The following is a 57,671-nucleotide window of genomic DNA, read 5'->3' on the forward strand; positions in this document are numbered from 1 at the left end:
GCCTGTGATTGTCGCAACCCAGATGCTGGAAAGCATGATCGAAAGCCCAATGCCCACACGGGCCGAGGTTTCGGACGTGGCCACCGCGATCTACGAGGGTACCGATGCAATCATGCTGAGTGCTGAATCGGCTGCTGGTTCTTATCCCATCGAGGCGGTTCAGACGATGAACAAGGTTGCCATCGAAGTTGAAGCTGACCCAACCTACACTCAGATTATTGCCGCGTCGCGTACCGCCAAGGGTACGACCATCGCTGATGGTATCGTGGCTGCGGCACGCGAGATTGCCGAAAAGACTGACATCAAAGCCATCTGCTGCTTCACTCAAAGCGGGACCACCGCCTTGCTCACCGCCCGTGAGCGTCCCGGTGTGCCTATCATCGCAATGACCCCCGCCACTGGCACCGCCCGCAGGCTTTGCCTGAGCTGGGGTTGTCATTGCGTCTTAACCCCTGAACAAGAGCGGTTCAAAGGTGCGGTCGTCAGCGCCGCTCGCGCCGCCCGTTCGGGTGGTTTCGCCGCTGAGACTGATCAGATTGTGGTCACCGCCGGCGTCCCTTTCAATGTTCCTGGCACCACCAACATCTTACGTATCGCCCCTTGTGATGAACGGCTGATCTACAACACTGATCCGGGCTAAGCCCGGATCACCACTACTAATTTCAGTTTGATACCAAGCGTATGCCTAATATTTGGGCATATAATAATATTTATTTACAGTGCCTTAGAAGTTTGAGGGTTGTATCCAGCAATAATCTCTCTGTTTTTGCGTGTTTTTTCGGGATACTTGCCCTTAGGGCGGTCTACTCAAGCAAGTTCCAGGTTCCGGCTGCCCTGCCGGGGGCGAGGGCCCCGGCCAAAGCAACAATAACGGAGGAACGGCATGACAACGAAAATTGTCATAGGACTGGACGGGACAGAAACCGGAGAACGCGCGATCGCCTTTGCCAAAGACTTGGCCGGGCGTATCGGTTCATGCGAGCTTCTGGCGGTTTATGTCATCGAATGGTCTCCTTTCACATTCCAGACACCAGAAGAGAACGCCCTGCGCCACAAACGGCGCGAAGAAGAGGTTGCGTTAGCCACGTCACGGATCATCGAGCCAGCGGTCGAAGCGTTGAAGGCTGCAGGATTCGAGGCGCGCGGCATCGTCCGTCACGGAGATGTGGCGGAAACGCTGAATGCAATCACGGTTGAAAACGGTGGCTCCCAGATCGTTGTGGGACGGGCCTCGGCAGATGGGTTCAAAAAACGCCTGTTTGGCAGTTCGACCCAGAACCTTGTCATGCACGCCGATGTTCCGGTTACGGTCGTGAACTGAGGGGAGAGATTATGATGAATATTCAGAACAAACTGAGTCTGGCAGCACTTGCCGCTCTGGTTGCGAGCCCCGCTGCCGCACAGGAGGCGGTCGGGTTGGACGATAAAATTAACCAGGCCTTCGCTGATTTCACAGGTCCTTTCGTCAGCTTTATCTTTGCTCCGTTTCCAGGCACCGGCTTCCCATGGATCGTGGGTTGGTTGGTGGTCGCGGCGACCGTCTTCACGCTTTACTTTGCCTTCGTGCAACTGCGTTTCTTCAGCCACGCGATCAGCCTTGTGAAAGGTGACTATTCTGACCCCAATGATGCGGGTGAGGTCAGCCACTTTCAGGCGCTGGCCACAGCTCTGTCTGGCACGGTCGGCCTCGGTAATATCGCCGGTGTGGCGGTGGCCGTCGGTATCGGTGGACCCGGTGCAACTTTCTGGATGATTGTCGCGGGCCTTCTGGGTATGGCGTCGAAATTCACCGAATGTACGCTGGGCGTGAAATACCGCAACGAATATGACGACGGGACCGTTTCGGGTGGTCCGATGTATTACATGTCCAAAGGGTTCAACGAATTGGGCCTGCCGGGCGGTAAAATCCTGGCCGTTCTGTTCTCGATCTTCTGTATACTTGGTGCGCTGGGTGGGGGCAATATGTTCCAGGCCAATCAGGCACACCAGCAAATCGCAGGCATCGTCGGAGATTACCCGGGCTGGATCACTGGCCTGGTCTTTGCAGGCATCGTCTTTGCAGTGATCGTGGGCGGCCTGAAATCCATCGCGCGCGTGACTGAGAAAGTCGTTCCTTTCATGGGCGTGATGTATGTGGCCGCGGCGCTGGTGATCATCCTGATGAACGCGGATCAGATCGGTTGGGCCTTTGGCCAGATCTTCGCAGGAGCCTTCACCGGTCTTGGTGTTGCTGGCGGTATGGTCGGCGCATTGATCCAGGGCTTCCGGCGTGCGGCGTTCTCGAACGAAGCGGGCGTTGGTTCTGCGGCGATTGCCCACTCGGCGGTTCGCACCAAAGAACCGATCACCGAGGGCTTTGTGTCTCTGCTGGAGCCGTTCATTGATACGGTTGTGATCTGTACCATGACCGCGTTGGTGATCATCATCACGCAGCAGCTGATCGTCGATCCGGAGACCGGAAACTATATGCTGAACGAAGCCGGTAATGCCATCGCAACGGTTGACGGAAACTCGGGCGTCAGCCTGACTTCAGCCGCCTTTGGCAGCGCGTTCAGTTGGTTCCCTTACGTTTTGGCAATCGCGGTAGTTCTGTTCGCCTTCTCGACCATGATCAGCTGGTCCTACTACGGCCTCAAGGCCTGGACCTACCTGTTTGGTGAGGGTCACACCAAGGAACTGGTGTTCAAGGTCATCTTCTGCATCTTCGTAGTCATCGGTGCAGCGGCTAACCTTGGCCCCGTTATCGACTTCTCGGATGCGGCGATCTTTGCCATGGCGGTTGTGAACGTCTTCGCGCTCTACTTCCTGATGAAAGTGGTACGTCAGGAACTGGCATCTTATGCAGAGCGTTTGAAGAGTGGTGAAATCCGCAAATTCGAACATTAATCCAAACCACCGGGGCGGCGCGTGTCGCCCCGGTGCGTAGCCAGCCTGCAAAAAGCGCAGATTCTGGCCCAAACCCCCTTGCCAGTATGATCGAACTTGCGTAAACGGCGCTTCTGATCGCGTGACCGGCCGAGATGGCATGCCGAGTCGCGTCTGAAACCGAACCCCGAAAGGAGACGGAAATGCCTAAGATGAAGACAAAGTCGAGCGCCAAAAAGCGCTTTAAGGTGACTGCGACCGGTAAGGTCCTTGCTGGCCAGGCCGGCAAACGGCACGGCATGATCAAGCGGACCAAGAAATTCATCCGCGACGCCCGTGGCAACACCACCCTGTCCGCCCCCGACGCCAAGATCGTCAAGGGCTACATGCCCTACGACCGCTAAGAGGAGATTAAGAGATGTCCCGCGTTAAAGGTGGAACCGTAACTCACGCCCGTCACAAGAAGGTCATCAAGGCTGCCAAAGGTTACTATGGCCGCCGCAAGAGCACCTTCAAGGTTGCCCGTCAGGCCGTAGACAAGGCCAACCAGTACGCAACCCGCGATCGCAAGAACCGCAAGCGCAACTTCCGCGCACTGTGGATCCAGCGTATCAACGCCGCTGTCCGTTCGCATGACGAGGCACTGACATATTCCCGCTTCATTAACGGCCTGAACTTGGCCGGTATCGAAGTGGACCGCAAAGTTCTGGCCGACTTGGCAGTGCACGAACCGGAAGCGTTCGGCGCGATCGTCGCCAAAGCACAGGCCGCGCTGGCTGCCTGAACCTCTTTCGAGAGACAGTGAATGAAAGGCCGTCCCAGTTGGGACGGCCTTTTTTTGAATCCGTAACGGGTGTCGATTGCGCCAGGTTGCCAAATTGAGCTCTCTAGGGCGATGAAGATAAATATCTCACCGCCTCCAACATCCTGGGCTGAATTGTACTGCAGACAACGCAACAAGCTCCTGCATCAGGGTGCAATGGTTGATGCGACCGATCCAATCCGCCTTGAGAAATGGTAGTGTGCAACGCCCGTGAAATGTCGTGAATTCAGTGGGATGATTTTATGAGATCGTTCAGACCATGGCGGGCATCGCAGGTGATTCCCGGTATGGGTGGCGGAGACGAAGGGAGTCTATAGAAATCAGCTTGTAGCCAAAAAAGATTTGAAAACAGCTACATGCAAATGATTCTACTTTTTTCGAATGTGAACAAATGCGGGATTTTATGCGGGATCTAAAAGTTATGTTCCTCTTTGAGCTGGTTTCCAGATTTCTCAAACAACTAAGAGACGAAAGCGTTTTATTTCGGCGCAACGACGACAACCAGATCTTTACCAGTTTTGAACTTATTTGGCCAAGGACGGGAGCTGCATAGTCGTTGTAGTCCAGAAATCGAATTGTAGACGGCTGGTCGGCGGCTTGGTTAAAACTTTCAGGCTGCCCATCGGAAGTATCAGAAACGACATTTCCCAATTTTGGGAAACAGTTTATCGATGGCTACAACAATAGCACGGCTGAGGTTTCAAAAAGTGGGTAACAGTAAACAACCCGTAACGACATTGAGGTCTACGAGCGGCGCAGGATTCGATTTTGAGGACCAAATAAGCGCTTGGCTTCAAGTGAAAATGCTCTCTGGAGAAGCTGCTCCGGCCATCAATGGTCAAATTACCCAGATACAAGCACAAGTTTCAGCGATTGGCTGGCAGATCGATGATTTGCTTGTGACTGCAGCAGACGATTCCGGTACAGTCTCTAGACTAGCCATATCGGCTAAGGGCAACCAGCAAGTAACCCAAAGTGGGCTACCTACCGACTTCGTTGAGCTTGTCTGGAATCAGTGGCGAAATCCTGCAACTCCAATGCAGCGGAACAAGGACGCCCTTGCCCTAGTAAAGCGGGGTGCTCATCCAGTTTTCGATTCTAACTGGCAAGAAGTAAAGAACGCCTGCTCGGGCAGCGATGCCACGTTGGCTCTAGAACGAATGAAAAGCGCACCCAGACAATCTAAAATATTCAACAGTCTACGCAAATCGACCGCAACGCCCGCTGATGCAACAGATCGGGAAACGGTTGAGCTTATTCGTCATCTTCACGTAATCAGCGCTGATTTTCAGCTTGATCATTCAGATCTAAAAAATGGCGCAGTCAGTCAGTGTCGACGTTTGCTTACCAACCCAGATCCAATCGACGCTGAAAACCTTTGGAATGAGCTTGTCCGTGTCGGCAGTAAGATCAGAATACAGACAGGGAGTATTACACTCGACGAGCTGTGGACGGAGCTTCGAAAGCAGTTTCGGTTTCAAGACCATCCGAACTTTGCGCAGGATTGGCGGACGCTCACCGATCTGACCCTTGACCACAAATCACGAATCCAAACTGCGTTCTCGTCAGGCTATAGCGTAAAACGGTCGGAAGCTCAAAATCAGCTCGAATCGGCGATTAGAGCGAACCTAATTACTGTGGTGGTTGGTGACTCCGGAGCAGGCAAGTCTGCCATCATCAAATCTACCCTAGACAACAATTTCCAGGATTGGACACAAGTGTGGTTGGGACCTGAACAACTACAGGTGGCATTAAGCGCCGCGAAACGCAAATCCCTGCCGCTACATCACGAACTAGAACGCGTGCTCAACGCCAGTAACAACGCCCAGAATTTGCTCGTCCTCGATTCTGCAGAACGTATTGACCCGATAGAATATAGTGTTACGCGCAAGCTGCTGGAAGAGATATTACCCGACTCCGCTGACAATACCAACGCGGTGTGGCGTGTGGTTGTCGCCACACAGCATCAACGCTGGTCTAACGTTAGCGAAACCGTGCCCGTCGCGCGTGCGCCCGATGTATTCATCTTCGAGGTCGGACCTCTAACCGAATCGTCGGTTAAGGCCGCTCTCTTGGCAACATCCACACTAAGTTGGATAGCTGCGCACGATGAGATAATCAAAGCATTAACCAATCTCCGCGTTTTTGCCTGGGTGGCCAAAGCAGGCACCGCGATAGGATCGAAAATAAGCGGTTTGGATTCACATGGCGCCATTGCTGATATTCTATGGGACTACTGGACTGAAAATGCGGCCGACGTGCAGGCAATGATGATGCGTCTTGCTGAACGCGAGGCGCAATTCGAACGCAGTTTCGCGATCACAGAACTTAGCCCCGCAGAGATGGCCTCATTCCAAAACCGGCCTGAAACTCTCCCGATCTGCATAAACGAGCGGACAAATCGAATAGAGTTCGAGCACGATCTGGCAGCTGACTGGTCGCGTTTTCAGTATCTCAAGCAATTCGCCACTGACACTCAAAGATGGGCAGCTTTGGCGGTCAACCCACTTTGGACAAGTGCTTTGCGGATGCTTGCTCAGTCTCTTCTCAGGCAAGCTTCAGGAACCTCGACGGCATGGGATCAGGCCCTTAACGAAGCAGAAGGTGCCGGAAATACATTGGCGTGTGATGTACTACTAGATTCACTTTGCTTGGACCCAGACGCCGAGCGATTCCTTACCGAAAGAGCCGATTTATTGTTCTCTGAAAATGCCAGAAGGTTAAACCGGCTCATGTTGCGCTTCCGGCATATGGGAACCATCCCAACAGGGGCGTTTGCCGACGCGGACGCCTCGCTAGAACTCTATGTAGAGACCCAGTTTAGGACCGTAATTTTTGGCCTTTGGCCCCCTGTTCTGCGTTTTATGATAGCGCATCGAGAAAGGCTAGCTGGCTTAATTTCCGCGCCCGTCGCACAACTCCTTGAGACTTGGCTAAATGGTACGCCACGCAAGTTGTCCAATGGAGCAACAGTTTCCTTTAGAAAAGAAGCTGCGGAAATTGCTCTGGCAATGGCTCGATCTGTTCAAGTCGAAAAAGGCCGCGGAGTCATTTATCTCATGGATGAAATGAGCCTTTACACAGCGCCATTATCAGGCGCTGGCGATTTAACTGATCGAGTGGCCGCCTGGGCGCTTGAAGTTTCCGGTCGCCATGATGTGGACGCGGAAGTGACTAAACGAATTTCAGACGAAATCTCAGCCCAGGCCAAGCGCCAAGAAGATCTCAAAAAGAGTGGGGAAGGAACCGAAAAGAGAAAAGGGAGGCGTAAAAGCCCGGCCGTTCCATCACTGATTGGTGCGAGCCGTCGGCGACTACCTCCGTGGCCACTCGGTGGAAAACGACCTATAGATAGTGACTTCCGCAAGGCGGCATTCAGCGGCAATACTCTGATGCCGCTGATGCGGGCCGATCCCTCCGTTGCTGCGGAGGTGCTTCTCGCACTAATTGTCGAGGACGAGCCAGCGTTCGACCAGAGCGGAAGTCGATACGAAATTGATTTGGGACTTAAGTTCGCCAGAGATGGCTACCCTACCATTTACTGGAAAAGCCCTTTTTTCCAATTCTTCCAGGCGTCAGAACAAAAGGCGGTGTCTGCACTGATCGCATTAGTAGAGTTTTGTACGCAACGTTGGGTTGCAGAACTAGGTGATAATAAGAATGGTCCACCACCTGGCGTAACGCTGCGAATGAACGATGGTTCAGAAAAGAGGTTCACGGGCTCTTCAACAGTATTCAATTGGGTTCAAGGCAATTCGATGCGCAATGGGAACCTGTTCTGTGCTCTAGACGCTCTCGAACGTTGGTTGATCCTACAGCTTAAGGCAGGAAAGGACATTTCTCGAATCATCGAACGGTTGTTGACCGATAGTACATCGTCAGCGTTCATTGGGCTGCTAACAAATGTCGCCAAATTCCGTCCGGAGCTACTAGAAGATATCCTTGCGCCGATTTTGACTGACCCACTTGTATTCTACTGGGATTCCGCACATGCCTCAGCTTCGAAAAGCAAATTTGATACGCTTGCGTGGGCTCGTTCTGGGGACTTCGCACTCGAGATGGCGAAGAGTTGGGGGTTAGCACCGCACCGCACGTCGCATCTGCTTTCTCATGTGGTCGAACAAATTAACTCGAATTCCAAAATAGCCACGACGTTAAAGGAGCAGATCCCAACTTGGCGTCTACCAGACGACCCAAAACTTGCCCTAGAACTAAAGATAATAATAGCGCAACTCGACTGCTCGAATTACAGGTCACTGGTTGACGACGAAACAAAGCAAGAGTCGTTTGTTTTTGACACGCCCGAGGAACTCGATAGCGAGTTGAAGAACTGGAACGAGCAAAACCAAAAACCACTGGTGTTTCTGCAGGTCCCCTTGATTTGCGACCGTTTGTTACAAAGCCAAGTTACTCTTCCGCAGCCTGAAGCAACTAAGATTTTCGACCAACTCAAAGACGTTGATAACTCGGAAGAAATTGAAGTTGAACAGCGGTCGACCTGTCGCGTGGCACTTTCGGCAGCACTGCTTGTAAACGGTGAAGCATTGATCGCCGTCAACGACGACGCACGCAAGAAAGCCGAGGCAGTTGTCAAAGATGTAATCAGTGCGGTAGGTGATACTCCAGCAAGCGTCCGCGAGGCGAGAGTCCGATACAGCGATGAAAAGTTAAAATACGCGGCATATGCTGCGATGCACCGTTGGGTAAAAAATGACGCTGATAGCGAACATTGGGAGCGGCAGATTCTCAAGCTGCTAACAAGTGGCGATACCCAAGTGATCGGTACAATCACCGCAATCGCTCATTCTTATAGAGAGAGAATATCGGATGCTTGGTGGCGTCTGTTGTTTGCTGGTCTTCTTTGGTCTGGGCTCATCCTGTTAAAACCTCAATTTGACGAAGAAAACAACGGAGCACTATGGGCAGCTTGGCTTGAACGCCTACGTCGCTTTAAGCTCCGCGGAGCGGAAGCTAATGCCGAAGATCTTGATGTGCTGCGCATAACAAATGGCTACCAACGACTGGATTTCGCTAGGCAGGTGCGTCTCTATGAGGCAGGCGAAAGACTCTGGCTTGGCGTGCCAGAGCGAAGTCGTTGTACTGGCCTAGCTCCAGATGTACTTGGTCAACTCTTTGCTTGGCTTTTGAATGGTGACGGGACGGGTGATCGGACCAAGGACAAACTGCTTATCATGCAACTCTGGGAGCAAGAAGTGCTGCAGCAGAGGGCGTGCGGGAAAGACGACAAAGGCGGACAATACGGCCTCCCAAGCCAAACTCTCGGTTACGATCTATTGTCCAAGATGGCGGAGTTGTCTGTCATTGTGCAAGACGGCTCTGCACAATCGTTTTGGATGCCAGTGCTATCTCATGGGCCAGCTGCCCACTATTCGCTACGTCATTTCATCCAAAGCCTGTTTCAACAAATTCGAAATGGGTGCGATGTTGACACTTTTGAGCGAACCTGGCGGGAGATGGTCGAGTACGCGCTCGATGCTGATTGGTATCAGCGCGATTGGATTTGGTATCACGGAGAAGAGCTTTTGTGCGACCTCATAGGTTTCGGCCATGAAAGCGCCCTGATCATGCTACCAGCAGGTGTTCAAGCGCGGATGCGAGAAATTTACGAGCGATGGGCAAGCGCTCATCTTGACCATGAAGAAAATTGTTTGGCTCGATTTTGCGAATTCCTAGTTACACCGTTTGGTGAACCTCTTCGGCTCGTCGGGCTAACTTGGATAGCAACTGCTCTCAAAGAAGGTGCGCCAATCAAGGAGTGGTATCGCGACAGAACTGGAGACGCATTGAGTGAACTTGTGAATACTTCTATCAACCAAAACTACCGCGAATTGGCTACAGACGCTTTGGCACGTGGTGCTCTGCTCGAAACTGCGGCACACCTTTCTAAGCGTGGTGTACCGGCGGCGATGGCCCTCCAGGAGCGTATCAAATTGTTACGCTAGTTTTGATAAAACTTGCCTCCAGTTTTTTTATGACCTTCATCGCGACATCATTGTTATTGGTTTCGTCGTTAGCAGTTTGGATAGCTGAGGCCGCCAGCCAATGATATTGCTCGGTCAGTTGAGTAAATTTGGAAGCAAGTTGAAACGCTCCACCATTTTAGAATTTGGGCAGGTCGCAGCAGGCCAGCGCTGAGGTTATTACTAAAGAGCGAATTTTGCAGATCCGGCCGCTTCGGAAATTCGAGCCAATAAGACTCTAGTCAAAAAGCCAAATTTGTTGGGCTTCACTATGTTACGACTAGCAATCTCGAAGAAGCTACTCCCCAAATCTGGGACACCGTACTCGTATATTCGTTCGATTGTATTTGTCTGGCACTTTTTTGAGACTCTGCAGTCCGGTGAATCGGTGGCGAAATCATTTAGTGTCACCAAACGATAAATGGTCTGAGTGAGAGCAACGTGTTTTTTACACCAGGCCCCACTAGGCAGCATAGACTATGCCATTTGCCTTGCCATGGTTGTCCATCAAGAGTTTGTTTTGACTGGCTTGACGAGAACATGAAATAAAATTAGTGTATTGAAGGCCTTATCGCAGGCCGGTGTGCCCGCCACGCGAAGCTATGCAGCGTCCAAATATAGCAAACGGACTACTCGCAATAGGCGAAGTTCGATTAGCAGCGGGCACCTAGTCGGATCCAATTTGGACACGGATCATGAAAAATACCCATGAAATTTTGAAGCTCAAGAGCCTCGCGAAACGTTACGCTCGAGCAACTAGAATAGAACAGTATAAGGCTCTCGACTTTGTATCTGTTGAGTTTGGTTTTAAGCACTGGAATGCCTTGATTGCTGAAACCAAGAAAGGTTGGAAGCCAAGCTCCGAAGGCCTATCGGCTGTAGAGGCCCTCGTAAATCAGACAACTGCAAGTTCTAAAGCGAACAATGATTGTCTCGGTGCTTTGGCTTCGTACGAGAAACTCTTGCATGGCAAGGTTGAAGGGCATGCCTACGAGATAACGGCATCTCTCGGCGATGTTCATATGTCGGGAGAAGGTTGGCACATATGCATCCCTGAAGCCCCAAATATAGCTCCTTACGTCGAAATAGACGAACGGACTATTGCTTCAAACCCAATGACTGTTCCCAGAGTATTGGAAGAAGCGCTTCAGATCGCTCGGAAGCAATCAGCAAGAATTCACGCCAAGCTTGCGACAGATTGGTCTCGACGGTCGACCAAACCAGATGCAAATGGCAACGTCCGGCATCCTTTTTTCCGAGACGAGAATGGAGCAAGTATCGAAGCAAATACTTGGTTTTGTTTGCACTGCAACGGTAAGATCACAGGGCCACAAATTGCCCAGAACCTTTGGCATTGCCCGGCATGTGGAGCCCCCCCAATAGACATCTATGAAATCCCATTCTGGCTTGATGCAAAGGATGAGCAACCCAAGCCCATTAAGCTTGACGCTTGCAATCCATCCGAAATACCAACTGTAAAGATTGTTCCTATGCGCCCAAAACTCGACCTTAACAGTCATAAGATCTCGCTTCTAATCCGAAGCGCATTGCTTGATGATGCGACTAATGCTGGTGAACGACTGGGCGCCCTGCTGGCAGACATCAGCGTCGATGAAGAAAACGACGTTTGGATTTCGTTTGAAACTGACTATTGGCCAGAGGGGAAGGAACCGATCCAAGCACTTTCAGTGGCAAAGTTGTTAGGTGTTCAAGTTTTTCAAGACGTAGAACTCACTTCTCCGCCGTTCGCTTGGGCTGGGATAGGCGAGGTAACTAGTAGCACGCTCGAATACACTGAACGAATGCTGGAAGCATATGAGACCTATTCATCGAATGACAAAGTGGTCGATTAGTAATGCTGCATAAGCTTGAAGAGTCAAACTTAGCAGCTTTGACTCTTCGGCCTTCAATCGCCGCTGTCTTCTTTGAAGAATGCTTGTAGCCATATAGCCATGATTAGAATGCGAAAGGAATAAAACAGATTCTTCGACTACTCAGAACAGCTTAGTGATCTCTTGAATTCTGCACTTACTCTAAATCGATAACCGTTAGATTGAATCGATTCAGAGTATTTCTCTTCCCGAGAAATTTGCTAAAAAACTTCAGTGTAGACAAACAACTAGGCGTTCCATTTATGAACTTAGAGCCACTCAAGCTTGCTTTAGAGAATCTGAAACCGACAGGAAAAGACGGTTTTGAAGGGCTCTTGGCTTTGGCGCTGGCCCGGATTTCTGGGAGCCCGATGCGGCTCGCAGCAAGTGGATTTCAGTTTGGTGTTGACGGTCAAGGGGAAGACCGACTCAATCCTGTTTGCTTCGAGGCTAAACGGTATTCCTCCAACATCCCACGGGAGATGGTTCTCTCCAAGATTTCCGATCTTGCCCGTAGAAAAAATGAAGCAGAAATCCTTTGGGTACTAGGCGCCACGACAGGAGTCCAAAACCAGCTCGTTCAAGACTTGCTAAGTGCAGGCGAGGAACATGGTATTTCTACACTAGTGCTCGATTGGAATGAGATTTCACTTCCAACATTGGCTGTTACACTTGCGAATGCGGGGAAAGACATTGCGGGCTGGATCGCCAAACGAACGTCAGCGACTTCAACAGAGAAGCAAATCGAAGGGGTGCTAGAGCAACTAAGAGTAAATGCGGAAGCGCAAGCACGATGGAAAAAGCTTATTGCTGAGTTTTCGGCCTCGGAAATTTCCCGCAAACAGGCCATCGCTGCCAACAAATCCTGGTTTAAAGCAACGCTCTCGTCTCAGAATAAAGCTCGTTCTCGTTTAGGGCAGCCCACCGCGCCCCTCCAAGCCGAAACTCCGGTGCTAACTCGAAAGACAACACAGTACAAAATTGAAACGGCAATTTCAAATTCGACAACTTGCGTTGTGCTAGGTACTGAAGGTGTCGGAAAAAGCTGGATTGCTGCAAAAGTCGCTTATGAGTTTGGTGGGCTTGCACTCCTTATCAGCGCAGAGAAGTTCGAAGAATTCGACACAACAAAAATTGAGGACTTTGTCACGCACGAGTTCGCTACACAAACCGAAAATGCTCATGCGAACCTCGTGCGTTGGAAGCGTAGGTTAGCAGCCTGGGAGGGCAATTCGCCTTCCGAGAGTTTCTTGCTCGTAGTGGACGGGATAAACCAAAGGCCAGCTCTACCTTGGGATCGTATTCTCAAAACCCTAGAAGGCTATGTTGAAGATCTGGGTGGCAAACTTCTTGTTACTTCGAGGCCCAAGTTTTTTCAACGCCACGTTCAACGCGGCTTCGATAGCTCTCAAAGAATAACTGTCGGAAATTGGAGTGCCGACGAACGCAATCAAATACTGAGAGCGGCCGAAATAGATCCGTCGACCCTCGATAAAACTACCCTAAACAGCCTTCTCAACCCAAGACTGCTTGGTATAGCGGTCTCCACTTTACCGCGTGATAATCCGGCGGCTTGGACGGGTCTTACAGTTGAAGGGCTACTTTTCGAACACATCAGGAGAACACAGGTCGACGGTTTTGAGGCCCAGTCCCCTGACGATCTTTGCTATATGCTAAGTCAGGCTGCTGGGCGGCTTCTGGAAACAATGTCGGATGAGGCAAACAAACAGCCTAGACAGGATATAGTTTTTGAGGACAGTTTAAGAGCGGTAAAGGAAACTCGATTTTTTCATTCTGTTAAGGGCCCGAGTGGTGGTTATATACTGAACGAAGAAGGACTATCGCTCGCTCTCGGCTTTGCGCTCCTCGATAAGGTATTGCTGTCAACATCGAACTCTGAAGAGCTTGCTTCACGCGTCGCTTCGTTAATCGAGCCTATTGGAGCACTTGATCAAACAAGCCGCATCGTCTTAGCAGCATTGCATGTTTGTGCGCTCGATCCTGAGAGAAACGACCCAATTGTTTTCGCTTCTCTGGTGAATGCGTTTTGCGAATTGCAAAACCTTGATGAAGACGCGTACCCGCAGTTTTACAATGTAATTCAAAGACAACCCGAAGCGTCACTTGCTGCAGCCAAGTACAAACTTCTGGAATGGCGTCACCCGATAAACGAACGGTGGCTTGTGGAAGCAATAAGGCAGATGCTTAAATCTGCAGCCACAAAACCCCTAGTCGAAAAAGCAATCTTTGAATGGCTGCGTCATATCAACATAGATGCTCAAGATCAGCAGACCAAGTATGGGCAAAGCAACAAAAAAGACGAAGAACGTGCAAGAGCGCGACAGGAACAGATTGATGCCGCGATAGTTTCTTTCTCGGACCATGAGCGTGAAATTTTTGAGACTTGTTTTAAAGTTAAGGGCGATACTGACAGCCTTCTCACTCAATCTCTGGAGCTCCTGGCGGGCGAGAAGCTCGCCCCTTGGGCTGAAAGTTTTGCTACTCTTAGTTTTGGGCTTCACCTCGACCATAGTGTTCATCGAGCCGCGAAATCCCTCGACCAACTTACTCTTTTTAATCGTATAGATCCGGTTGATGCAGGAGAGGCGTTCATATTGGCTGTGAAACCCTTTAGGGCCGATGAGACTTCACGTGCCGGGAAATGGTCACTCGTTCGCATGTTGTATGCCACAGGAAAGGAGGAACACTCAAAAGAAGCACATACAATCGCCAAAGCGCTCAGAAAGGAACTAAATGTTCCTAGCTATTCTTTCTCCCGCCGCAAACAAATATGTGAATGCGACCCTTGCGATCCGAATTCCCAAAAACCTGATAATGTAAACACTACGATTCAGAGTTTTTCAGAGATCGAGACAGACAAGCTCTTAAATGGCATGGGGCGTGCAATAGAAGACATGAACTTCCAAGATTCTTTGTGCGCGGTAAGCCGTTTTGGACCGGAAGTAGCTGTAGCAAAGAGCAGAGAGTTTTGCAGCTCCATCACAACACGGGCCGGTTTACCACTACGCCAAATAGCCCTGTGCGCATCCTACCTCTCCCCGCTCTTAGACCGAGATAGTGCACTCGAACTCTCCAAACGGCTTCAAGAAGAACGTGAACTCGACTCCTTGCAAGACGCCGAGCTAAAAACTGTCAAATGTTACATGACAGTGTTTGCACTGCACCAGCTCACAGGCGAAGAGCAGCTCAAACTCTTGACGGCCGAAAGCTTGGCAGGACACTATTCGCTGGATTGCATTCCTAGCTTCAAAAAACCGCCAGCGCAGGCTGTTCTTGAGGCGCTAGCCGCTGCGCGAAAGTGCGGCGACGTGAATGCCGCATTCAGCGTATTATCGCTTGTCGCGCATACCTACGAAAGTTTGAGCCCTGAGCTGGAAAGAGCAATTGCAGGATTTGCAAATAGTGAAAATCAACTTGTTCGGGCAGTGGTTTTTGAAATCGCGCTTGTTACCGACAACAAGAGCTTGCGAAAGAAGCATCTAGCTAGCTCATGGACTTCTCCTGAAGGCAAAACATCAAAAAGTTATGAAAGCTCGTACGGTTCTGCTCTCTTAGTCGATGCTGTGGTACAAGGTGATACGAATTTCGACGAGATCATCACGCGCATCGCGCCTGAGTCCTTTTACCTGGCAGAACGTAGAATCGGTAAACACATAACCGATGCAATCCTAAAGCTGCTTGATAAGCGACTTAGAAAGGCAGTCGAAGCATCGGAGGAGCTTTACTCAGCGCCAGTTGAAGTAACAATTGAACCCAACGATCACGTTGTTCATAGTTTCCGTTCAATTGAAGAACGTTTGGCTGCCGATACCGAAGAAAACAAATTGTGGAACTTGTCCAATCCTGAAACCGATGAAGATTTTCAGAAACGTCAAAAGCGTAATCATAAGCTCTTTGATGAAATGGAAAGCATGCTTGCAGACAAAGACATCTTGTTGTTGGCTGAGCAAGTTGATTTTGACAGCTTTTGTGGGTTGTTGGTCGACCAGGACGACATCAGCATACAATGGGCGAAACTTCTAGAACAGCTTACAGATCAACAATTTCCTTGGTTCAAAGACTTCGCGTTCTTGGTTGCTGTTACAATCATATCGCGTGACGAAGACAGAGCAATTCGACTACTTGATAAAGCGGCTGCTTCGAGATCCTTTGTTCGCCGGGTTTACCCCGATGGCTTGTCGCTGGAGCACAAGGCAGTTTGGTCCTGCTCGCAAAGCCCAAACATTGAGATGCTTTGGAAGAAGCGAATTTCGTACTGTGTTTCTGATGATCAGATAGCCCTCGAAGTTCTCGCTGCCGAACGATTTGGGGCCAGCAACTTCATTCTGGGATATGCGAGCGACTTAATGTGTTCAAAACGCCCAATAGATATTGCTCTAGGTATCACCATTGCTGGATTTTCAAAACAAGTAACCAGCTTCAAACCCATACTTGAGAAATTCGATCTTTCAGTGGGGTTCCTAGGCCAATCAATCAAAGCTGCGAGGAAATCGCAAAACAAAGCCCTTTGGTCCGAGCACTGGGTCAATGCGATGTGGAATGCCGGAAATCCTGAAGAATTTTGGCTTAATTTCGTCTTGGCTGCAAAAATCATTGATGCTCGCAATGAGTACGATGGAAGCATCTACGAAACAAAAAATCGTTGGAAAACTTTTGCCGGCTTGTACACGCGTGCTCGAAAAGATCGCATCAAGAAATGGCAGAAAGAGCGAGCAAAGACACTCTACGGGAATACCAAACCGGACGAGCTATTTTTGTCTGCCCAAGCCCCAAAAAGCTAATTGCCCTAAAAATCTCCTCGATGCGCAACATGATGAAAGGGCAATCGAGGTAAAACGACGCCCTTCATCAGCGTGTTTGGTCGAGTTCAATAGGTCGGGCTCAAGGTAGCGTTCACAGTCTTAAGCCTGCTCGAAAGTTTGTTGTCCATTTGACAGTCAACGGTTAGTCAACCGTTGCCCCGAAACATCTTTTCGTGTGTGTTTTCGCCCCTCAAGGCCCCCTCTGTTCCACTGATTTTTTTTGGTGATTGGCCTCGATCCTCGGACCGGCGATTTAATGGTGACCTAGAACGTGCAGAAAACGGGGAAAGTGTGCGGCGAGGCCGGGAAGACTGCACAGACCACGTCTGAAACCGGCCAAAAAAACAAGAAGTGACGCGCCCTCTCGGAGTCCCGGGGTTTCATTGACAAGCATTTTTCGCAGGGCTAATTGAAGGGAAAAAAGGGGCAGCAGTGAAACTTAGAAAATTGAACAAACCAGTCTCGTTGCTATGCTGGTCTATTGCTTTTATGGCCGTCGTTTGTTGGGTCTACCTTTTCGCTCAGGATGCGCAGGCTATGGCAGCCAAACCTGATGGAATCGACGTGCATTCCCTACAAACCTTGTTTGTTGGCGGCTCTAAAAGCTGGTTGGTAGTTCCGTTTGTTTTTTTTGGGGGGACTGCTTCCGTACTGCGATTCAAACGGGAGATTGACCGAAAAGCCCGAAGCTAATTCCATTAAGTCACGGTTATCGACCACACAAATCCAGTCAATTGACCCGCCCGTAGCGGATGCGGAGGGCCAAGTTACACCTGCGGCCGCTTTGAAGCTCACTGAACTAGCGCCCCAGACATAAAGGCTGATGCCGATGAAACTCGTTTCGGGGTCGTTGGATGGAGAGACACGGACCGTATTATTAGTCGGATCATCTACGGGAGTTTGCCCTGCCTCAAACAGATTGTTGATTGTGTACTCCTGTTAGAAATTGAGGTGGCTCGCTTAATTATCGGCTCGATCCTACTCCGAAATCAGACGCGGGCGCGGCCGCGACCAACATCATATTGTTGAGCTCTTTCGTTGGGCTTCCGCCTCGGCCACCTAATCGGCGCGGATGAATTCGCGGCGCACAGCAACTAATAGCTTCGTTGATCTGCGCGTCACGACTGCCTAAAGCATCGAATACACTGCACTCACGTTACGTTCAGGCCCCATAACCGAGCGCATTCGTGGCGCGGCGTTTCGTTGTCCTCCCGCATATCAACAACCCCAATGAAAAGGCCCACTCGTCAATTCTTCGATACTGACCAGAACAACGGGACGCAAACATACCCACGTTACATCCAACGAGAAGGACCCATGCCGTCAGGTCGTCTCCTGATATTCTTTCATAACCCTCCTGAACGACTCCAATTCAGCCTCCTCCCTTGATAACCCCTGATCAAATTCCAATATTGCAGCTCTCTCCTCGAATGCGTGAAGTGCAACCGGATCTAGAGCCATGTATTTTGCGACAAGCGACATTTGCGACCGCTGCTGCAAAAGCCCTTTGCGGCAGACACCGTAATCGACTGTTGAGTTCGTTATGGCCGGATTTGGAGAATTGATTTGATTTTGACTGGGTACACGCAATACACGCGTATCCAAAACATCTTCATCAAGGTCAAAACTGAACAGCTTACTCATAGTGGCAAAGCCCCCATGCTTCACGGGTCTCACGACCATTGATCATTGTTCCTATTGGCAATTTACGAACGTGCCGATGATCTGCCAGAACGCGCAACAGGCGTTCTACAGTTTTGGTATCCCTAATCACACCTGGTCCAAATCTTACAATCGTTCGCTTGTCGAAAGGTTCGATTGGATACCGCGCCTTTAGCCAATCAAGCAGCTCCTGTGCTAGCTCCAATGATTTATCAACCGGACCTGCATCCAAGAGCCGCTGAGCTTCTGCAATGTACCAAGAAGCGAGTTTGATCCCGCATTCCATGTCGCGAATGGACAAAGATTCTGTGTCTGGATCAGAAAAAACCGCTAGGACACCGGCAATTCGTACTGCTTGCTCGGCTGCCTTGGATGCAAAGCCAGTTATGTGCGATAGAGATTCATTTGGAAGTTGTTGGGTTTCAACTTTGTTTGCAAATCGTATCAAGAGTGCCTTTGCATCAGGATCTAAACGCAATACTCGCGGCTCAAGCTCCAAGTGACTTGCACCGGTATCTTTGGATCGGCGCAGAAGTGAAGCCAATTCATGATGGTATTTGGCAAGCTTACTTTCGGCTAAACGCCGCTTTTCAAGATAGTCATCGGAAATGACAATGAGCCGTTTGCCTATTCGGCTTTGGGGCCACGAGATAAGCATGCGAGAAAGAAGCCCCTGATCTCGTAGAACATCGTTTCGCAACACACTTTCTGCGATACCTGGTTGAATCATTAAATGAAGAGCTCCGCGCCTGCGCCGATATGTGACTTGTGGGGATCCAGCTCTGGTCCGGTTTAGGGGAGCTGCGTCCCAAAGTTTTGACAACCCGGCTGCGGTCTTGAGCTGATTGTCCTTGCCCATACCGTGTCCGCCAAAGAACTGGCCACCTTCGTCGGCAAAGATACCAATCGAGGGATCGCCGTCCTCGAAATGGCGAAGAACGCCTTCAAATGTAATATCAGGCAGTAGCTTTCGAGGCACGACAGGTGGAACAGGCGACTGAGGGGCGGCGTTTTCGACGACGCAACCCTCCTCCGTCTGTGCCTTCAGCGCTTGTCGCTTCATGTTTTCGTATATGGACAGCTCGAATTCGTATGCTCTTCGAGCGTCTTCGTAGGCCGGGGCTTGAGCTTCTTCCCAGTCCTGAATCGGCTTGGATGCGAGTTTGTCGCAAGACGATTTTCTTTCTCCAGAACATGCAATGGTAAGCAGAAACAAGCTCAAGGGTGCTGAACCAGCCAAGGTTTCGACGTCCCGGATATGCTGCGTCGCAAGTGAGGCCATCGCCAAAACCGACTGGAACGCAATTTCGATAGGCGCATCAGTTAGGAATGCTATCGCATCAGTGGCTTCCCGCAATGCACCAAGATCATCTTCGGGTAGAGCTAGTCCAAGGTCTCTTTGGCGTAGAAGGGGCTCTGGTGCTTCGCTATTCGGGTAGTTTTTTGCGGCAGTCGCAAATTGGTTTGAAACAAAGGTTTCAGACACAGCTTCGCCCTTGCCTATTTTCATAGACATTTTTTGATTCCTTCAATTTTAAGCGTAGTTCGATGTGCGAATTACGTCAGTGCCCGTTGGCCACTGCGGGTAGTTGCCTGCGCCCAGACGTAAGTTCATTCAAGGCATGAACAAAGCTTGAAGAACGATGCGCATCCAATGGAGAAACTGGACAGAAAGTCAGACGGTCGTTAATCGCAAGATTATTCGACTTCCGAGTTTTCTGGTCTGAGTGAGCTCTTTCGTTGCAAGTGGTGTCATGAATGACCTCCGTGTATGTATGCAACGATCAAATAATAGCAGATTATATTGATAATTTGTTACAGAGAGGTTCGTTGCCAACCTAAAATGCGATCCTTGCCAACGCTTCTTTTCGCATCCTTAAACCTCCGCCAGTTCCATAGATTGGACGGGCATACTTGTGCCCCAAGATATCTGCGCGCACTCTATCATCGATCCCTGCACTCAACAGTGCATCTTCGACATAGTGCCTCAAACTATATACCGTGTGCCGCGGTGTCTCTTTCAAACCGTTCGTTTCCAAGTGCTTGTTAACGACTCCGGACCAGGCGTTGGCCTTGTGAGCGTATCTTTTGATACCACCTCGGCGGACGATACGCGTTACAGCTTCCAATGATACTCCCAAAAGTGGAATATCGCGCGCAGAGTGTCGTTGTTTCAGTTCACGTCCGTGAGCGGCCACGCGAATGAATGGGATTTCGCCTTCGAGACAAAAGTCTTCTAGTGGACAGGATAGTACCTCTGAGGGACGCAAACCTGTATTGATAAGCACCAATAGTGTATCTGCTGCTTCAGCGTTCAGCCCTCTAAATGCATCGGTCGCTAGTAGCTTCGTCTTTACCCACTCCTTTGAAAATGGAGGTCTGGAAATCAGGGGATCCACTGATTTGTCAAACCGCAACCGAGCAAAAGGGTTTTCAAGAGAATGGTGCCCTTTAAGCTCGCACCATTCTCGAAAAACCTGAGAGAGGTGGCCAAAGTCTTTGTTAGCGGTCTCCGCTCGGGTTTCCCCTGATTGAACCCGCCTCGACCACCATTCTCGAAACAACAACGCATCCTCGCGTGTGATCTTATCGATGCCTGCAGCCCTTCTTTTGGGAACTGCTCTTTCGAAATTCGAGACAGCTCGCTCTCGAGGTAGCCACCAAAGATGTCGCTGTTGATCCGACTTGCGCATATGTCGTGTCTTTGTGAGTTCGGCATATTCTTGGAGAACTTTACGCAGTGGGGGCAGAGCGACATCCACGCTACCCAGAAGCGCCCCAACGACCTCTGGCGGCTGGGGCGAGCACACTGTTCCTGCTGCTGCCATCAGGCGCGGCAGGTTCTCGTCAAAGGTTCTCTTCAACAACACATCGCTTGGAACATAGTCAAAACCATGCGCTTCTGAGATCTTTTTGGCTGCTTGGTATTTCTCGTATGCCAGAGCTTCTTCGCCCAATGCCAAGAATTGCCATTCAGCTCTTTTTAGTTCTTCGAGCTCAAAAGCTTTGCGCTTAGCCACACTCAAATCCGCTGTTCGGAGTGCTTGCCTGATCTGCTTTACGGGCTGCCCACTCTTGCCCAGTACTTTGCCAAACAGATGTTTTGGGACATTCATTACGAAATAATAGCGGCCTCGATCCAATGTGACGCCCATAGCAGTGCACTCCTTCAAATTCCGCATTCATGCGGGATTCTATGCGGGATTTCATGCGGGAAACACTGGCAGGCGTTGGTTAAATAAACCTTACGCGCCTGAAATAATGAATTTTTTCCAGAAGAATGCCCATGATATGAGCAGTTTAGTGGCGGAGACGAAGGGATTCGAACCCTCGAGACGGTTTCCCGCCTACTCCCTTAGCAGGGGAGCGCCTTCGACCACTCGGCCACGTCTCCGCTGGCCGGTATATCCTTGCCTGTCATCCAGATACAAGGCGATTTTCTATGTCTGGAAAATTTTTCTGAATACCGATGATCAAACCCACAAGAAGGAGCGCTGGGGCTACCGGAAGCAGGGGTGCGAAACCCCCGAAATGCTGAAAAACATGCAAAACCTTGCCAACTCCACCTGTTCTGGCGCATATTTGTCTAGTTTTAAGGCTCTAATAACTATTCAGATTTAGCTTTCTGAGGCGACAGATATCGGGCGTGGGGTGTTTGGCACCCTGGTAGGTACCTTTTGGGGGAAGGGGACTTGGGTTTGGTCTGGTTGAAATTGTTTTGTGTTTTCTTGGTTCTAGCGACGCTGCCTGCGTCGGCCATCGCATCAATCGGAAAAGTGCTCAGTGCTAAACCGGGCGCGGATATTATCCGGGCCGGTAAAAAGATACGCTTGCGTGAAGGGATGGATGTTGTTTCAGGCGATACTATTTCGACCGACAGATCAGGCGTGGTTCAATTGGTGTTCGTAGATGAAACCAAGATTGCGGTTGGTCCGAACGCTCGAATGATCCTGGATGTCTCGATGCTGCGAGGCAATAGGAAGGCAAAAAACTTCACCGTGCAGGCGCTGGGCGGCAGTTTCCGTTTCATTTCGGGCAAAAGCAGAAAGCGCGCTTATTCGATCAAAACGCCCGATGCCACCATGGCCGTGCGGGGAACGACATTTGATATGTGGATTACATCCGGCAGCCAAAGCGCGATGCTGGTTATCGAGGGCACCGTTCAGATGTGCGGCCGACGCGGGTCGTGCCGGTCGGCAAGCCGACAGTGCAGTCTCTTTGCGACCGGTTCGGGCGGTCAGGTGGGGCGCCCGATAGATAAGGAGCAGTATGACAAAGCGCTAAAAGGTGGTTTCCCCTTCATACGCTCGCAAACGCAACTGCTGCCACCGTTTCGGGTGAGTGCAGAAGGGTGTTCGGGCAGACAGGCTCAGGCCCCAAAGATTGAATCTGAAAGGCCAGAGCGGCGCGAAGCGCGGCGGCAAACGGAACAAGGTCGTTCTGAGGTGTCGGCGGCCCGCGAAAGCGGGCGATCCGAAGCGCCAGACCGGGCCTCTGCCAGCGCCGAAGGGCGTTCCGGGACATCAGCGCGCGCAGGTGTAAGCGCCTCGGGTGAAACGAGAACATCCGTAAACGCATCCAGTGGAGATAGCGGTGGATCGGGTGTCAGGGCAACGGCGACGGCAGGTAACGCTTCAGCGATAGCTGGTTGGTAGCATCAGGTTACATATATTTTCATGTTCCCCTGCGCCTGGAAGGTGAACGTGGTGGGTAAGATAAGAGACAAAATTGGGCATCGATTAGTATTCAGGCTTGTAGGCTTGGGGCTGATCTTGATGGGCTGCTTCATTAGGGTCGCGGATCCGTATCCCGTTCAAATGTCCAGATTGATTTACTTCGATATCCTGCAGCGGATTTCACCACGGGCCTACAACCCGGATCTGCCGGTCCGCGTGGTGGATATTGATGAAAGGTCTCTGGCAGAATGGGGCCAATGGCCTTGGCCTCGTACCCTGTTGGGTCAGATGGTCGAACGATTGGGCGAATACGGTGCCGCTGCGATTGCCTTTGATATGCTGTTTGCCGAGCCCGACCGATACTCTCCGATGCGATTGTTGCAAGACCCGACCTTGTCCGGACTACTGCAGGTGGATCAGGCCGCGATCGATCTGGACAATGACGTCAGATTTGGGGACGAAATTGCGAGATGGCCAGTGGTTCTGGGTGTGGCAGCCCGGCAAACCGATAGCGGTTCGGCCATTGTACCGAAGGCGGGGTTAGTTGAAATCGGAGAGAACCCCGCAGCTGGCCTTGTCAGCGTTGCCCACTGGACCTCTCTGGCGCCGCCATTGGGGGAAGAAGCGGCCGGGATCGGGGGTGTTAATGTTTCGCCCCAAGGAAGTTTGGGTGTGGTGCGACGGGTCCCTGTGCTTTGGTCCGGGCCCAACGGTGTATTACCTGCGCTTGGGGTTGAAGCCCTGCGGGTGGCCATGGGCGAATCCGTTTATTTTGCCGAAGGATCGCAGGACGAGATCGGCATCATGCTTGAGGTTGGTCTGGGTGATTTTGTGCTGCCGACCACCGAGAATGGCGAGATCTGGGTGCGTTACAGACGGGACAATCCTGGCCTGTATCTGTCGGCCGATGATGTCATGCGCAGCGGTAGTGATCCAACGCTTCAGTCAGAGATAGAAGGACGGATCATCCTGGTCGGCACCTCTGCGGCGGGCCTGTTCGATATGCGCGAAACGGCACTGGGTGAATCTGTTCCCGGTGTTTCGATCCACGCCCAGATTATCGAACAGATCATCCTTGGCGATGTGCTGAGCAGATCGGATGTTACCTCTGCACTTGAGCTGCTGGCGTTCGTGATCCTGGGCGTCGTTGTCACAGTGGTCATGTCCAACTATGGGGCGGTCGCTTCTTTTGCTGCAGGCGGTGTTGCCGCATCGGCCGTAATTGCCATCAGTTGGTTGGCGTTCCAGAACCAGTCGGTTCTGTTTGATGCGACCTTCCCTTTGGCCGGAGGTATGGCCAATTTCGGGCTTCTGGCCGGGTACCTCTTTGTTTCGACCGAGCGGGAGAAGCGGGTGATCCGCCAGACTTTCTCGCATTATGTCGCACCGGAAATCCTCGATGAGATGGAGGCCAATGGGCATCAACTGCAATTGGGAGGTGAATCTCAGGAGATCACGGTGATGTTTTCGGACATTCGGGGCTTCACGCCATTGTCCGAGTCTGTATCAGCCACCGATCTGGTGGCCCTGCTGAATGCGCTGTTCTCAGAGATCGGGGATCAGATTCTGGTCGAGCGTGGAACGATCGACAAGTTCATCGGCGATGCGGTTATGGCTTTTTGGAATGCACCGCTGCCCGTGGATGACCACCCGTGCCGCGCTGCCTTGGCCGCGCTGAAGATGCGCGGCGCGCTAGATAAGTTCAACACTTTGCCCATCATGCGCGGGCGTCCTCCCATCGCACTGGCGACAGGCTGCGCAACCGGAGCCGCCTGCGTCGGCAATATCGGCTCGCGGCGCCGGTTCAATTACACAGTAATCGGAGATGTGGTGAATGTGGCAGCGCGGATCGAACAAAACTGCCGACATGTGGATTATGATATTCTAGTCTCAGACTCTATTCGCCGTGTCACCAATTCTGATCTTGCGCTGCTAGAGGCGGGCTTCGTGGATTTGAAAGGTAAAAGCGAGCCAGAGCCTGTTTATGTACTGGTCGGAGATCGGGAAGTTGCAGGCAGTGCATCGTTTCAAAAGCTGCAGACCGCACACATAGGTCTACTAGAGGCGATACGCGCACGGGAGTCACAGACCGTAGTCGCTGGATTGTGCAAGGAATGTGCCAAGCATGCGATGGCGGTTGAGCCAGGTTTGGCATCATTCTATCGCGCGCTACCGGGGCGCATGGCGGATTTCCGATCAGAGGTGCTTCATGCGCGGCCGGTGTTTAGTCATCATCATGGTCTGCGCGAAGGTGCAGAGTAAGTACTTCGCCATATGCTTTGGAAAAGAGAACGGGGCGCTGTTGAAAATCAACTGCGCCCCGCCGGAAGTATCAATCTCGCCCCCTCGAATACCATCTAAAACAACACGGGCTAAAACTTTCGATATATTCGAGATCGACCTTCTGTCCCTATATTTAACGAATTCGGCAGGGTAGACAGTGAAGAAGTTCACATTACCCTGAAATTGTTTAAATTTTTTCTTAGCGCCAGTCGAAAAACCCTGGTCCGGCCTGTTTCAACAGAGAGGCGGCCATTGTCTGACCCAGTTTTGCGCCGTCTTCGAGCGCCCCGGTGGCCTCTTCGCTGATCGCCTCGGAACCGTCCGGGCGCAGAACTTCTCCACGCAGATGCAGTTGGCCATCTTGGACTTGTGCCAGACCGGCGATCGGTGTTTCGCATGAGCCATCCAGCCCGGCCAGCAGGCTGCGTTCAGCCGCAAGGCGTTGGCTTGTTTCAACATGATGAATCGCTGCCAGCATCTCGGCGGTGCGGCTATCGTCGCTGCGCCGTTCAATGCCGATGGTGCCCTGCGCAATGGCAGGTAGCATGTCATCAGGCGATATAGCAGTCGCGGGGACGTCTTTCATATCCAAGCGGCGCAATCCGGCCATGGCCAGGAAGGTACAATCGGCCACGCCATCTGCCAGCTTCTTCAGGCGAGTCTGCACATTGCCGCGAAACTCGACCACTTTCAGATCGGGCCGCCGATTCAGCAACTGCGCCCGGCGGCGCAACGATGAAGTCCCGACAACTGCGCCCTCTGGCAGATCGTGAATCGAACTCAGAGTCGGCGAGATAAACGCATCGCGCACATCCTCGCGCGGCAGGAATGTATCCAGCACCAGCCCGTCAGGCTGTTCGACGGGCATGTCCTTGGTCGAATGTACGGCGATGTCGATCTCACCTTTCAGCATCGCCTCTTCGATTTCCTTGGTGAACAGACCCTTGTTGCCAATCTCTTTCAGCGGCCGGTCCGCGTCGATCATGGCGCGGTTGTCACCGGTGGTCTTGATTACCACGATCTCAAACGCGTCCTCAGGCAGGTCGAAAGCGGCGCCAAGTCTCTGACGGGTTTCATAGGCCTGCGCCAGCGCCAGCGGAGATCCACGGGTGCCGATTTTCAGAGGCGATGCGGGGGTAGGCAATATCAGACTCATGTGCACAGCTTTAGTCGCGTCACATTGCCCTGACAATGGGGGCAGAGCTTGACAAATTGCCACTGAGGGCCGACGCGTTGCACCAAACCGGAACACTGGGGGCACGAATGGCCGAGACAAAGAAATTGCTACGGGCGCTGGCGGGGGAAGTGCAGGATGTGCCGCCGATCTGGATGATGCGACAGGCCGGGAGGTATTTGCCTGAATATCGTGCAACGCGCGCACAGGCCGGAGATTTCCTGTCTCTTTGCTATAACCCCGAGCTTGCCGCCGAAGTCACCCTTCAGCCCATTCGCCGCTACGGCTTTGATGCCGCGATCCTGTTTGCTGATATCCTGCTTGTGCCGCAGGCGCTGGGTGCGGATTTGTGGTTTGTCACCGGCGAAGGTCCTCGCCTTTCGACAATTACACGGGAGTCGGAGTTTGATGCGCTGAAGCCGGTTGATGCAATTCATGAGACGCTCTCTCCGGTGTATGAAACCGTGCGTATTCTTTCGCGTGAGCTTCCTTCTGAGACAGCTCTGATCGGATTTGCAGGCGCGCCCTGGACAGTGGCTACCTACATGATCGCCGGACGGGGCACCCCGGATCAGGGGCCAGCCCATGCGCTGCGCGAAGAAAACACTGCGCTGTTCGAGGCGCTGTTGGATCGGATCACGGCCGCGACAATTGAATACCTGTCTGCCCAAATCGAGGCAGGGGCCGAGGTTGTCAAAATATTTGATAGTTGGGCGGGATCATTGAAGGGCGAAGCGTTTCAGAAATACGCCGTAGAACCCTGTCGCGAGATTACTGCTGCCATAAAGGCCCGCCATCCGGGCATTCCCGTCATCGGTTTCCCACGCGAAGCGGATCAGGGTTACATCGGTTTCGCCAAGGCCACCGATGTGGATTGTGTCGCGCTGGACAATTCTGTGTCGCCCGAATGGGCTGCTGCGAATGTGCAAGTCGATGGGTGTGTGCAGGGCAATCTGGCTTCATCGCATATGGTGACAGGCGGGCAAGCGCTTGTCGATGAGACGCGGCGGATTGTCGAAGCCTTCTCAAAAGGACCGCATATCTTCAATTTGGGTCATGGTATTACGCCAGATGCGGACCCTGAGAACGTTCAATTGATGATCGATACGGTGCGCGGGCGGTAAGCCTGGCGAGGGGGGCAGCCCCCTCTTGGCCTGCGGCCAATTCACCCCCGAGGTATTTTTAGCCAGATGAAGCGGGAGGAAGTTCGTTCAAAATCTCATTTGTATGCTCTCCGCGTTTGGGGCTGGGCCGCGGTTGCCAGTTGTAGGTTGAGAATCTAGGAGCGGCTGCGGCTTGACGTGTTTCGTCGTGGTCGATCCATGTTTGGCGAGCCGAATTCATAGGGTGATCCCGTGCTTCTTGTGGACTTAGGACCGGCGCAACGCAGGCGTCCGTGCCTTGAAACAGCGCCGCCCATTCGTCGCGCGGCTTCTCGGCAAAGATTTTGCTCAACCGCTTCGTCAGGTTGGGCCACGTCGCATGGTTATATTGCTGAGCGAATTCCGCGTCATCGCTGAGCCCGAGGATGTCCAGGAAGTGAGCATAGAATTTTGGCTCCAGACATTGAACTGAGATGAAGCCGCCATCTGCGCAGGCGTAGGTTCGGCTCCAATGCGGTCCGTCAAGCAGGCTTTGACCCCGGGTGTCGGACAGGTTGCCGGTTTGGCGCAGGCTCATCAGCAAATTCATCATGTGTGCCGAGCCATCGTAGATGGCGGCGTCCACCACCGTGCCTTTGCCTGTGCTCCGGGCATTCAGAAGCCCGGCGAGCAGACCTGCAACCAGATACATCGCACCACCGCCGATATCCCCGACTAGTGTTGCGGGCGTCAAAGGCGGTTGGCCGGGCGGCGACGCGTAGGATAAAGCCCCTGAAAGGGCAATATAGTTGAGATCATGGCCCGCTGTCTCAGAAAGTGGGCTATGCTGCCCCCAGCCTGTCATTCGGCCATAGACCAGCTTTGGGTTCAGGTGATGACAGTCTTCCGGCCCCAGCCCCAGCTTTTCCATCACGCCGGGGCGAAAACCCTCGATCAGCGCATCAGCCGTTGTGATCAGCCGTTTTGCAACGCTAAGGTCCTGCGGGTCTTTGAGGTCCAGCGCAATTGATCGTTTGCCGCGATCCAGCAGCGAACGTTCAGGCATACCCGGAGTGACGGCGGACCCTTTGCGATGGATGGTAATGATATCGGCGCCCATATCCGCCAGCAGCATGGCCGCGAAGGGGGCTGGGCCCAGCCCTTCGATTTCGATGATGCGTATGCCGTGCAGCATGTCTTCCTCCTGCGGCGCAGGGTTTCTGTTGGGCGGAACGAATGCAAGCGAAGAATCCCGATCCAGTGCCTTGGTTTGAGCAAACTGGTTGCCTGCATCGATGTTTCAGGGCTAGGTCTTTGTGGTCTGCCGTAGGATTAAAAAGAGGTTGAGAGATGCAGTTAAGCGATACCCGTGAAATTCAGGCGCCGCCTGCCGCCGTTTACGCTGCGTTGCTGGACCCTGAAGTATTAAAAGCCTGCATCAGCGGCGCGCAGGAGATTACCGGTGATCCAACCGAGGGGTATAATGCGACCGTGGTGCAAAAGGTTGGCCCTGTGAAGGCGACTTTCAAAGGCACAGTGACCATGTCCGACATGATTGAGCCCGAACGCCTGACCATCGCAGGTGAGGGCAAGGGGGGCGCTGCAGGCTTTGCCAAGGGAAGCGCAGATGTAACCTTCGCGCCCAGCGAGGCTGGTGGCACCCTTCTGACCTACGAGGTCGAGGCTAAGGTGGGTGGCAAACTGGCTCAGCTGGGCAGCCGCCTGATTGATGGGTTTGCCAAGAAGATGGCCGATCAGTTCTTCGCCAATCTTCAAGAATATTTCGAAGGTCCGCCACCGCAAGAAGACGCTGCCGAAGAAGAGACCAAGTCAGGCTGGCTAGGTCGCCTGACGGGACGAGACTGAACCCTGCGCACACGCGCATGGCACTGTGCGGAATTGGACTGTTCGACGATGGTCCGTCACGATAGGTTGCGGGGTCAGAACGAGGTTACGCATGACGACCATATTGTCGATCCGGGATTTGCGGAAGTCTTATGCCGATGGGTTTGAGGCGCTGAAAGGTGTGTCTCTGGACATTGAAGAAGGTGAGATTCTAGCGCTGTTGGGCCCCAATGGGGCGGGTAAAACAACGCTGATCTCGACTGTGTGCGGTATTACCACGCCGACTTCGGGCTCGGTCACCGTAGGTGGCCATGACATCCAGACCGAGTATCGCGCAGCCCGCAAGATGATTGGGCTGGTGCCGCAGGAAATCGCGCTGGAACCGTTCGAGAAGGTCTGGAACACTGTCCGCTTTTCGCGCGGGCTGTTCGGTCATAGCGGAGACAACGCTAGGATCGAGGAAATCCTGCGCAAGCTGTCCCTATGGGACAAACGCCGTAACGCAATCAAGGAACTATCCGGAGGCATGAAGCGACGTGTGCTGATCGCGAAAGCCTTGGCGCATGAGCCAAGGGTGCTGTTTCTGGATGAACCCACGGCCGGCGTAGATGTCGAGCTACGTAAGGACATGTGGGAGATCGTGGCCGAATTGAAGCAGGCTGGTGTCACCATCATCCTGACCACTCACTACATCGAGGAAGCCGAGGCAATCGCCGACCGTGTGGGTGTCATCGACAAGGGTGAGCTTTTGCTCGTGCAGGACAAAGACACATTGATGGCGCAGATGGGCAAAAAGCAGATTGAGGTCATGTTGACCGAGCCTATTTTATCGGTTCCCGACGTTCTGTCCGATCATCAACTGACGCTCAACGGTGCAGGCGATGCGCTGATCTATACTTACGACACCAATGCCGAGCGCACGGGCATCACCACTCTTCTCAATGATGTTGCACAGGCCGGTCTAATGCTGCGTGATGTGCAGACGCGGCAATCGAGCCTTGAAGAGATTTTCGTCAACCTCGTGTCCGGAGAACCCGCATGAACTGGTCCGCTATTACTGCCATCTACCGGTTTGAAATGGCCCGGTTCTTTCGCACACTGGCGCAGAGTTTTCTGTCGCCGGTCCTGTCGACCTCGCTTTATTTCGTGGTGTTTGGCACTGCCATCGGCAGTCGCATTCAAGAGATTGAAGGCGTGTCCTACGGGGCCTTCATTGTGCCGGGTCTTATCATGTTGTCCGTAGTGATGCTGTCAATCTCGAACGCGTCCTTTGGCATCTACTTTCCCAAATTCTTGGGTACGATTTATGAGTTGCTTTCAGCCCCCATCAATTTCATCGAGATTGTGATTGGTTATGTGGGCGCGGCCGCAACTAAGGCACTGTTTGTAGGTCTTGTCATTCTGGCCACTGCGACGTTCTTTGTGGACATTCGCATTGAACACCCGTTTGCCATGGCGGCTTTCCTGATCTTGTCTTGCCTCAGTTTCTCGCTGCTGGGGTTTATCGTGGGCATTTGGGCCGGAAATTTTGAGCAAATGTCGCTTGTCCCCCAGCTTGTTGTGACGCCCCTGATTTTTCTGGGTGGGACGTTTTACTCGATCTCGATGCTACCTCCGCTTTGGCAGACGATCACTCTGTTCAACCCTGTGGTTTATCTGATTTCCGGGTTCCGCTGGTCATTCTATGGTATCGCAGATGTCCCGATATTTTGGAGCCTTCTGGCCATACTAGCCTTCACCGGAATATGCCTCGCGATCATTGGCTGGATCTTCAAAACCGGTTGGCGCATCCGCAGCTAGGGCGTTGCATTTTTGCCCATCAGGTGTGTGAAATTGGTTCACGTCGCGTTTATGGCGCTTCGGGTCTCTTGTTTACGGCTCCGGCGCGCTCTACATCGGCTTCCATGAAACTCAGCCTGCCCTTCATGAAAAAGCCGCCACTTGTGGCCGTTGTTCGCCTGTCCGGTGCCATTGGAATGGCCGGGCGAGGGTCGATGAACGCGACCGCTCTGGCACCGGTGTTGGAGAAAGCCTTTCGCAAGGGCAAGCCCGCTGCGGTCGCGCTGGAGATCAATTCGCCGGGCGGCTCCCCCGTTCAAAGCTCATTAATCGGTGCGCGTATCCAACGGCTGGCGGAAGAGCTTAAGATCCCTGTCTACGCCTTCGTCGAAGACGTGGCGGCTTCGGGTGGATATTGGTTGGCGGTTTCAGCGGATGAGATTTGGGCCGATGACAGTTCGGTTCTGGGGTCGATCGGCGTGATATCGTCGGGATTTGGCGCGCATGTTTTTCTGGCACGTCAGGGCTTTGAACGGCGCGTACATACTGCGGGTCAGTCGAAATCAATGCTCGACCCGTTTGCTCCGGAAAAGAAAGAAGACATTGCACGGCTCAAAGTGCTGCTGGGCGATATCCACGAGAATTTCATAACCCATGTGAAATCTCGCCGGGACGGCAAGCTGGACAGCAGCGCTGATCTGTTCAACGGCGAGGTCTGGCTGGCCCGTCGCGCGCAACAGCTGGGCCTGATCGATGGTATTGCCCATCTGAAGCCCAAGATGCAGGAGAAGTTTGGCGACAAAGTCAGGTTCCGCCGCTATGGCCTGCGCAAACCGATCTGGTCGCGCTTCGGCGCGACGCTGGCGCAGGATGCCATAGCCGGGTTTGAGGAGCGCGCTGCCTACGCGCGTTTCGGGTTGTAGAGTGATCATCAAAGCAGTCACCTTGTTCCTGATCGCCATGGGCGTTCTGGCGATGTTCGGCAAGCTACGCTTTCCTGGACAGAAACGATTGAGTTCTGCGAAATGTCCGCGTTGTGGGCGGTTTAGGATCGGCAAAGGCCCGTGTCCTTGCGAAGAAGGAGGCCGTGGATGACGGCATGGCTGTTCTCCGGCCTCGGGCTGCTGATCCTGTTGTTGGCAGGCGACGCGCTGGTGCGAGGGGCCGTGAACCTCAGCCTGCGGTTGGGGGTTCCCGCCCTGATCGTCAGCCTGACAATAGTTGCCTTTGGAACTTCGGCCCCTGAGCTGCTGATTGCAATCAGCGCCATCAAGGAAAACGCGCCGGGCATTGCTTTGGGTAACGTGGTGGGCTCGAATACAGCGAATATCTTGCTGGTTCTGGGATTGCCCGCGCTTCTGGCGACCTTGCACACAAGTGAGTGCGACAGCCGCAAGAACTACATCTTCATGCTTCTGGCGTCGGTGTTATTTATCGGGTTGGCTTTTTGCGGGGTCTTTAATCTGCTCAGCGGGGCAATTTTGCTGGCTGCGTTGGCTCTGATCCTCGGCAACGCGTTTCGCGAAGCACATGCGCACCGTAAAGCCTGTGGTGAAGCTTGTGCCGATGAGGACGAGCTTGAGGGTCTTGAGGAAGCAGATCCTGACATGCCTTATTGGAAGGTGGCGATCTACCTGATCCTCGGCTTGATCGGACTGCCAATGGGTGCGCATCTGCTGGTCGAAAATGCGACCGTCATTGCCCGGAACTATGGTGTGAGCGAAACAGTGATCGGCCTTACGCTGATCGCGGTGGGTACGTCCCTGCCGGAACTGTCGACAACCGTCATGGCTGCCCTGAGGCGACAAGCGGATGTGGCACTGGGTAACGTCATCGGATCGAACATGTTCAATCTGCTGGCCATTGTCGGCATTACGACCTTGTTTGGGCGTATTCCCGTCGATCCTGAATTCCTGCGTTTCGATCTGTGGGTGATGCTCGGCGCGTCGCTCTTGTTGGTTCCTTTTGTATTCTTCAAGAAAGATATCACACGCGTCTGGGGCCTGATCTTGACAGCGCTCTATGTGATCTATGTTGCAAGCCTGTTAGCCTGACCTGACGAGGAGAATGAGCCCATGACCCGAGCATTGGTGACCGGTGCCGGTAAACGCCTTGGTCGTGCCATGGCGCTGTATTTGGCGCAGCGCGGAATGAATGTCGCTGTGCACTATTCCAGTTCGGATCAGGCCGCGCGTGAAACGGTTGATGAGGTTCAGGCGCTGGGCCGAAGGTCAGTTGCGCTGCAGGCCGATCTGCTTGATGAGGGGCAAGTCAGCTCATTGCTGCCGCGTGCAGCTGAGGCGCTGGGTGGTCCGATCACCTGTCTGGTCAACAATGCATCGATATTTGAGTATGACAATATCCACACAGCTACCCGCCAAAGCTGGGATCGGCATCTCGACAGCAATCTGCGCGCACCATTCGTACTGACCCAAGCCATGGCCGAGCAGGGGTTGCAGTCGGAGCTTGATGATCAGGGAGAGCCTCTAGCGATTGGGCTGATCGTGAACATGGTGGATATGCGGGTGCGTAAACTGACGCCTGAGTTCATGTCATACACGATTGCCAAGATGGGGTTGTGGGCCTTGACCCGGACTGCAGCGCAGGCTCTGACACCCGCAATCCGTGTGAACGCGATCGGCCCCGGTCCAACGCTGCAGGGTCATCGCCAAAGTGATGCTCATTTTAGCGCTCAGCGGCAGAACACGATTCTGGAGCGCGGCGCGAACCCGTCGGATATTACTGCTGCGCTGGGATACTTTCTGGATGCACATGCCGTTACGGGGCAGCTTCTTTGCGTCGATGGTGGGCAACATTTGGGTTGGCAAACACCCGATGTTCTTGGTGTAGAATAAGTAAATCTGCTGCAAGTTTTGCACCGCTCTCATCTCTGTTACTCGAGCGTTACAAAAATGTCTTAATTTTCATACACTTGTCTCAGATCAACAAATTTATCTTTTAAAAACAACACCATAATTTCCTGCCTATTTTTTGTGCAGATCAACGAATAGGCAAGGATTCAAGGGAAAATCACGATGCCCCTAAAGTTATCTGCACAGTTATCCACAGAAGTCGTGGATTTGTTTTCTCTTGATCTGAAGCGCACAAGATTGCAGCCATGGTCAGAGAATCATATCTCAGACTCATGACCGCCAGCACCGATCCCGAATCGTCGACCCAAGCCACCGGCTATGCCTGCATTCAGCGTTATGCGAAAACGCTGGACAGCTCGCCGGGTGTGTATCGGATGTTGGATGGGGACAGCCGAGTTCTTTACGTAGGTAAAGCGCGAAACCTGAAGGCGAGGGTATCGAACTACACCCGCCCGGGACATTCGGGTCGGATCGAGAAAATGATCGCCGCAACTGCCTCGATGATGTTTCTGACCACTCGGACCGAGACCGAGGCGCTGCTGCTGGAACAGAACCTGATCAAGCAGCTCAAGCCCAAATACAACGTATTGTTGCGGGATGACAAAAGCTTCCCGAATATTCTGGTCGCCAAGGATCATGCCTTTCCGCAGATCAAAAAGCACCGAGGGGCGAAGAAAGAAAAGGGGGCTTATTTTGGCCCCTTCGCCAGTGCAGGCGCGGTGAACAGGACGCTGAACCAGCTGCAAAAGGCGTTCCTGCTGCGGAACTGTTCGGATTCCATGTTCGATAGCCGGACCCGGCCGTGCCTGCTCTATCAGATCAAGCGATGTTCTGGGCCGTGCGTCGGACTGATCTCGGAAGCCGATTATCGTGAAAGCGTTAAGGATGCCGAAAGGTTCCTGTCAGGCCGATCTACCAAAGTGCAGGAAGATCTCGCCGCGCAGATGATGGCTGCCTCCGAGGCGATGGAGTTCGAACGAGCCGCCGGTTTGCGCGACCGTATCCGGGCGCTGACGCAGGTGCAGACGTCTCAGGGCATCAATCCGCGCGGCGTGGCCGAGGCTGACGTCATTGGCCTCTATATGGACAGCGGTCAAGCCTGCGTTCAGGTGTTTTTCATCCGGGCCAACCAGAACTGGGGTAACCGCGATTTCTATCCGCGCGTCGGCCCGGATGTGTCACAGGCTGAGGCGATGGAAGCGTTCCTGGGCCAGTTCTATGACAACAAGGAACCACCCCGGCAGTTGATCCTGTCTGATGCAATCGAGAATGCCGATCTGATGCAGGAGGCATTGTCGGAAAAAGCTGGACGCAAGGTGGAAATCCTGGTGCCCCAGCGCGGTGAAAAGCAGGAACTGATCGCCGGTGCCTTGCGCAACGCACGTGAATCGCTGGCCCGGCGGATGTCGGAAAGTGCCACGCAGGCCAAATTGCTACGCGGTGTGGCCGAGGCCTTTGATCTGGACGCGCCACCGAACCGGATCGAAGTTTATGACAACTCTCACATTCAAGGCACCAATGCCGTGGGTGGCATGATCGTCGCGGGCCCAGAGGGGTTCATGAAAAACGCCTATCGCAAGTTCAACATCCGCGGCGATGATCTAACCCCCGGCGATGACTTCGGCATGATGAAAGAGGTCCTGACCCGCCGTTTTACGCGCCTGCAAAAGGAAGATCCGGATCGGGACAAAGGGCATTGGCCCGATCTGCTGCTGATCGACGGTGGCGCGGGGCAGGTGGGCGCCGTACATGAGATCATGGCCCAGCATGGGGTCGAGGACATCCCGATGGTCGGTGTTGCCAAGGGTGTTGATCGAGATCACGGCAAGGAAGAGTTCCACCGCATCGGGCAGCGCCCTTTTGCGCTGAAACGCAACGATCCCGTATTGTACTTTATCCAGCGCTTGAGGGATGAGGCGCATCGCTTTGCCATCGGCACCCATCGCGCGAAACGCGCCAAGGCGGTTGGTGCAACGCCACTGGACGAAATCCCCGGCGTCGGGGCCGCGCGCAAACGCGCCCTGCTGACTCATTTCGGCAGCGCCAAAGCGGTGAGCCGAGCCAATTTGGCGGATCTTAAAGCCGTCGAGGGGATTTCAGCCGGGTTGGCGCAGAAGGTCTATGACTTCTTCCATGACAAGGGCTAGGCCTTTCGCCCCCGCCAAAGGATATAGAGGCCCGACGCCACGATGAGGCCGCAGCCAATCCACATGGTCTGATCCAATCGCTCGCCAAACATCACCACGCCCAAGCCGATACCGAACAACAGCCGCGAATAGCGAAACGGCGTCACAGATGAGACCTCGCCGGTGCGCATCGCCTTCATCAGCGCGGCATAGGCCATGACCCCCATCACAATCGCCCCGCCCATGTGCAGGCTGACATTAGGCGTCAGAGTTTGCAGCGGTGTTCCTTCCCAGAATCGATAAGCCAAACCCGCGACAATGATGCAGAGGAAGCCATAGAACCCCAGAACCTCAGTGCCCAGTGTTGCGGGCGCGGCGCGGCTGGCCAGATCGCGCCCCGCAAAGCCGAGCATCCCCAGCACGGCAAGGATTGACAGGGCCGAGAAGCTGTCTCCGGTCGGTTGGATGATGATCACAACGCCAACAAGACCGATAAAAATGGCGCTCCATCGCCGCCAGCCGACGGATTCTCCAAAGAACAACGCGGCCCCTGCGACGACAACCAGTGGTGTGGCCTGAAGGATCACCGTAGCCGAGGACAGTGGCGTCAAAGCGATCGCCAATACATAGAAAAGCCGTCCAAGGATCTCGAAGACCACACGTACCTTCATCGGGCGCGACAGCACGTCGGGTTGGAACAGACGCGTGCTACGTACTGTGGCAACCGCGGCATAGATCACTGCACCACCAGCACCGAAAAGAACAAGCACTTGCCAGATCGGGATCGACGCCGAAGCCGCCTTAAGCAGCGCATCCTCCAGCGCGAACAGTGCCATTGCGGCGACCATCCAGGCGCTGCCGATCAGATTTGACCGGGGATCGGTTTGAATATGCGGTGTCATGTCAGCTCTGGGGTGTTGTCTGGTTGGCCAGCCGACAATCTGACGCCAAAGCAATCAAGTGCCAAGATGAAACCTGTAATGTGACCACCGCTGCGACGCTTTGACTTTTAAGACAGCAAACGCTTGTGTTGGGTCAGTTTTTTAAGCCCCTGTCTTTTCTGTCTTGAACCGGCGATGTAGGGTCCAAGCCATGAAATGGAACCTGCCGAATATTCTGACTGTACTGCGCCTAGTGGCGGCCCCCGGTCTCGCCGTGATGTTTCTGTATTTCACCCGTCCCTATGCGGATTGGTTTGCTTTGATCCTGTTCCTGTCAGCGGCGATCACCGATTGGTTCGACGGGTATCTGGCGCGCGCCTGGAAACAGGAAACGAAGATTGGCGCCATGCTGGATCCCATTGCCGACAAGGCAATGGTGGTAATCGCGCTGATGATATTGGTGGGCTATTCGACTGAACACTGGACACCATGGCTGGTCCTGCCCGCGACAGTGATCCTGTTTCGCGAAGTCTTTGTCTCAGGCTTGCGAGAGTATCTGGGCGATGTGGCCGGAACCCTGAAGGTCACCAAGCTAGCCAAGTGGAAAACGACGGCACAGATGGTAGCGATCGCGATCCTGTTCTCGCAGGGGATATTCGAGCACCATTTTGTGATGGCCACGTTTGGCATGGATGCGACAACCATTGACCAGGTTCTGGCAGGGCAGGTCGAGGACCTGAACAACATCCGCTGGCATCTTGAGGCCATGTTCTGGTCAGGTCGTATCGGGTTATGGCTGCTCTGGATTGCCGCGACGCTGACATTGATCACAGGCTATGACTACCTACGTAAAGCCATGCCCCACCTGAAGGAGAGCTAACCGATGAACGTGCTGTATTTCGCCTGGGTGCGCGAACGCATCGGCCTGCCGAAAGAGAAGATTGAAACCGAGGCAGCAACAGTCAGCGATTTGGTCGCGGAACTGAGCGCGCGTGAGGATCGCTATGCTGCTGCCTTTGCTGATCTGTCGGCCCTGCGCGTGGCGCTGGACCAAGAGCTTTCGGATTTTGACGCCCCGCTGACCGGTGTGCGCGAGGTTGCGTTCTTTCCGCCCATGACGGGTGGCTAGAATGCGGATCGTCGTGCAGGAGGCTCCGTTCGATCTGGGGGCCGAAGCCAACGCTTTTGCCGCCGGGGACGATACCAACGGGGCCATCGTGACCTTCACAGGCGTTGTGCGCGATCTGGCTTCGGGCGATCTGGATGTGATGGAGATCGAGCACTATCCTGGCATGACCGAACGCGCCCTAACCAAGATCGCGGAAGAGGCGCAAGCCCGTTGGTCACTGGGCAACGTTCTGGTGATCCACCGCCACGGAAGGCTTGCCCCGGGTGACCGTATCATGATGGTCGCCACCGCCGCACCGCACCGCAAAGATGCGTTTGAGGCGGCGGAATATCTGATGGATTACCTTAAGTCTCGCGCGCCATTCTGGAAGAAGGAAATCACCACGTCCGGAGCAGAATGGGTGACTGCCAAGGACGAGGATGAAGACGCGCTGACCCGCTGGTAGGGTGCCTAGTCTGCGTTGTTGATCCGCCCGCGCATCTCTTCGGCTTCCTGCCGCGCCGCGCGCAGCCCTTCCATTGCGGCATTCAACTCGGCTTCGGTTTGAGTCAGCTGGTTGGTCAGCTCTGCCTCGCGCTGCTGAAGATATGTGATTGCCTGATCGCGTGTTTCTTCGGCCTCGTGCAGTTCCTGACTCATGCGGTCAAGATCGGCCACGTCGCTTTGGCGAACACGGGACAGCCGATGGGCCAGCCAGTTGGCGAACCAACCCATGCAGAAAGCTGCGAACAGGATGATGGCTGTGGCGATGATGAATTCTGTTCTGTTCAACTTACTGGTCCTCTGAGCCTGCATCCGGTGCGTCGGTTTCAGGTGTCTCGATTTCGGCCTCAGATTCGGCCTCGGCTTCCATCGCCTCAAGCCCGGTCAGGGTGTTGGCCACGGGTTCAGGACGGATCAGGCGAAACTCGATGCGGCGGTTCTCTTCGCGGCCTTCTTCGGTTTCGTTATCGGCGATGGGCTGCGTCTCGCCATACCCGACCGCAGAAAAGCTTGAGGTCGGCACGCGCCGTCCGCGCAATTCGTTCAGGATCGACTGCGCGCGCGACTGGCTGAGCTGCTGGTTCATCTCTTCACGGCCCTGACTGTCGGTATGGCCCTGAATCTCCAACCGGATGGGGCCACATTCACGCAGGATGTCCGCGATCTGGTTCAGGGCATCGCGCGAGTCTGCTGCGACGGTGGCTGATCCCGGTTCGAACGCAATTTTTCTGGCGGCCTGAACCTCGGCCAGCTGCTCTTCGCAGACCTCAGGGTCGGGCGGCGCGTCGGCGGGTGCGGGCGGCTCCTGATAGGTGATTGACAGGGTGTAATCCTGCGCCTCGCCCAGCTTGTCCGATAGCATGCCGGCGATCCGGGCCTTGGCGTCGGGATCATGGCTGATGCCCGACAGTGCTACATTGTCCGGCGTAACGGTCAGGGCGCCATTGTGCAGTTGCGACAGTGCCTCCAGCCCGGCCAAGACGCGTATGGGCCAATCCGCGGGCAGGTCCGGTGCAATCCGGGTGGCTGTGTGCACCTGCAATGATCCAAAGGCGGCACGTGCAAAGCTGTCGGTCATTTCACGCAGCGTTTCGTCACTCAGACGGCCACGCAGTTGAACCAAACCCTCAGGGCTACGTGTTGCGACGAATTCAATAGGCCCAGTCGGGTCATCCGGTTCGGGTTCGGGAAGAACTGCATGCAAGGCGAAAACCTCGGGCAGCGTATTTTCGAGCTCTCCCACGATGCGGTCGAACTCCAAAGGGTTTGTCCCTTGTGTGGCAACTAGAGTGATATCTGCATCCGACAGAGTAACTGAACCCTGACCAAGTTCAGATAGCGCACGAATGCTGAGCTGCGCTGCATTCGCCCAACGCGGAGACGGTACGCCTAGCCCAATGGTGCAGGAATAGGGGCCGGTTAATCCGGCCTCTTGTGCTGCAGCGACGATGATGTCGCGCGCAACTTCATCCTGGGCCGAGCACGCATCAAACTGCCCGCCATCTTCATCAATCAAATAGCGCAGCGTGAATGGTGTGATTACCGGGCGAGGTGCCGAAATCGAAAGGCCGATTCGCAGACCAGGTGGCGCGGCGCGGCTCAGGTCTTGTTCCAGCTGGTCTTTCTCTTGCTGGCTATCGGCAATGGCCGTGATACGCACCAACCCTGGGCTGGCAGATATCTTGGCCCGTGGCAAATCCGAGAGCGCTTCGATCGCATAGTCGATTGCCTGATCCCAACCGTCTGGCTTGGGATAGTCGGCACTTTCCATCAGGTCCGAAACTGACGCGTCCCGATCAAGGCGTTGCAGCCTGTCTACCAGATCGTCGCGATCCAGAGCCGCAGGTACTAGCCCGATAATCGAAATTCCACTGTCATTGCGCAGGATCTCGGTAGAAAAGCGGGGCGGTGTCAGATCGGCGGTGGGAGCAACCCCCATCTCGTCAATGACGCGCGAGGTGTCGACCTCGGTGCCCGCAGCGATCAGGGCGTTGAATCGGGTCGCCTCAGTCGGGGCCGTGCCGGTCAGAACGACACGCAGGCCGTCGGATTCGACTTCGGCCCAATCATGCCCCTGCAAGTTCAAGGCCTTTCGCACGGCCAGTTCCGAGGCGTCTTCGATCTTGCTGACCGCAAATCCAGCGACCACCAGCGATAGCACGGCGGACACCGCGAAAATCAACGCAACAGCTAGGGCGTAAGGCAGACGCATGGGCGAAATCGAGACTCCTCGGGCGGTTGGTTCCGGGACTCATACAGAGCGCAGCACAGAGGTGCAATCAGAGGAAAAGGGCGACGCAGAGGAAGATCAGCGGAATCAAGCCGGTGTCGCGATTGGCCCGGAAAAGCTGTAGCAATTTGGCGTTGTCCTCCGTGTCCAGCCCCCGCAATTGCCAGGCCAGATGCCACCCCATCGCCCAAGGCCCGCCAAGGGCGACCGCCAAAGCAAGAACCGATGTCCCGGGCAAAGCCGCGTCGATAATTGCAAAGGCCATTAGACTGACGGTTCCAATCAGAAAATACTTGAGCCAACGGGCGGTATCGGTGCCAAACAACCGTGCGGTGGACTTGATGCCGATCAGCTCGTCATCCTCAGCATCCTGATGGGCGTAGATCGTGTCGTAGAACAAAGTCCACGCGATTCCTGACAGATAAAGCATGATCGCAGGCCAGCCCACGGTGCCGGTATGTGCAGCCCAGGCCAGCAATGCGCCCCAGTTGAAGGCCAGCCCCAGAAAAATCTGCGGCCACCACGTAAAACGTTTTGCATAGGGATAGATGGTAACAGGCAGCAAAGACAGAACCCCCATCGCAATCGCGGCCCGGTTGAAGGTCAGAAGGATGGCCAGGGCCAACAGACATTGCAGCACCATCCAGAATGCAGCCTGACGGACACTCACTTGGCCTGAGGGAATCGGGCGCGACCTTGTACGCTCGACCTTCCCGTCAAACTCACGATCAGTAATGTCGTTCCACGTACAGCCCGCGCCGCGCATCAAAAACGCACCAATGGCACAACCAACTGCGATCCAAAGATCCTCCCATCGTGGTGCGCCGTCGCTCAGGATGGCCAAGGCCAGACCCCACCAGCAGGGAATCAGCAGAAGCCATGTGCCGATGGGTCGGTCTGCGCGGCTGAGCCGCAGGTAAGGGCGGGCAAAGGCGGGGGCGTGGGTGTCGACCCAATTGCCGGTTACGGCATCGGCGACTTGACCGTCTGGTGTTGGGGCATTGCCTTGCATATGTAGGGTCTCATGAATGCGAAGATCAGACTGTATGTAGAGCACCCTTTGGGTCCGGGGCAATCGGTTCCTTTGACGCGTGAGCAGGCGCATTATCTGTTCGGTGTCATGCGCCTGTCGGTTGGGGGGCAGGTCGCGCTATTCAATGGCAGCGATGGCGAGTGGCAGGCAGAGGTCGCAGAAGCAAGTAAACGAGGCGGAATTCTGTCGTGCGTGGAGCAATCGAAACCTCTGCAATTACCGCCCGATCTGTGGCTTCTCTTTGCACCGATCAAGAAGGCGCGGACCGATTTCATCGTTGAAAAAGCAGCTGAAATGGGGGCCGCGCGGATCATACCGGTGCAGACCGAATTCACCAACTCCGAGCGCATTCGGCAGGATCGCTTGCAGGCCCACGCAATTGAGGCGGCCGAACAATGTGGCGGCACTTTTGTGCCTGAGGTCGCTGACCTCCAGCGATTGGATCGTATCCTGGGCGCGTGGCCCGATGATCGCCAATTGATGTTCTGTGACGAGGCAGAAGCCGGCTCGGCTCTGCGCTTGGCAGAGAATGAGAAAGGTAAGCCGTGGGCGATCCTGATCGGCCCCGAGGGCGGGTTTTCCGAGCCCGAACGCAAACGGTTGGCAGAGCTGCCATTTACCCATGTGGTCAGCCTCGGCCCACGCATCCTGCGCGCCGATACAGCAGCCGTTGCGGCGATGACAATGTGGCAGCAATCGTTGGGAGATTGGACGTGACGTGGCAATTGGCGCAGGAAACGGACCTGTCCAGGATCGACTCGTTTTTGTCCCAACATATCCAAACATCGATGTTCCCTTTGGCCAATCTACGGGATTTTGGCCTGTGCGGTACGCATCCTCGGTCGTTGAATGCATGGACGCTTGGCAGCCCGTTGCGTGCGGTCTTTGCCATAACAAATGAAGGCATGATCCTGCTGCAATGTCCCGACTGTTCGGATACCGAACTTGCCGCAGCGATTGACCTTATTCGAGGCCGGGCCCTGTTCGGCATCGCGGCTGAGGCAACGCAGGCTCGTCGGATAATGCAGTTGGCAGGTTGGGAGGGGCGACCCGCGACCCTGAACAGCGATGAGCCGGGGTTTTCCCTGGCGTTGGATCGACTTCAAATACCGGATTTCAGTGGGGCAGATCTCATGCCGCTTACTGATGTAGACCGTTCGGTCCTTGAAGACTGGCGAGAAAGCTACCTCATCGAAGCCATGGATTTTGATCCTGTGCGCGCACAGACGCAGGCTGGGAAGGACATCAAGACCTATATCGAGCGGGATTCTCATCGAGTTTTGCTGCAGAATGGCCTACCGGTCAGCATGACCGGCTTCAACGCCCGCCTGCCTGATGTGGTGCAGATCGGCGGTGTCTACACGCCACCAGATTTACGAGGGCGGGGCTATGCGCGTTTGGCTGTTGCCTTGCATCTGGTTGAGGCGCGCGACGCGGGAGTTTCCAGAGCTGTCCTCTTTGCGGCTTCCGATGCGGCAGCGCGGGCCTATATATCCATTGGGTTCCAGCCTGCGGGTCAATACTCGCTGATCCTGTTCAAAAACCCGGAGGACGTGGCATGAGTTTCTTTCGACCCGAAGCCAAACTGGCCCTGTGGCGCTGGCGCGAAGTGCTGGTTGCAGGGTTTGTTCTGATCCTCGGCCTCAGCTGGATCAGCGGCCCCGGCGGATTGCTGGCGTGGTTGGGGTGGCTGCTGATCGTCGTCTCGATGGCACTGGCGGTGATCGGAGTGCAACGCGCGCGCTTTCGCAATGGTGCGGGAGGACCGGGTGTGGTGACTATTGATGAAGGCCAGATCACCTATCTGGGCCCGCTCGACGGCGGCATCGTTGCAGCCCGCGAAATCGAGCGGTTGGCGTTGGATCCGACCTCGCAACCTGCGCATTGGGTTTTGGATCAGCCGGGGCAGCCGACCCTTCACATTCCGGTGAACGCCGAAGGGGCCGAGGCACTGTTTGATGTGTTCTCAGCACTTCCGGGGCTTAAAACCGAGCAAATGCTGTCGGAACTCAACGGTCGTGCGGCACATCCGGTGGTGATCTGGGAACGCACGCCGTCACGGCCTGCGCACCTTAGGCTGCATTGACACTGGCGCGGTTTGCGCTCAGGACTGACCGCCAAGACAGACACATCAGGATCGGAGCACGGGTCACATGTCCATCCCCCAGTCCGGCGGCGGACCGATCGAACGCCATGAGCAACTGGCCGAATATCTGGAATCGGGCTGCAAGCCCAAGGAAGATTGGCGCATCGGAACCGAGCATGAGAAGTTCGGCTATTGCAAAGACACTCTGAAACCACTGCCGTTTGAAGGCAAACGGTCCATCGTGGCTGTGCTGGAAGGTTTGCGCGACCGTCATGGTTGGGCCGAGGTGCGCGAAGCTGGGCATCTGATCGGGCTTGAGAAGGACGGCGCGAATGTCAGCCTGGAACCCGGCGGCGCGCTGGAACTGTCGGGTGCCCCGCTGGAAACCATCCACGAGACCTGTGACGAGGTGAACACCCACCTGCGCGAGGTCAAGGATATCGCCGATGAGATCGGTGTCGGCTTTATCGGTCTGGGCGCAGCCCCGATCTGGACCCATGAAGAGATGCCGTTGATGCCCAAAGGCCGTTACCGGCTGATGAACGATTATATGGAGAAAGTCGGCACCATGGGCCGTGCCATGATGCGGCGCACCTGCACGGTTCAGGTCAATATCGACTTCGGGTCCGAGGCCGACATGGTGCAGAAGCTGCGCGTCGCGCTGGCCCTTCAGCCGGTCGCGACGGCGCTGTTTGCGAACTCTCCGTTTTTCGAGGGCAAGGTGAACGGCCAGAAAAGCTGGCGCAGTTATATCTGGCGGCATCTGGACGATGCACGGACGGGCATGCTGCCCTTTGTGTTCGAAGAAGGCTTCGGGTTCGAACGCTATGTACAATATGCGCTCGATGTACCGATGTATTTCGTCTATCGTGACGGCCAGTATATCAACGCGCTGGGCATGTCATTCCGCGACTTCCTGCAGGGCAAACTGCCTGCACTGCCCGGTGAGACGCCGACTCTGTCCGATTGGGCCGATCACCTGACCACGGCATTTCCCGAAGCGCGGATCAAGAAATTCATGGAGATGCGCGGCGCCGATGGTGGCCCATGGCGCAGGCTCTGTGCGCTGCCTGCCTTCTGGGTTGGTCTGACCTATGATCAAACCGCACTGGATGCCGCTTGGGATCTGGTCAAAGGCTGGGATGCCGAGACGCGCGAAGCGCTGCGGGTTGAGGCTGCCAAGGATGGCCTTCAGGCGCAGGTCGGCAACATCAACATGCATGATTTGGCGCGCCAAGTGGTCTCGATCGCCGAGGCCGGTCTGGCGTCCCGCGCGCGCCCCGGTGCGGGTGGTCTGGTGCAGGACGAGACGCATTTCCTGAACGCGCTCAAGGACAGCATCGATACGGGCAAGGTTCCCGCTGATGAGTTGCTGGATCACTACAATGGCGACTGGAATGGCGACCTGACCCGGATTTATCCCGAATACAGCTATTGATCCCCACCGTCCCGCTTGCATTCGCGGGGCGGGGCCGATAGCAGGTTGGCGACCAAATTCAGAGGGCGTCATGGACGATCTTAAGGCAAAATATCTGGGCCAAATCGCCGAAGCTGGCGATGAAAACGCGCTTGAGGCGATCCGCGTCGCTGCCGTGGGCAAAAAGGGCGAGGTCGCGCTGAAGATGCGCGAACTGGGCAAAATGACCCCCGAAGAGCGTCAGGTCGCAGGCCCTGCGCTTAATGCCTTGAAGGATGAGATCAACTCGGCCCTGTCGGCCAAGAAAGCAGCGCTTGCCGATGCCGCGCTAGATGAGCGTCTGCGCACCGAATGGCTGGATGTCACCCTGCCGACCCGCGCGCGCCGTCAGGGTTCGATCCACCCGGTCAGCCAAGCGACCGAGGAACTGACCGCGATCTTTGCCGAACTGGGTTTCTCGGTGGCCGAAGGGCCGCGGATCGAGACCGACTGGCACAACTTCGACGCCCTGAACATCCCCGGCCACCACCCTGCGCGGGCCGAGATGGACACATTCTACATGCACCGCGCCGAGGGCGACAATCGCCCGCCGCATGTGCTGCGCACGCATACCTCGCCAGTGCAGATCCGCTCGATGGAACTGCAGGGCGCGCCGATCCGCGTGATCTGCCCGGGCGGTGTCTACCGCGCCGACTATGACCAGACTCACACGCCGATGTTCCATCAGGTCGAGGGGCTGGCCATCGACAAGGATATCTCGATGGCGAACCTGAAATGGGTTCTGGAAGAGTTCGTGAAAGCGTTCTTCGAGGTCGACGACGTCGAGCTGCGCTTCCGCGCCTCGCACTTCCCCTTCACCGAACCATCGGCCGAGGTCGATATCCGCTGTTCCTGGGACAATGGTCAGCTGAAGATCGGCGAGGGCGACGACTGGATGGAGATTCTGGGTTCCGGCATGGTCCATCCCAAGGTGATCGCCGCCGGTGGCATCGACCCCGAGGTTTATCAGGGCTTTGCGTTCGGGATTGGGATCGACCGTCTGGCGATGCTGAAATATGGCATTCCTGATCTGCGGGCGTTCTTTGATAGCGACCTGCGCTGGCTGCGGCACTACGGCTTTGCAGCGCTGGATATGCCGAACCTGCATGGTGGTTTGAGTAGGTAGGTGTACCCGCTGGGCGTGTGTCTGGCTCGATACGTCGATTGGTGGCGCCGCCGCGTGACCGATGCTCCCTTTCTATGGCTGGTCGGATTAGTTGTTGCTGCAAACGTTCTACGTTTTTTGGTAGAACGTTTGTTCGGGTCGTCCTTTCTTTGGGTTTTTCTGGTTGTGCTTATCGCTATGTTTCCGGGAATGTGGGTGGCTCTTTTGGCGACCCGCAAAGGGTTCCTGAAGAAACTGAATCCACGGAAAGAGGTGGAAGATCAAAAGGCCATGTCTAAGAAGTTCATTGATGAATTCGCGAAAAGGCAGTCGAAATAGCTCGCGCGGAGCAAAGGCCGATAGGCTGCTGCACCATCGACAGACCGCCTGCTCGGACTGGCGATTTGTCTCTGTTAGTGCTCCGTTTGAAAGCTTCGCGGATTTGGCCGGCATAAAGTGCCCACCACAGCCCGTGGATCGCCACCCCGCGGTCGGGCGATAGCGCGGCTTTGTGATTTGATCCGTTGTAGGGTGGCGTTTCACCCCACCGTGGGGCGGTTGGTGCGGTTAAACCCCACCCTACACCAATATGTTATGTGACAGCGCGGCAGACGTCGCTAGGCTCCGGCCTATGATCTATCGACTGCTTTTTCTTCTGCTGACCGCAACCCCGGCCTTTGCGATGGGGCCGTGGAAATCTGATTGTCACGGCGATACCGCCTGCGAGGTCGGCGACCGTTCGTACCATGTGCTGGAACCCGATGGCTGGGATGGCGAAACGCCTCTGCCGGTGCTGCTGCATTTCCACGGCTGGGCGCGGCAGGGCGATGTGGTGGTGAACCATGAGCGCATCGCCGGGGCAACCAAGCTGCGCGATGTGCTGTTGGTGGCTCCGAATGGGCTGGGCAAAAGTTGGAACTTCTGGACTGCTGATACCGCAGACGTGCCGTTCGCAGATCGCGTGCTTGAGGACGTCGCCAAACGCTATCCCATTGATCCTGAGCGTATCTATGTCTCGGGCTATTCTTATGGCGGCGCAATGGCGTGGCGCTATGTCTGCCAGTCGGGAAACGACATCGCCGCTCTGCTGGCGGTAGCGGGCTCGATCCGCCAGACCGAGGACTGCCCGGAAGCCCCGCGCGAGGTGCGTCATGTTCATGGGCTGGACGATACGGTGATGGATTTTCCCTTTGGGCCGGATGGCGACACGACCTATCCGGTGGCGCTGTGGAAGGCCAAGTTCAACTGCAACGGCGCGACCCCGCGAGGGGATTGGAGCGTGAAGCCCTTCCTGACGCTCAGCCGATTGGAGTGGACCGATTGCGCGCAAGGGCAGGTGACGCTGGACACCCATCCCGGCGGGCACTTTATTCCCCACGGCTGGATCGGCTGGCAGCTGGACGAGCTTTTGGGTCGCACCCCCACCTATCCGTGAGCCGCAGCGCTTGCACCTTGGCGCAATCTTTGCCATTGCCTGTGCCGACTGAATGTTTGCCGAAAAAGGCCCGCTGCAATGAAATTCACTCTGTCCTGGCTGAAAGACCACCTCGATACGGATGCGTCGGTTGATGAGATCGCCGAAGCACTGACCGATCTCGGGCTTGAGGTCGAAGAGATCGTCAACCCGGCGGACCGTCTGGCGGGCTTTACGCTGGGCCATGTGAAACATGCCGAGAAGCACCCGGACGCCGATAAGCTGCGCGTCTGCACGGTTGAAACCGACGAGGGCGATCTGCAGATCATTTGTGGCGCGCCCAATGCGCGCGAAGGCATCACCGTGGTGGTTTGTAAACCGGGTATGTATATTCCCGGCCTGGATATTACCATCAGCGTCGGCAAGATCCGTGGCGTCGAGAGCTTTGGCATGATGGCGTCCGAGCGCGAGCTTGAGCTGTCGGATGAACATGACGGGATTATCGAGCTGCCCTCGGGCGAGGTCGGTGACAAGTTTGTCGACTGGCTGGCCGAGAACGACCCATCAAAAGTTGATCCGATGATCGAGATCGCGATTACGCCGAACCGCCCGGATGCGCTGGGTGTTGCGGGTATTGCGCGAGATCTGGCTGCACGTGGATTGGGCACGCTGAAGGTGCGTGACTATGTCCCCGTGCCGGGGGACTTTGAAAGCCCGATCAAAGTGTCGATCGACGAGGATACGCTGGACGGCGCGCCGCATTTCACCGGGCGTCTGATCCGTGGCGTAAAGAACGGCCCGAGCCCTCAGTGGCTGCAGGATCAACTGAAAGCGATTGGTCTGCGTCCGATCTCGGCTCTGGTGGATATCACCAATTATATGACCTTCGACCACAACCGTCCGCTGCACGTGTTCGACGCGGACAAGGTGCAGGGCAATTTGCGGGTGCATCGCGCCAAGGGTGGTGAAAAGCTGGTCGCGCTTGATGAAAAAGAATACTCCCTTCAGCCTGGCATGATGGTGATTTCGGACGACAAAGGCCCGGAATCTATCGCGGGTATCATGGGCGGCGAGGAAACCGGTTGTACCGAGGAGACTGTGAACGTCTTCCTTGAAAGCGCGTTCTGGGATCATGTACAGATCGCCCTCACAGGTCGGGCGCTGAAGATAAACTCGGACGCGCGGTATCGATTCGAGCGCGGCGTCGACCCGGAATACACGCGCGAAGGGTTGGAGCATGCGACGCAGATGATCTTGGATATCTGCGGCGGTGAAGCCTCGAATGTGGTCGAGGCGGGCAAAGCGCCGAACCACGCGCGGGCCTACAAACTGGACGCGGCGCGCGTGCAGTCCTTGGTCGGGATGGAGATTCCGGAAAGCGAGCAGCGGCAGACACTGACCCGTTTGGGCTTTCGTCTGGATGGCGAGATGGCGCATGTGCCCAGCTGGCGACCCGATATCATGGGGGAGGCCGATCTGGTGGAAGAGGTTGCGCGGATCGCTTCTCTGACCAAGTTGCAGGGTATTCCGCTGCCGCGTGCGACAGCAGGTATCCCCAAACCGGTCATGACACCCACGCAGCGTCGCCAGTCGATGGCGCGCCGGACCTGTGCAGCGCTGGGGTACAATGAATGTGTGTCTTATACCTTCATCGATCAGGCCTCGGCAGCCTTGTTCGGGGGCGGTGACGCAGCAACCATGTTGGAAAACCCGATCTCGTCCGAGATGAGCCATATGCGCCCTGATCTGCTGCCTGGTCTGCTGCAAGCGGCGGCGCGCAATCAGGCGCGGGGTTATGCCGATCTGGCCTTGTTCGAGGTCGGGCCAGTGTTCCACGATGGTGAGCCGGGGGATCAACAGACACAGATTACCGGCCTGTTGGTTGGGCGTAGCGGTCCCAAGGACGTGCATGGTGCTTCCCGTCCCGTTGACCTGTTTGATGCCAAAGCCGACGCAGAGGCGGTGCTTGCCGCCATTGGTGCGCCTGCCAAGGTTCAGATCCTTCGTGGCGGCGATGCCTGGTGGCACCCGGGTCGGCACGGCAAGATTTGTCTGGGCCCCAAAAAGGTTCTGGGCGTTTTTGGTGAATTGCATCCGCGCGTGTTGCAGGCGTTGGATATCAAGGGTCCGGCAATGGCGTTCACCATCTGGCCGGATCAGGTGCCGATGCCACGTAAATCCGGTGCGACCCGTTCTGCCTTGGAATTGCGCGACCTGCAGGCGGTCGAGCGCGATTTCGCCTTTGTTGTAAATGCGGATATCGAAGCTCTGACGTTGGTCAATGCGGCAGCGGGTGCTGATAAGGCTCTGATCGAGGACGTGCGCGTCTTTGACGAATTCATTGGCGGTAGCGTCGGCGAGGGCAAGAAGTCTCTGGCCATTACCGTAAGGCTCCAGCCGTCGGACGCGACCCTGAAGGAAAAGGATATCGAGGCGGTCAGCACCAAGATTGTCGAAAAAGTGATGAAAGCCACTGGCGGCGTCTTGCGGGGATGAGTTGGTTTTCGCCTCCGGCGGGAGTATTTTTGAAATGATAAAGGGGCCATTGCGCCCCTTTTTCACGGGAGGAGAGAAAAATGCTGAAGGTCTATTTGTCCGGTGAGATTCACACGGATTGGCGCGAGCAGATCATTGCGGGCGCCGATGGGTTGGATGTTGAGTTCAGTAGCCCGGTCACCGATCACGGTGCTTCGGACGATTGCGGTGTCACGATCTTGGGGGCCGAGCCGAACAAGTACTGGCACGATCACAAGGGTGCCATGGTCAACGCGATCCGGACCCGCAAGGGCATATCAGACGCGGATGTTGTGGTTGTACGCTTTGGGGACAAATACAAGCAGTGGAACGCGGCATTTGACGCGGGCTATGCGGCAGCACTGGGCAAGTCGATCATTGTTCTGCACGGGGCTGATCATCAGCACGCGCTGAAAGAAGTAGATGCAGCAGCCCTCGCCGTCGCTGAAGAACCCGCGCAAGTTGTTGAGATCTTGCGCTACGTTCTAACAGGCGCGCTGCCTGGGTAACCCGATGGCCCGTGGCGGCGGACTTGGATCCCGCCGCACAGGCCTTGTGTATCAATCCCGTGAGGGGATGTTCAGTCCTCTTTGCACTGCGGGTCGATCCAGGAACCTATCCAGATAGCGCGTAACGTTGCCATAGCTTTCCCAGCCTATGACATCCTTGACGCCGTAATAATCTAAACCGCGCAGCCAGGGCGCGATTGCGATATCCGCGATCGAGAATTCTCCGGCGATCCAATCTTGGCCGTCCAGTTGCCGGTCGAGAACGTTCAGCAGGCGTTTGGCCTCGGACACGTAGCGTTCGCGCGGGCGGGGGTCTTCGATTTCAGCCCCTGCGAATTTGTGGAAATACCCAAGCTGGCCAAACATTGGTCCGATACCGCCCATCTGAAACATAACCCATTGGGTGACCCGGTGCTTGTCGCCTTTGTTCTGACCCAGCAGCTTACCGCTCTTTTCAGCGAGGTACAGAAGGATTGCACCGCTTTCGAACAAAGCCAACGGAGCATCGTCGGGCCCGTTGGGATCAATGATCGCCGGGATCTTGTTGTTCGGGTTCAGCGAAAGAAACTCCGGGCTTTTGACATCTGCATCGGCCAGTGTGACACGATGTGCCTCATAAGGCAGGCCGGTTTCTTCCAGCATGATCGACGCCTTTACCCCGTTGGGTGTGGGGAAGGAATAAAGCTGAATCCGCTCGGGGAACTGTGGGGACCATTTATTCATGATCGGGAATTGGAGTGTGTCCAGCATGATGGGCTCCTTTTATCGCGCCTGTCTCGGTCAATCTGGTAATTTGTGGCGCTTTTGTAAGGTCCAATTCTGTGCGTGATCGGTCAGTCGATGTTTGCTGGGGAACAGCAGGGGGGAAAACTCGGAAATCCCGCACCTAGACCTGCGCGCAAAATTAGCCCAGACTTTTCAGCGATCCCGCGCCAAAAGGCGCGGGTTTGCTGTTGGCGCAAAGGAGAAGCGTGTGGAAGATGTCGTAACACAGGTGGGCGCATTTGGTCCGCTGATCATGAGCGCGATCAAAGCGTTGATCGTTCTGGTATTGGGTTGGATCGTTGCCGGAGCCATTAGCGGTCTGGTGCGGCGGCGGATCAACGCCACGCCACATATCGACCCGACTTTGGGGAATTTCGTTGCGAGCCTCGTGAAATGGGTGCTGCTGGCGATTGTCTTTGTCGCCGTTCTGGGCATTTTCGGAATCGAGGCGACCAGCATCGTGGCCATTCTGGGTGCCGCATCCCTGGCCATCGGTTTGGCGCTGCAGGGAACACTCAGCGATCTGGCCGCGGGCGTGATGCTGGTGGTGTTCCGGCCCTATAAGCTGGGCCAATATGTCGATATTGGTGGCACAGCGGGTACTGTGAAAGACCTGAACCTGTTCACGACCGAGCTGGTGACGCCGGACAACGTGCAGATCATCGTGCCAAACGGTCAGGCTTGGGGTTCGGTGATCACCAACTATTCCGCCCATGACACCCGCCGGGTCGATCTGGTGTTTGGCATCGACTACGGCGATAGCGCGGATGAGGCTATGAACATCATCCTGGATGTGGCCAAAGCTGACGATCGTATCATGGCTGATCCTGAGCCCTGGGTGCGGGTGACAAATCTTGGGGATAGTTCGGTTGATCTGACCGCGCGCCTGTGGTGCGCAGCGGCTGACTATTGGGATGTGAAGTTTGAACTTACCAAAGCGATCAAAGAAGCGTTTGACGCCAAAGGCGTATCCATCCCGTATCCGCATTCTGTGGAGATTCACAAAGAGGCGTAAGCCTCCCGCCCGTCGATCGGGCATTGAAATGCCATCCTCTGGTTGGGCCGGGCACCGCGCTAAGGCGCGGTGCTTTTTTGCGCGTACCTTGGTCCAGAAAAAACAGCGCCGCGCTATTGGCGCGGCGCTAGGCCCAAGTCTGTAAAGCGTCCTTTGGAAAAGGACGCTTTCAGAGGCGGGAGCGCTCTTAGTTCAACAGAGTTGTTGGATCGACAGAGTCGATGTTAAGGGCGGTGCCCACCGCTTCGTAAGTCAGCTTGCCGGCGTGGACGTTCAAACCTGCCAGCAGGTGTGCGTCGTCCTTACAGGCCTGCTTCCAGCCCTTGCTTGCCAGCGAAAGCATGAACGGCATGGTTGCGTTGCCCAGTGCGATGGTCGAAGTCCGGGCAACCGCACCGGGCATGTTGGCGACGCAGTAGTGCATGATGCCGTCAACTTCGTAAACCGGATCGGCGTGGGTGGTGGCTTTCGAGGTTTCAAAACAGCCGCCCTGATCGATCGCAACGTCTACCAGAGCCGCGCCGGGCTTCATGGTCGACAGCTGTTCGCGCGAGATCAGTTTGGGAGCAGCTGCGCCCGGGATCAGAACCGCACCGATGACCAGGTCGGCATCCTGGATCAGCTCGGCTGTCGCACCAGCGGTTGAATACTGGTTCTTGAAGGTTCCGCCGAACACATCGTCCAGATAGCGGAGACGCGGCAGCGAACGGTCCAGTACGGTCACATCCGCACCCATGCCTGCGGCAATCTTCGCTGCGTGGGTGCCTACGACGCCTCCGCCGATGACGATCACTTTGGCAGGGCCTACACCCGGAACACCACCCATCAGAACGCCGCGGCCACCGTTGGCCTTCTGCAGAGTCCAGGATCCAACTTGTGGAGCCAAGCGACCGGCAACCTCGGACATCGGCGCCAGCAGCGGCAGGCCGCCATTGGAGTCAGTCACGGTCTCATAGGCAATCGCGGTGCAGCCGGATTCCAGCAGATCGTGGGTCTGGTCTGGATCGGGTGCCAGGTGCAGATAGGTGAACAGCAACTGACCTTCGCGCAGCATTTTACGCTCGACCGCCTGAGGTTCCTTGACCTTGACGATCATATCAGCCGTGGCGAACACTTCTTCTGCAGTGTCGACGATGCGGGCACCTGCCGCTACATAAGCGTCGTTATCAAAGCCCGAGCCCATCCCGGCACCGGTTTCGATAATGACTTCGTGACCGCGGGTCACAGCTTCGCCAGCAGCGTTCGGGGTCATCCCGACGCGGAATTCCTGAGGTTTGATTTCCTTGGGGCAGCCGATTTTCATGTGAGACTCCATTCATAAACTGCCTAAATTATGGGCATAAATTGGCGCAATTTTTGTGAAACCCCACTTGCTAAACACACAATCTGCGGGAAAATATTCGAGGTATAGGCAACTTGACGCAATGGATGTGCGCAAATGACGATTGACGCAACAGATCGGAAGATTCTGGCAGCCCTGCAGCGCAAAGGGCGGATGTCAAATTCGGAATTGTCCGAACAGGCGAATCTATCCCCTTCGGCCTGCCACCGGCGCGTGCAGCGACTTGAGGCTGAGGGTTATATCAAGGACTACGTCGCCCTGTTGGATGCACGGAAGTTGAACGTTCCAACCACTGTGTTTGTCGAGATCACGTTGCAGGGTCAGGCGGAAGAAGTGCTGGAGGCGTTTGAAAAAGCCGTAGCACGGATTCCGGATGTGCTGGAATGCCATTTGATGGCGGGCACGGCGGACTACATTCTAAAGGTCGTCGCAGAAAATACCGAGGATTTTGCTCGCATTCATCGGCAATACCTGTCTCGCTTGCCTGGGGTGGCGCAGATGCAAAGCTCATTTGCTTTGCGCACGGTGTTCAAAACCACGGCCTTGCCTGTCTGAAACCAACTATTGGGGTTAGCCTTGCGTCAATTCTGCCGCTTGTATCTGTCGTGCGGTCGGGCCAAAATCCATGTTTCCGACCTTATGTACGACCTCGGCACTTTGCGCTGACACTCCGTGGTTACACTGGCCGTGTACGGTCCGAACCCGATGAACGATAAGGAGCAGACCTTGGCTTACGAAAACAACAGCACGCCGAAAGATTGGCTGGAAGCTGAACTGGAAGACACGCTGGACGAAGATTTCGAGATCGAATTCAGCGAACCCATGCTTTCGATGGAAGTGCGCAAGATTTACAAGGACCAGCATCCTGACATGCTGGATCGCAAGGTCTATTTTCGCAACCTTTTGCGGCTGCAGGCTGAACTTATCAAAGTTCAGGATTGGGTGGTCCATACAGGGGCCAAGGTCTGTATTCTATTTGAAGGGCGCGACAGCGCCGGGAAAGGGGGTGTGATCAAGCGGATCACGCAGCGTTTGAACCCTCGTGTAGCGCGTGTGGTCGCCTTGCCTGCACCCAGCCGACGCGAACAAAGCCAGTGGTATTTTCAGCGCTACGTGCCCCATTTGCCTGCGGCCGGTGAGATCGTGTTCTTCGATCGGTCCTGGTACAACCGCGCTGGTGTTGAACGCGTGATGGGATTTGCCAACGAGGATCAGGTCGAACAGTTCTTTCAGGACGTTCCCGAATTCGAACGGATGCTGGTGCGGTCGGGGATTATCCTGCTGAAATACTGGTTCTCGATTACAGACGAAGAACAGCAATTGCGATTCCTGATGCGTATTCACGATCCGATGAAGCAGTGGAAACTGTCGCCGATGGATCTGGAATCCCGCATCCGGTGGGAGGCATACACCAAGGCCAAAGAGGATATGTTCTTTCGCACCAACATATCCGAGGCGCCTTGGTATATCGTTGAAGGCAACGACAAGAAACGCGAACGGCTCAATTGTATCGAGCACCTGCTGACCAAGATCCCCTATGAGGATGTGCCGCAGGAAAAGGTCAATCTGCCGGATCGGCGCTATAACCCCGAATACGAACGGCGCATTTTGCCGGATGAGCTACACGTGCCTAAGATATATTGATTTGGCAGGAAAGTGGTGCGGGAAAAGGATCCCCGCACCTGAACGGTTTGATTAACCCCAATCAAATCCGCAGTTCGTTTCGAAAACAAACACGCCGCACATGTCGTCATTCATGTCTTCGACTGTGGCTTCAACGGTTTCGATCATGTCGTCAGCGAAGTCGGTGTCGAACACCAGATCGAAATCATCCATCTCCGGGGTCGTGTCAGCCTGCTGCACCGGAGACCATTCGAACTGGTCAAATTGGGCTTGCAGCGCATTAACAAACGCTTCGATCCCGGCAAGGAAGGCCTGAACGTCAAAGCAGTCCGCGCCCGGTGCACCATTGTCAACGACAACTTCAGGTGTTTCTGGCTCGGGTTCTTCGACCTCGGTGACGTCGGTCTCCGGAGTTTCGGGTTCCTCGACCTCGACGACTTCAGTATCCGGCACATCGGGTTCCGGGTCTTCAACTTCAGTCACATCGGTATCAGGCGTTTCCGGCTCTTCAGTTTCGGTCACGTCTGTTCCCGGAGTCTCCTCAACCGGGTCCTCGGTCTCGGTAACCTCAGTTTCTGGCGTTTCGTCTGCCGGTTGCTCGGTTTCCGTCACATCGGTGTCGGGTGTTTCGTCCGATGGTTCTTCGGTTTCGGTGACGTCTTCCTCCGGGGTCTCCTCTGCCGGTTCTCCGGCATCGGGAACTTCCGCTACCGGTGTTTCGTCAACTGGTTCCTCAGTCTCGGTCACATCGGTTTCCGGCACTTTTGGTTCAGTCGGGGTGGTAACCTCTTCCTCTTCTGGCTCAACAACTTCTTCAACCGGAGGCGTCGCCGGCGGGGTGGTGTCGCCGTTATCAAGATCGACATCGCCCTGAGTCGCCGCAAAGTTCTGCGTCACCATGACAGCGTCGTACCCCTGCATGTCGCCTTCTTCGATCCCGATGCCGATATATTTGAAATCGGGGTTCAGAATGTTGGCGCGGTGACCGGGGCTATTCATCAGGTTCTGGTGCAACTGGGCGACATCATCGCTGATACCGGGTGCGCCACGCTCGGATTGCCAGGCGATGTTTTCTCCGGTGCGCCAGCTCCCGGACAGGTCGAACCCTGCGGCTTGCATCCGTTGGGTCGCGGATGAACCACCCTGACCGGTGTGGCTGAACCGGTCGGTGTCCAGCATCCAGCTGCTGTGGTCCTCGGAAGATTCGTTCAGGTTGCGTTCAAGTTCCAGGGGATCAAGACCGCGGGATGTGCGCTCTTGGTTGATCAGCGCGAGCATTTCGCGCTCGACCGTACTTGCTGTCGACATCAGTGCCTCCGTTTTTGGTTATGTCTGAGTGGACGGCCTCACTTACAAACGATCAAAGAACGCTGAATAGGGCGGGTACGGCGATGGGCGATTTTCGGCGGCAGAATGCAACCGAACGGCGATTCGCTGCGCTGTAAAATGCCGACTGCGGCGATTGCATCAAAATCGGCAGGTTGCCGCGAGGGTAAAGCCGGGAATTGGCGGGATCATCCGCCCTAAAAACGACAAACCCCCGGGCAGGGCCTCGGGGGTCGTCAAATAGTGTCATCCAAAGCTGGACGAGTCGCAGGAAGCTCTTAGAGCAAACCTTCGCGCTGTGCTTTCTTGCGTGCCAGTTTACGGGCACGGCGGATCGCTTCAGCTTTCTCGCGCGCTTTTTTCTCGGACGGTTTCTCGAAATGTTGCTTCAGCTTCATTTCACGGAACACGCCTTCGCGCTGCAGCTTTTTCTTCAGGGCACGAAGCGCCTGATCGACGTTATTGTCGCGAACACTAACCTGCATGTGGTTGTCACCACCTTTCTAGATAGAGTTGCAAGGAAATTGCAGGAAGTGGCCGTATAGCAAAGCACGCCTAACTTGTCTAGTACTGGACCCGCAGCCTCGGAGACCCGACATGACAGCAACCTATGAAGACACCAAAGAGCAGCTTCTCGATGCGATTCTGAACCATGTGCCGTTCGACGGCTGGTCGGAAACCAGCTTTCGTGCGGCCATCAGCGATTGCGATCTGGAGCCCGCGCTTGCCCGAGCGATCTGTCCGCGTGGTGCCGTCGATCTGGCACTGGCCTTTCATGCGCGCGGGGATGCCGCGATGTTGGAGCGGTTGAAATCCGAAGACCTGAGCGGGCTGAAATTCCGTGAAAAGATCGCCGCCGCCGTCCGTTTCCGCCTGCAGGCGGTCGAAGACAAAGAA

47 protein-coding genes and 1 tRNA gene (2 of these 48 only partly in view) are annotated in these 57,671 nt (G+C 55.0%); 34 read left to right on the forward strand and 14 right to left on the reverse strand.

What is annotated here, in order from left to right; all coding sequences use genetic code 11:
* The 8 genes from pyk to ACR0I1_RS14775 form a co-directional block, all read left to right on the forward strand.
* A protein-coding gene (gene pyk, locus ACR0I1_RS14740; protein WP_170395584.1) for a pyruvate kinase crosses the window boundary here: on the forward strand, positions 1–640 show its 3' portion. Its footprint begins 806 nt before the window's first position; 640 of the gene's 1,446 nt are visible here — the last part of the coding sequence; the start codon falls outside the window, past its left edge; the stop codon is at positions 638–640.
* A 243-nt stretch (positions 641–883) separates the two neighbouring features.
* A complete protein-coding gene (locus tag ACR0I1_RS14745) occupies positions 884–1,321 on the forward strand; it encodes a universal stress protein (RefSeq protein ID WP_170395586.1) in 438 nt (145 codons plus the stop codon).
* A gap of 14 nt (positions 1,322–1,335) precedes the next feature.
* Positions 1,336–2,886, forward strand: a complete 1,551-nt coding sequence (locus ACR0I1_RS14750; protein ID WP_170423587.1) for an alanine/glycine:cation symporter family protein — start codon at positions 1,336–1,338, stop codon at positions 2,884–2,886.
* A gap of 182 nt (positions 2,887–3,068) precedes the next feature.
* Entirely contained in the window at positions 3,069–3,269 is a 201-nt protein-coding gene (gene rpmI, locus ACR0I1_RS14755; protein WP_010443552.1) for a 50S ribosomal protein L35, read from the forward strand.
* Between the two features lie 14 nt (positions 3,270–3,283).
* Positions 3,284–3,649 carry a 50S ribosomal protein L20 gene (gene rplT, locus ACR0I1_RS14760; protein WP_008756009.1) on the forward strand — a complete coding sequence of 122 codons (366 nt, stop codon included), beginning with the start codon at positions 3,284–3,286 and terminating at the stop codon, positions 3,647–3,649.
* A 710-nt stretch (positions 3,650–4,359) separates the two neighbouring features.
* On the forward strand, positions 4,360–9,651 hold the full coding sequence (locus tag ACR0I1_RS14765) for a hypothetical protein (RefSeq protein WP_480707038.1): 5,292 nt from the start codon (positions 4,360–4,362) through the stop codon (positions 9,649–9,651).
* Positions 9,652–10,364: 713 nt separating this feature from the next.
* Positions 10,365–11,522, forward strand: coding sequence for a hypothetical protein (locus tag ACR0I1_RS14770; RefSeq protein WP_480707039.1), 1,158 nt, complete (start codon positions 10,365–10,367; stop codon positions 11,520–11,522).
* A 281-nt stretch (positions 11,523–11,803) separates the two neighbouring features.
* Positions 11,804–16,342 carry a hypothetical protein gene (locus ACR0I1_RS14775; protein WP_480707041.1) on the forward strand — a complete coding sequence of 1,513 codons (4,539 nt, stop codon included), beginning with the start codon at positions 11,804–11,806 and terminating at the stop codon, positions 16,340–16,342.
* A 1,344-nt stretch (positions 16,343–17,686) separates the two neighbouring features.
* Here ACR0I1_RS14775 and ACR0I1_RS14780 read toward each other — a convergent pair.
* The 4 genes from ACR0I1_RS14780 to ACR0I1_RS14795 all read right to left on the reverse strand — a co-directional run bounded on the left by ACR0I1_RS14780 (position 17,687) and on the right by ACR0I1_RS14795 (position 21,419).
* Positions 17,687–18,007, reverse strand: coding sequence for a hypothetical protein (locus ACR0I1_RS14780; protein ID WP_480707042.1), 321 nt, complete (start codon positions 18,005–18,007; stop codon positions 17,687–17,689).
* A complete protein-coding gene (locus ACR0I1_RS14785) occupies positions 18,000–19,541 on the reverse strand; it encodes a YfjI family protein (protein ID WP_480707044.1) in 1,542 nt (513 codons plus the stop codon). The genes ACR0I1_RS14780 and ACR0I1_RS14785 overlap by 8 nt, the downstream gene beginning before the upstream one ends.
* A 322-nt stretch (positions 19,542–19,863) precedes the next feature.
* On the reverse strand, positions 19,864–21,180 hold the full coding sequence (locus ACR0I1_RS14790; RefSeq protein WP_480707045.1) for a tyrosine-type recombinase/integrase: 1,317 nt from the start codon (positions 21,178–21,180) through the stop codon (positions 19,864–19,866).
* Between the two features lie 149 nt (positions 21,181–21,329).
* Positions 21,330–21,419 (reverse strand) — tRNA-Ser (locus ACR0I1_RS14795).
* A gap of 334 nt (positions 21,420–21,753) precedes the next feature.
* Between ACR0I1_RS14795 and ACR0I1_RS14800 the strand changes: the two genes are divergently transcribed.
* Together ACR0I1_RS14800 and ACR0I1_RS14805 are read left to right on the forward strand one after the other, a co-directional pair.
* Positions 21,754–22,680 (forward strand): FecR family protein, encoded by a 927-nt coding sequence (locus tag ACR0I1_RS14800; protein WP_480707047.1) that lies wholly within the window; start codon positions 21,754–21,756, stop codon positions 22,678–22,680.
* A gap of 162 nt (positions 22,681–22,842) precedes the next feature.
* A complete protein-coding gene (locus tag ACR0I1_RS14805; RefSeq protein WP_480707049.1) occupies positions 22,843–24,963 on the forward strand; it encodes a CHASE2 domain-containing protein in 2,121 nt (706 codons plus the stop codon).
* Between the two features lie 220 nt (positions 24,964–25,183).
* Here ACR0I1_RS14805 and hemC read toward each other — a convergent pair whose 3' ends face one another.
* A complete protein-coding gene (gene hemC / locus ACR0I1_RS14810; RefSeq protein ID WP_480707051.1) occupies positions 25,184–26,140 on the reverse strand; it encodes a hydroxymethylbilane synthase in 957 nt (318 codons plus the stop codon).
* Between the two features lie 107 nt (positions 26,141–26,247).
* On the opposite strand from hemC, the gene hemE reads away from it, so the two are divergent.
* Positions 26,248–27,282: a uroporphyrinogen decarboxylase gene (gene hemE, locus ACR0I1_RS14815; RefSeq protein WP_480707224.1), complete on the forward strand. Its 1,035-nt coding sequence runs from the start codon at positions 26,248–26,250 to the stop codon at positions 27,280–27,282.
* Positions 27,283–27,340: 58 nt separating this feature from the next.
* Here hemE and ACR0I1_RS14820 read toward each other — a convergent pair whose 3' ends face one another.
* On the reverse strand, positions 27,341–28,435 hold the full coding sequence (locus tag ACR0I1_RS14820) for a CaiB/BaiF CoA transferase family protein (protein ID WP_480707052.1): 1,095 nt from the start codon (positions 28,433–28,435) through the stop codon (positions 27,341–27,343).
* A 155-nt stretch (positions 28,436–28,590) separates the two neighbouring features.
* On the opposite strand from ACR0I1_RS14820, the gene ACR0I1_RS14825 reads away from it, so the two are divergent.
* The 7 genes from ACR0I1_RS14825 (at position 28,591) to uvrC (ending at position 35,884) form a co-directional block, all read left to right on the forward strand.
* Positions 28,591–29,106: an SRPBCC family protein gene (locus tag ACR0I1_RS14825; protein ID WP_170395597.1), complete on the forward strand. Its 516-nt coding sequence runs from the start codon at positions 28,591–28,593 to the stop codon at positions 29,104–29,106.
* 91 nt (positions 29,107–29,197) lie between these two features.
* Entirely contained in the window at positions 29,198–30,127 is a 930-nt protein-coding gene (locus ACR0I1_RS14830) for an ABC transporter ATP-binding protein (protein ID WP_480707054.1), read from the forward strand.
* Positions 30,124–30,885, forward strand: coding sequence for an ABC transporter permease (locus tag ACR0I1_RS14835; protein ID WP_170395601.1), 762 nt, complete (start codon positions 30,124–30,126; stop codon positions 30,883–30,885). The genes ACR0I1_RS14830 and ACR0I1_RS14835 overlap by 4 nt, the downstream gene beginning before the upstream one ends.
* A gap of 104 nt (positions 30,886–30,989) precedes the next feature.
* Positions 30,990–31,787, forward strand: coding sequence for a S49 family peptidase (locus ACR0I1_RS14840; protein ID WP_170395603.1), 798 nt, complete (start codon positions 30,990–30,992; stop codon positions 31,785–31,787).
* 168 nt (positions 31,788–31,955) lie between these two features.
* The gene (locus ACR0I1_RS14845) at positions 31,956–32,918 is read left to right on the forward strand and encodes a calcium/sodium antiporter (protein ID WP_170395605.1); all 963 of its coding nucleotides are present in this window, start codon (positions 31,956–31,958) and stop codon (positions 32,916–32,918) included.
* A gap of 21 nt (positions 32,919–32,939) precedes the next feature.
* Complete coding sequence (locus ACR0I1_RS14850) at positions 32,940–33,719, forward strand: SDR family oxidoreductase (protein ID WP_480707057.1); 780 nt, start codon at positions 32,940–32,942, stop codon at positions 33,717–33,719.
* 290 nt (positions 33,720–34,009) lie between these two features.
* Entirely contained in the window at positions 34,010–35,884 is a 1,875-nt protein-coding gene (uvrC, locus tag ACR0I1_RS14855; protein ID WP_480707058.1) for an excinuclease ABC subunit UvrC, read from the forward strand.
* Here uvrC and ACR0I1_RS14860 read toward each other — a convergent pair.
* A complete protein-coding gene (locus ACR0I1_RS14860) occupies positions 35,881–36,765 on the reverse strand; it encodes a DMT family transporter (RefSeq protein WP_480707059.1) in 885 nt (294 codons plus the stop codon). The genes uvrC and ACR0I1_RS14860 overlap by 4 nt on opposite strands.
* A gap of 190 nt (positions 36,766–36,955) precedes the next feature.
* Between ACR0I1_RS14860 and pgsA the strand changes: the two genes are divergently transcribed.
* Genes pgsA through ACR0I1_RS14875 form a run of 3 tightly spaced genes read left to right on the forward strand, consistent with a single transcriptional unit; the run spans position 36,956 to position 38,318 of the window.
* Positions 36,956–37,624 (forward strand): CDP-diacylglycerol--glycerol-3-phosphate 3-phosphatidyltransferase, encoded by a 669-nt coding sequence (pgsA, locus tag ACR0I1_RS14865; protein ID WP_170395613.1) that lies wholly within the window; start codon positions 36,956–36,958, stop codon positions 37,622–37,624.
* 3 nt (positions 37,625–37,627) lie between these two features.
* The gene (gene moaD, locus ACR0I1_RS14870) at positions 37,628–37,873 is read left to right on the forward strand and encodes a molybdopterin converting factor subunit 1 (RefSeq protein WP_170395615.1); all 246 of its coding nucleotides are present in this window, start codon (positions 37,628–37,630) and stop codon (positions 37,871–37,873) included.
* A gap of 1 nt (position 37,874) precedes the next feature.
* A complete protein-coding gene (locus ACR0I1_RS14875; RefSeq protein ID WP_170566171.1) occupies positions 37,875–38,318 on the forward strand; it encodes a molybdopterin synthase catalytic subunit in 444 nt (147 codons plus the stop codon).
* 5 nt (positions 38,319–38,323) lie between these two features.
* Here the strand turns inward: ACR0I1_RS14875 and ACR0I1_RS14880 are convergent, their stop codons facing one another.
* The 3 genes from ACR0I1_RS14880 to ubiA form a co-directional block, all read right to left on the reverse strand.
* A complete protein-coding gene (locus tag ACR0I1_RS14880) occupies positions 38,324–38,644 on the reverse strand; it encodes a hypothetical protein (RefSeq protein ID WP_170395619.1) in 321 nt (106 codons plus the stop codon).
* 1 nt (position 38,645) lies between these two features.
* Positions 38,646–40,568: an OmpA family protein gene (locus ACR0I1_RS14885; protein WP_480707062.1), complete on the reverse strand. Its 1,923-nt coding sequence runs from the start codon at positions 40,566–40,568 to the stop codon at positions 38,646–38,648.
* A gap of 67 nt (positions 40,569–40,635) precedes the next feature.
* On the reverse strand, positions 40,636–41,598 hold the full coding sequence (gene ubiA / locus ACR0I1_RS14890) for a 4-hydroxybenzoate octaprenyltransferase (RefSeq protein ID WP_170423611.1): 963 nt from the start codon (positions 41,596–41,598) through the stop codon (positions 40,636–40,638).
* A gap of 12 nt (positions 41,599–41,610) precedes the next feature.
* On the opposite strand from ubiA, the gene ACR0I1_RS14895 reads away from it, so the two are divergent.
* The 9 genes from ACR0I1_RS14895 (at position 41,611) to ACR0I1_RS14935 (ending at position 50,703) form a co-directional block, all read left to right on the forward strand.
* The gene (locus ACR0I1_RS14895; RefSeq protein WP_170408406.1) at positions 41,611–42,336 is read left to right on the forward strand and encodes a 16S rRNA (uracil(1498)-N(3))-methyltransferase; all 726 of its coding nucleotides are present in this window, start codon (positions 41,611–41,613) and stop codon (positions 42,334–42,336) included.
* Positions 42,333–43,181, forward strand: coding sequence for a GNAT family N-acetyltransferase (locus ACR0I1_RS14900; protein WP_170597230.1), 849 nt, complete (start codon positions 42,333–42,335; stop codon positions 43,179–43,181). The genes ACR0I1_RS14895 and ACR0I1_RS14900 overlap by 4 nt, the downstream gene beginning before the upstream one ends.
* On the forward strand, positions 43,178–43,705 hold the full coding sequence (locus tag ACR0I1_RS14905; RefSeq protein WP_170408404.1) for a hypothetical protein: 528 nt from the start codon (positions 43,178–43,180) through the stop codon (positions 43,703–43,705). Before ACR0I1_RS14900 ends, ACR0I1_RS14905 begins: the two co-directional genes overlap by 4 nt.
* A 67-nt stretch (positions 43,706–43,772) precedes the next feature.
* Entirely contained in the window at positions 43,773–45,143 is a 1,371-nt protein-coding gene (locus ACR0I1_RS14910; protein WP_480707065.1) for a glutamate--cysteine ligase, read from the forward strand.
* Positions 45,144–45,213: 70 nt separating this feature from the next.
* The gene (gene pheS / locus ACR0I1_RS14915) at positions 45,214–46,287 is read left to right on the forward strand and encodes a phenylalanine--tRNA ligase subunit alpha (protein WP_010443591.1); all 1,074 of its coding nucleotides are present in this window, start codon (positions 45,214–45,216) and stop codon (positions 46,285–46,287) included.
* 54 nt (positions 46,288–46,341) lie between these two features.
* Positions 46,342–46,605, forward strand: coding sequence for a hypothetical protein (locus tag ACR0I1_RS14920; RefSeq protein ID WP_480707066.1), 264 nt, complete (start codon positions 46,342–46,344; stop codon positions 46,603–46,605).
* Positions 46,606–46,897: 292 nt separating this feature from the next.
* Entirely contained in the window at positions 46,898–47,701 is an 804-nt protein-coding gene (locus ACR0I1_RS14925) for a CE1 family esterase (RefSeq protein ID WP_480707067.1), read from the forward strand.
* A gap of 78 nt (positions 47,702–47,779) precedes the next feature.
* Entirely contained in the window at positions 47,780–50,176 is a 2,397-nt protein-coding gene (pheT, locus tag ACR0I1_RS14930; protein WP_480707068.1) for a phenylalanine--tRNA ligase subunit beta, read from the forward strand.
* 80 nt (positions 50,177–50,256) lie between these two features.
* Positions 50,257–50,703 carry a YtoQ family protein gene (locus ACR0I1_RS14935; protein ID WP_170423625.1) on the forward strand — a complete coding sequence of 149 codons (447 nt, stop codon included), beginning with the start codon at positions 50,257–50,259 and terminating at the stop codon, positions 50,701–50,703.
* A gap of 51 nt (positions 50,704–50,754) precedes the next feature.
* On the opposite strand, the gene ACR0I1_RS14940 is transcribed toward ACR0I1_RS14935, so the two are convergent.
* Positions 50,755–51,453 (reverse strand): glutathione S-transferase family protein, encoded by a 699-nt coding sequence (locus tag ACR0I1_RS14940; RefSeq protein ID WP_480707069.1) that lies wholly within the window; start codon positions 51,451–51,453, stop codon positions 50,755–50,757.
* A 223-nt stretch (positions 51,454–51,676) separates the two neighbouring features.
* Between ACR0I1_RS14940 and ACR0I1_RS14945 the strand changes: the two genes are divergently transcribed.
* Positions 51,677–52,483 (forward strand): mechanosensitive ion channel family protein, encoded by an 807-nt coding sequence (locus tag ACR0I1_RS14945; protein ID WP_170423629.1) that lies wholly within the window; start codon positions 51,677–51,679, stop codon positions 52,481–52,483.
* Positions 52,484–52,670: 187 nt separating this feature from the next.
* On the opposite strand, the gene ald is transcribed toward ACR0I1_RS14945, so the two are convergent.
* Positions 52,671–53,786, reverse strand: coding sequence for an alanine dehydrogenase (gene ald / locus ACR0I1_RS14950; RefSeq protein WP_480707070.1), 1,116 nt, complete (start codon positions 53,784–53,786; stop codon positions 52,671–52,673).
* A 135-nt stretch (positions 53,787–53,921) separates the two neighbouring features.
* On the opposite strand from ald, the gene ACR0I1_RS14955 reads away from it, so the two are divergent.
* On the forward strand, positions 53,922–54,380 hold the full coding sequence (locus ACR0I1_RS14955) for an Lrp/AsnC family transcriptional regulator (RefSeq protein ID WP_170395646.1): 459 nt from the start codon (positions 53,922–53,924) through the stop codon (positions 54,378–54,380).
* 150 nt (positions 54,381–54,530) lie between these two features.
* Entirely contained in the window at positions 54,531–55,469 is a 939-nt protein-coding gene (gene ppk2 / locus ACR0I1_RS14960; protein ID WP_170395648.1) for a polyphosphate kinase 2, read from the forward strand.
* A 51-nt stretch (positions 55,470–55,520) separates the two neighbouring features.
* Here ppk2 and ACR0I1_RS14965 read toward each other — a convergent pair whose 3' ends face one another.
* On the reverse strand, positions 55,521–56,756 hold the full coding sequence (locus tag ACR0I1_RS14965) for a CAP domain-containing protein (RefSeq protein WP_480707071.1): 1,236 nt from the start codon (positions 56,754–56,756) through the stop codon (positions 55,521–55,523).
* Between the two features lie 296 nt (positions 56,757–57,052).
* On the reverse strand, positions 57,053–57,259 hold the full coding sequence (rpsU, locus tag ACR0I1_RS14970; protein WP_005614280.1) for a 30S ribosomal protein S21: 207 nt from the start codon (positions 57,257–57,259) through the stop codon (positions 57,053–57,055).
* Positions 57,260–57,371: 112 nt separating this feature from the next.
* Here rpsU and ACR0I1_RS14975 point away from each other — a divergent pair, with 112 nt between their 5' ends.
* On the forward strand, positions 57,372–57,671 hold the start of the coding sequence (locus ACR0I1_RS14975) for a COQ9 family protein (protein WP_170636679.1). It continues 393 nt past the right edge of the window; the window shows 300 of its 693 coding nt (coding positions 1–300); it begins with the start codon at positions 57,372–57,374; its stop codon lies off the right edge, out of view.

The organism is Ruegeria sp. B11, from assembly GCF_056539785.1.

What these genes read in the sequence shown, in the direction of transcription:
- ACR0I1_RS14745 (WP_170395586.1), top strand. Translation starts at nt 884, where the DNA reads ATGACAACGAAAATTGTCATAGGACTGGACGGGACAGAAACCGGAGAA.
- ACR0I1_RS14750 (WP_170423587.1), top strand. Translation starts at nt 1,336, where the DNA reads ATGAATATTCAGAACAAACTGAGTCTGGCAGCACTTGCCGCTCTGGTT.
- rpmI (WP_010443552.1), top strand. Translation starts at nt 3,069, where the DNA reads ATGCCTAAGATGAAGACAAAGTCGAGCGCCAAAAAGCGCTTTAAGGTG.
- rplT (WP_008756009.1), top strand. Translation starts at nt 3,284, where the DNA reads ATGTCCCGCGTTAAAGGTGGAACCGTAACTCACGCCCGTCACAAGAAG.
- ACR0I1_RS14765 (WP_480707038.1), top strand. Translation starts at nt 4,360, where the DNA reads ATGGCTACAACAATAGCACGGCTGAGGTTTCAAAAAGTGGGTAACAGT.
- ACR0I1_RS14770 (WP_480707039.1), top strand. Translation starts at nt 10,365, where the DNA reads ATGAAAAATACCCATGAAATTTTGAAGCTCAAGAGCCTCGCGAAACGT.
- ACR0I1_RS14775 (WP_480707041.1), top strand. Translation starts at nt 11,804, where the DNA reads ATGAACTTAGAGCCACTCAAGCTTGCTTTAGAGAATCTGAAACCGACA.
- ACR0I1_RS14780 (WP_480707042.1), bottom strand. Translation starts at nt 18,007, where the DNA reads ATGAGTAAGCTGTTCAGTTTTGACCTTGATGAAGATGTTTTGGATACG.
- ACR0I1_RS14785 (WP_480707044.1), bottom strand. Translation starts at nt 19,541, where the DNA reads ATGTCTATGAAAATAGGCAAGGGCGAAGCTGTGTCTGAAACCTTTGTT.
- ACR0I1_RS14790 (WP_480707045.1), bottom strand. Translation starts at nt 21,180, where the DNA reads ATGGGCGTCACATTGGATCGAGGCCGCTATTATTTCGTAATGAATGTC.
- ACR0I1_RS14805 (WP_480707049.1), top strand. Translation starts at nt 22,843, where the DNA reads ATGTCCAGATTGATTTACTTCGATATCCTGCAGCGGATTTCACCACGG.
- hemC (WP_480707051.1), bottom strand. Translation starts at nt 26,140, where the DNA reads ATGAGTCTGATATTGCCTACCCCCGCATCGCCTCTGAAAATCGGCACC.
- hemE (WP_480707224.1), top strand. Translation starts at nt 26,248, where the DNA reads ATGGCCGAGACAAAGAAATTGCTACGGGCGCTGGCGGGGGAAGTGCAG.
- ACR0I1_RS14820 (WP_480707052.1), bottom strand. Translation starts at nt 28,435, where the DNA reads ATGCTGCACGGCATACGCATCATCGAAATCGAAGGGCTGGGCCCAGCC.
- ACR0I1_RS14825 (WP_170395597.1), top strand. Translation starts at nt 28,591, where the DNA reads ATGCAGTTAAGCGATACCCGTGAAATTCAGGCGCCGCCTGCCGCCGTT.
- ACR0I1_RS14830 (WP_480707054.1), top strand. Translation starts at nt 29,198, where the DNA reads ATGACGACCATATTGTCGATCCGGGATTTGCGGAAGTCTTATGCCGAT.
- ACR0I1_RS14835 (WP_170395601.1), top strand. Translation starts at nt 30,124, where the DNA reads ATGAACTGGTCCGCTATTACTGCCATCTACCGGTTTGAAATGGCCCGG.
- ACR0I1_RS14840 (WP_170395603.1), top strand. Translation starts at nt 30,990, where the DNA reads ATGAAACTCAGCCTGCCCTTCATGAAAAAGCCGCCACTTGTGGCCGTT.
- ACR0I1_RS14845 (WP_170395605.1), top strand. Translation starts at nt 31,956, where the DNA reads ATGACGGCATGGCTGTTCTCCGGCCTCGGGCTGCTGATCCTGTTGTTG.
- ACR0I1_RS14850 (WP_480707057.1), top strand. Translation starts at nt 32,940, where the DNA reads ATGACCCGAGCATTGGTGACCGGTGCCGGTAAACGCCTTGGTCGTGCC.
- uvrC (WP_480707058.1), top strand. Translation starts at nt 34,010, where the DNA reads ATGACCGCCAGCACCGATCCCGAATCGTCGACCCAAGCCACCGGCTAT.
- ACR0I1_RS14860 (WP_480707059.1), bottom strand. Translation starts at nt 36,765, where the DNA reads ATGACACCGCATATTCAAACCGATCCCCGGTCAAATCTGATCGGCAGC.
- pgsA (WP_170395613.1), top strand. Translation starts at nt 36,956, where the DNA reads ATGAAATGGAACCTGCCGAATATTCTGACTGTACTGCGCCTAGTGGCG.
- moaD (WP_170395615.1), top strand. Translation starts at nt 37,628, where the DNA reads ATGAACGTGCTGTATTTCGCCTGGGTGCGCGAACGCATCGGCCTGCCG.
- ACR0I1_RS14875 (WP_170566171.1), top strand. Translation starts at nt 37,875, where the DNA reads ATGCGGATCGTCGTGCAGGAGGCTCCGTTCGATCTGGGGGCCGAAGCC.
- ACR0I1_RS14885 (WP_480707062.1), bottom strand. Translation starts at nt 40,568, where the DNA reads ATGCGTCTGCCTTACGCCCTAGCTGTTGCGTTGATTTTCGCGGTGTCC.
- ubiA (WP_170423611.1), bottom strand. Translation starts at nt 41,598, where the DNA reads ATGCAAGGCAATGCCCCAACACCAGACGGTCAAGTCGCCGATGCCGTA.
- ACR0I1_RS14895 (WP_170408406.1), top strand. Translation starts at nt 41,611, where the DNA reads ATGAATGCGAAGATCAGACTGTATGTAGAGCACCCTTTGGGTCCGGGG.
- ACR0I1_RS14905 (WP_170408404.1), top strand. Translation starts at nt 43,178, where the DNA reads ATGAGTTTCTTTCGACCCGAAGCCAAACTGGCCCTGTGGCGCTGGCGC.
- ACR0I1_RS14910 (WP_480707065.1), top strand. Translation starts at nt 43,773, where the DNA reads ATGTCCATCCCCCAGTCCGGCGGCGGACCGATCGAACGCCATGAGCAA.
- pheS (WP_010443591.1), top strand. Translation starts at nt 45,214, where the DNA reads ATGGACGATCTTAAGGCAAAATATCTGGGCCAAATCGCCGAAGCTGGC.
- ACR0I1_RS14925 (WP_480707067.1), top strand. Translation starts at nt 46,898, where the DNA reads ATGATCTATCGACTGCTTTTTCTTCTGCTGACCGCAACCCCGGCCTTT.
- pheT (WP_480707068.1), top strand. Translation starts at nt 47,780, where the DNA reads ATGAAATTCACTCTGTCCTGGCTGAAAGACCACCTCGATACGGATGCG.
- ACR0I1_RS14935 (WP_170423625.1), top strand. Translation starts at nt 50,257, where the DNA reads ATGCTGAAGGTCTATTTGTCCGGTGAGATTCACACGGATTGGCGCGAG.
- ACR0I1_RS14940 (WP_480707069.1), bottom strand. Translation starts at nt 51,453, where the DNA reads ATGCTGGACACACTCCAATTCCCGATCATGAATAAATGGTCCCCACAG.
- ald (WP_480707070.1), bottom strand. Translation starts at nt 53,786, where the DNA reads ATGAAAATCGGCTGCCCCAAGGAAATCAAACCTCAGGAATTCCGCGTC.
- ACR0I1_RS14955 (WP_170395646.1), top strand. Translation starts at nt 53,922, where the DNA reads ATGACGATTGACGCAACAGATCGGAAGATTCTGGCAGCCCTGCAGCGC.
- ppk2 (WP_170395648.1), top strand. Translation starts at nt 54,531, where the DNA reads ATGAACGATAAGGAGCAGACCTTGGCTTACGAAAACAACAGCACGCCG.
- ACR0I1_RS14965 (WP_480707071.1), bottom strand. Translation starts at nt 56,756, where the DNA reads ATGTCGACAGCAAGTACGGTCGAGCGCGAAATGCTCGCGCTGATCAAC.
- rpsU (WP_005614280.1), bottom strand. Translation starts at nt 57,259, where the DNA reads ATGCAGGTTAGTGTTCGCGACAATAACGTCGATCAGGCGCTTCGTGCC.